Annotated in this window: 57 protein-coding genes and 1 pseudogene (1 of these 58 running past the window's edge); 28 read left to right on the top strand and 30 right to left on the bottom strand. The window is 65.8% G+C overall.

The window, feature by feature from the left end:
- Together AZG88_RS39240 and AZG88_RS39235 are read right to left on the bottom strand one after the other, a co-directional pair.
- Positions 1–570 carry the beginning of an NAD(P)/FAD-dependent oxidoreductase gene (locus AZG88_RS39240; RefSeq protein WP_061700736.1) on the bottom strand. It extends 654 nt beyond the left edge of the window, so only the first 570 of its 1224 coding nucleotides appear in the window; it begins with the start codon at positions 568–570; the stop codon falls past the left edge of the window.
- Between the two features lie 4 nt (positions 571–574).
- Positions 575–1897: a cytochrome P450 gene (locus tag AZG88_RS39235; RefSeq protein WP_061700735.1), complete on the bottom strand. Its 1323-nt coding sequence runs from the start codon at positions 1895–1897 to the stop codon at positions 575–577.
- Positions 1898–2240: 343 nt separating this feature from the next.
- On the opposite strand from AZG88_RS39235, the gene AZG88_RS39230 reads away from it, so the two are divergent.
- Positions 2241–2561, top strand: coding sequence for a 2Fe-2S iron-sulfur cluster-binding protein (locus AZG88_RS39230; RefSeq protein ID WP_061700734.1), 321 nt, complete (start codon positions 2241–2243; stop codon positions 2559–2561).
- An 8-nt stretch (positions 2562–2569) separates the two neighbouring features.
- Here the strand turns inward: AZG88_RS39230 and AZG88_RS39225 are convergent, their stop codons facing one another.
- Both AZG88_RS39225 and AZG88_RS39220 read right to left on the bottom strand, forming a co-directional pair.
- Entirely contained in the window at positions 2570–3496 is a 927-nt protein-coding gene (locus AZG88_RS39225) for a helix-turn-helix transcriptional regulator (protein WP_061700733.1), read from the bottom strand.
- Positions 3489–4616, bottom strand: coding sequence for a LuxR C-terminal-related transcriptional regulator (locus tag AZG88_RS39220; RefSeq protein WP_061700732.1), 1128 nt, complete (start codon positions 4614–4616; stop codon positions 3489–3491). The genes AZG88_RS39225 and AZG88_RS39220 overlap by 8 nt, the downstream gene beginning before the upstream one ends.
- 222 nt (positions 4617–4838) lie before the next feature.
- Between AZG88_RS39220 and AZG88_RS39215 the strand changes: the two genes are divergently transcribed.
- Complete coding sequence (locus AZG88_RS39215) at positions 4839–5618, top strand: enoyl-CoA hydratase/isomerase family protein (RefSeq protein WP_061700731.1); 780 nt, start codon at positions 4839–4841, stop codon at positions 5616–5618.
- A gap of 102 nt (positions 5619–5720) precedes the next feature.
- Complete coding sequence (locus AZG88_RS39210; protein ID WP_061700730.1) at positions 5721–7400, top strand: AMP-binding protein; 1680 nt, start codon at positions 5721–5723, stop codon at positions 7398–7400.
- A gap of 44 nt (positions 7401–7444) precedes the next feature.
- Here AZG88_RS39210 and AZG88_RS39205 read toward each other — a convergent pair whose 3' ends face one another.
- Both AZG88_RS39205 and AZG88_RS39200 read right to left on the bottom strand, forming a co-directional pair.
- On the bottom strand, positions 7445–7861 hold the full coding sequence (locus tag AZG88_RS39205; protein ID WP_061700729.1) for a MaoC family dehydratase: 417 nt from the start codon (positions 7859–7861) through the stop codon (positions 7445–7447).
- Positions 7858–8310, bottom strand: coding sequence for an FAS1-like dehydratase domain-containing protein (locus AZG88_RS39200; protein ID WP_061700728.1), 453 nt, complete (start codon positions 8308–8310; stop codon positions 7858–7860). Before AZG88_RS39200 ends, AZG88_RS39205 begins: the two co-directional genes overlap by 4 nt.
- A 62-nt stretch (positions 8311–8372) precedes the next feature.
- On the opposite strand from AZG88_RS39200, the gene AZG88_RS39195 reads away from it, so the two are divergent.
- Together AZG88_RS39195 and AZG88_RS39190 are read left to right on the top strand one after the other, a co-directional pair.
- Entirely contained in the window at positions 8373–9548 is a 1176-nt protein-coding gene (locus AZG88_RS39195) for an acyl-CoA dehydrogenase family protein (protein ID WP_061700727.1), read from the top strand.
- Positions 9549–9550: 2 nt separating this feature from the next.
- Positions 9551–11503: an AMP-binding protein gene (locus AZG88_RS39190; protein WP_061700726.1), complete on the top strand. Its 1953-nt coding sequence runs from the start codon at positions 9551–9553 to the stop codon at positions 11501–11503.
- A 61-nt stretch (positions 11504–11564) separates the two neighbouring features.
- Here AZG88_RS39190 and AZG88_RS39185 read toward each other — a convergent pair whose 3' ends face one another.
- A complete protein-coding gene (locus AZG88_RS39185; protein WP_197488011.1) occupies positions 11565–12326 on the bottom strand; it encodes a FadR/GntR family transcriptional regulator in 762 nt (253 codons plus the stop codon).
- A gap of 117 nt (positions 12327–12443) precedes the next feature.
- Between AZG88_RS39185 and AZG88_RS39180 the strand changes: the two genes are divergently transcribed.
- The 14 genes from AZG88_RS39180 to AZG88_RS39115 all read left to right on the top strand — a co-directional run bounded on the left by AZG88_RS39180 (position 12444) and on the right by AZG88_RS39115 (position 26490).
- A complete protein-coding gene (locus tag AZG88_RS39180; protein WP_061700725.1) occupies positions 12444–13523 on the top strand; it encodes an acyl-CoA dehydrogenase family protein in 1080 nt (359 codons plus the stop codon).
- Between the two features lie 73 nt (positions 13524–13596).
- Positions 13597–14763, top strand: coding sequence for an acyl-CoA dehydrogenase family protein (locus AZG88_RS39175; protein ID WP_061700724.1), 1167 nt, complete (start codon positions 13597–13599; stop codon positions 14761–14763).
- Positions 14763–15512 (top strand): SDR family NAD(P)-dependent oxidoreductase, encoded by a 750-nt coding sequence (locus AZG88_RS39170; RefSeq protein ID WP_061700723.1) that lies wholly within the window; start codon positions 14763–14765, stop codon positions 15510–15512. The genes AZG88_RS39175 and AZG88_RS39170 overlap by 1 nt, the downstream gene beginning before the upstream one ends.
- Entirely contained in the window at positions 15512–16705 is a 1194-nt protein-coding gene (locus tag AZG88_RS39165; RefSeq protein ID WP_061700722.1) for a thiolase family protein, read from the top strand. The genes AZG88_RS39170 and AZG88_RS39165 overlap by 1 nt, the downstream gene beginning before the upstream one ends.
- Positions 16705–17943 (top strand): acetyl-CoA hydrolase/transferase family protein, encoded by a 1239-nt coding sequence (locus tag AZG88_RS39160; protein WP_061700721.1) that lies wholly within the window; start codon positions 16705–16707, stop codon positions 17941–17943. The genes AZG88_RS39165 and AZG88_RS39160 overlap by 1 nt, the downstream gene beginning before the upstream one ends.
- Before the next feature lie 19 nt (positions 17944–17962).
- Positions 17963–18886: a hydroxymethylglutaryl-CoA lyase gene (locus AZG88_RS39155; protein ID WP_061700720.1), complete on the top strand. Its 924-nt coding sequence runs from the start codon at positions 17963–17965 to the stop codon at positions 18884–18886.
- A 45-nt stretch (positions 18887–18931) separates the two neighbouring features.
- Positions 18932–19690 carry an SDR family NAD(P)-dependent oxidoreductase gene (locus AZG88_RS39150; protein WP_061700719.1) on the top strand — a complete coding sequence of 253 codons (759 nt, stop codon included), beginning with the start codon at positions 18932–18934 and terminating at the stop codon, positions 19688–19690.
- Positions 19691–19795: 105 nt separating this feature from the next.
- Positions 19796–20653: a 1,4-dihydroxy-2-naphthoyl-CoA synthase gene (gene menB, locus AZG88_RS39145; RefSeq protein WP_061700718.1), complete on the top strand. Its 858-nt coding sequence runs from the start codon at positions 19796–19798 to the stop codon at positions 20651–20653.
- A gap of 64 nt (positions 20654–20717) precedes the next feature.
- A complete protein-coding gene (locus AZG88_RS39140) occupies positions 20718–21503 on the top strand; it encodes an enoyl-CoA hydratase-related protein (protein WP_061700717.1) in 786 nt (261 codons plus the stop codon).
- Between the two features lie 5 nt (positions 21504–21508).
- A complete protein-coding gene (locus AZG88_RS39135; protein WP_061700716.1) occupies positions 21509–22483 on the top strand; it encodes an EamA family transporter in 975 nt (324 codons plus the stop codon).
- Between the two features lie 3 nt (positions 22484–22486).
- Positions 22487–23674 carry a CaiB/BaiF CoA transferase family protein gene (locus AZG88_RS39130; RefSeq protein WP_061700715.1) on the top strand — a complete coding sequence of 396 codons (1188 nt, stop codon included), beginning with the start codon at positions 22487–22489 and terminating at the stop codon, positions 23672–23674.
- A gap of 78 nt (positions 23675–23752) precedes the next feature.
- A complete protein-coding gene (locus tag AZG88_RS39125; RefSeq protein ID WP_061700714.1) occupies positions 23753–24562 on the top strand; it encodes an enoyl-CoA hydratase/isomerase family protein in 810 nt (269 codons plus the stop codon).
- A gap of 5 nt (positions 24563–24567) precedes the next feature.
- On the top strand, positions 24568–25419 hold the full coding sequence (locus tag AZG88_RS39120; protein ID WP_061700713.1) for an enoyl-CoA hydratase/isomerase family protein: 852 nt from the start codon (positions 24568–24570) through the stop codon (positions 25417–25419).
- Positions 25420–25455: 36 nt separating this feature from the next.
- Entirely contained in the window at positions 25456–26490 is a 1035-nt protein-coding gene (locus AZG88_RS39115) for a phosphotransferase family protein (RefSeq protein WP_061700712.1), read from the top strand.
- 54 nt (positions 26491–26544) lie between these two features.
- On the opposite strand, the gene AZG88_RS39110 is transcribed toward AZG88_RS39115, so the two are convergent.
- The 4 genes from AZG88_RS39110 to AZG88_RS39095 form a co-directional block, all read right to left on the bottom strand.
- Positions 26545–27354 (bottom strand): PaaI family thioesterase, encoded by an 810-nt coding sequence (locus AZG88_RS39110; RefSeq protein WP_061700711.1) that lies wholly within the window; start codon positions 27352–27354, stop codon positions 26545–26547.
- A 102-nt stretch (positions 27355–27456) separates the two neighbouring features.
- A complete protein-coding gene (locus AZG88_RS39105; protein ID WP_061700710.1) occupies positions 27457–28353 on the bottom strand; it encodes an SDR family oxidoreductase in 897 nt (298 codons plus the stop codon).
- Between the two features lie 28 nt (positions 28354–28381).
- Positions 28382–29518 carry an acyl-CoA dehydrogenase family protein gene (locus tag AZG88_RS39100; protein WP_061700709.1) on the bottom strand — a complete coding sequence of 379 codons (1137 nt, stop codon included), beginning with the start codon at positions 29516–29518 and terminating at the stop codon, positions 28382–28384.
- Between the two features lie 87 nt (positions 29519–29605).
- A complete protein-coding gene (locus AZG88_RS39095; RefSeq protein ID WP_061700708.1) occupies positions 29606–30400 on the bottom strand; it encodes an enoyl-CoA hydratase-related protein in 795 nt (264 codons plus the stop codon).
- Positions 30401–30726: 326 nt separating this feature from the next.
- On the opposite strand from AZG88_RS39095, the gene AZG88_RS39090 reads away from it, so the two are divergent.
- From AZG88_RS39090 to AZG88_RS39070, 5 genes are read left to right on the top strand one after another with little or no spacing between them, the layout of a single operon-like run.
- Positions 30727–31671, top strand: a complete 945-nt coding sequence (locus tag AZG88_RS39090) for a tripartite tricarboxylate transporter substrate binding protein (RefSeq protein ID WP_231914347.1) — start codon at positions 30727–30729, stop codon at positions 31669–31671.
- Positions 31668–32156: a tripartite tricarboxylate transporter TctB family protein gene (locus AZG88_RS39085; protein WP_061700706.1), complete on the top strand. Its 489-nt coding sequence runs from the start codon at positions 31668–31670 to the stop codon at positions 32154–32156. The genes AZG88_RS39090 and AZG88_RS39085 overlap by 4 nt, the downstream gene beginning before the upstream one ends.
- Positions 32157–32209: 53 nt before the next feature.
- A complete protein-coding gene (locus AZG88_RS39080; RefSeq protein WP_061700741.1) occupies positions 32210–33682 on the top strand; it encodes a tripartite tricarboxylate transporter permease in 1473 nt (490 codons plus the stop codon).
- On the top strand, positions 33679–34962 hold the full coding sequence (locus tag AZG88_RS39075) for a CaiB/BaiF CoA transferase family protein (RefSeq protein WP_061700705.1): 1284 nt from the start codon (positions 33679–33681) through the stop codon (positions 34960–34962). The genes AZG88_RS39080 and AZG88_RS39075 overlap by 4 nt, the downstream gene beginning before the upstream one ends.
- 42 nt (positions 34963–35004) lie before the next feature.
- Positions 35005–35727: an IclR family transcriptional regulator gene (locus AZG88_RS39070; RefSeq protein WP_061700704.1), complete on the top strand. Its 723-nt coding sequence runs from the start codon at positions 35005–35007 to the stop codon at positions 35725–35727.
- A 36-nt stretch (positions 35728–35763) separates the two neighbouring features.
- Here AZG88_RS39070 and AZG88_RS39065 read toward each other — a convergent pair whose 3' ends face one another.
- Entirely contained in the window at positions 35764–36285 is a 522-nt protein-coding gene (locus AZG88_RS39065) for a thioesterase family protein (RefSeq protein ID WP_061700740.1), read from the bottom strand.
- A 46-nt stretch (positions 36286–36331) separates the two neighbouring features.
- Here AZG88_RS39065 and AZG88_RS39060 point away from each other — a divergent pair, with 46 nt between their 5' ends.
- A complete protein-coding gene (locus AZG88_RS39060) occupies positions 36332–36883 on the top strand; it encodes a TetR/AcrR family transcriptional regulator (RefSeq protein ID WP_061700703.1) in 552 nt (183 codons plus the stop codon).
- Positions 36884–36932: 49 nt separating this feature from the next.
- Here the strand turns inward: AZG88_RS39060 and AZG88_RS39055 are convergent, their stop codons facing one another.
- The 7 genes from AZG88_RS39055 to AZG88_RS39025 all read right to left on the bottom strand — a co-directional run bounded on the left by AZG88_RS39055 (position 36933) and on the right by AZG88_RS39025 (position 44171).
- Positions 36933–37949 (bottom strand): DUF7064 domain-containing protein, encoded by a 1017-nt coding sequence (locus tag AZG88_RS39055; RefSeq protein WP_061700702.1) that lies wholly within the window; start codon positions 37947–37949, stop codon positions 36933–36935.
- The gene (locus tag AZG88_RS39050) at positions 37946–39238 is read right to left on the bottom strand and encodes an MFS transporter (RefSeq protein ID WP_061700701.1); all 1293 of its coding nucleotides are present in this window, start codon (positions 39236–39238) and stop codon (positions 37946–37948) included. Before AZG88_RS39050 ends, AZG88_RS39055 begins: the two co-directional genes overlap by 4 nt.
- Before the next feature lie 310 nt (positions 39239–39548).
- Positions 39549–40262: an SDR family oxidoreductase gene (locus AZG88_RS39045; RefSeq protein ID WP_061700739.1), complete on the bottom strand. Its 714-nt coding sequence runs from the start codon at positions 40260–40262 to the stop codon at positions 39549–39551.
- 118 nt (positions 40263–40380) lie between these two features.
- Positions 40381–41301, bottom strand: coding sequence for an LLM class flavin-dependent oxidoreductase (locus tag AZG88_RS39040; RefSeq protein ID WP_061700700.1), 921 nt, complete (start codon positions 41299–41301; stop codon positions 40381–40383).
- A gap of 70 nt (positions 41302–41371) precedes the next feature.
- Positions 41372–42388, bottom strand: a complete 1017-nt coding sequence (dmpG, locus tag AZG88_RS39035; RefSeq protein ID WP_082833578.1) for a 4-hydroxy-2-oxovalerate aldolase — start codon at positions 42386–42388, stop codon at positions 41372–41374.
- Entirely contained in the window at positions 42385–43356 is a 972-nt protein-coding gene (locus tag AZG88_RS39030; RefSeq protein WP_061700699.1) for an acetaldehyde dehydrogenase (acetylating), read from the bottom strand. Before AZG88_RS39030 ends, dmpG begins: the two co-directional genes overlap by 4 nt.
- On the bottom strand, positions 43353–44171 hold the full coding sequence (locus AZG88_RS39025) for a 2-keto-4-pentenoate hydratase (RefSeq protein WP_061700698.1): 819 nt from the start codon (positions 44169–44171) through the stop codon (positions 43353–43355). Before AZG88_RS39025 ends, AZG88_RS39030 begins: the two co-directional genes overlap by 4 nt.
- An 87-nt stretch (positions 44172–44258) precedes the next feature.
- Here AZG88_RS39025 and AZG88_RS39020 point away from each other — a divergent pair, with 87 nt between their 5' ends.
- Complete coding sequence (locus AZG88_RS39020) at positions 44259–45053, top strand: IclR family transcriptional regulator (protein ID WP_061700697.1); 795 nt, start codon at positions 44259–44261, stop codon at positions 45051–45053.
- Positions 45054–45104: 51 nt separating this feature from the next.
- Here AZG88_RS39020 and AZG88_RS39015 read toward each other — a convergent pair whose 3' ends face one another.
- From AZG88_RS39015 to AZG88_RS38975, 9 genes are all read right to left on the bottom strand, one after another.
- Positions 45105–45887 carry an SDR family NAD(P)-dependent oxidoreductase gene (locus AZG88_RS39015; RefSeq protein WP_061700696.1) on the bottom strand — a complete coding sequence of 261 codons (783 nt, stop codon included), beginning with the start codon at positions 45885–45887 and terminating at the stop codon, positions 45105–45107.
- 45 nt (positions 45888–45932) lie between these two features.
- Positions 45933–46268, bottom strand: a complete 336-nt coding sequence (locus tag AZG88_RS39010) for a non-heme iron oxygenase ferredoxin subunit (RefSeq protein WP_061700695.1) — start codon at positions 46266–46268, stop codon at positions 45933–45935.
- 76 nt (positions 46269–46344) lie between these two features.
- A complete protein-coding gene (locus tag AZG88_RS39005; RefSeq protein ID WP_061700694.1) occupies positions 46345–46848 on the bottom strand; it encodes an aromatic-ring-hydroxylating dioxygenase subunit beta in 504 nt (167 codons plus the stop codon).
- A gap of 60 nt (positions 46849–46908) precedes the next feature.
- The gene (locus AZG88_RS39000; RefSeq protein ID WP_061700693.1) at positions 46909–48222 is read right to left on the bottom strand and encodes an aromatic ring-hydroxylating oxygenase subunit alpha; all 1314 of its coding nucleotides are present in this window, start codon (positions 48220–48222) and stop codon (positions 46909–46911) included.
- Positions 48223–48268: 46 nt separating this feature from the next.
- A complete protein-coding gene (locus AZG88_RS38995; protein WP_061700692.1) occupies positions 48269–48547 on the bottom strand; it encodes a hypothetical protein in 279 nt (92 codons plus the stop codon).
- Between the two features lie 12 nt (positions 48548–48559).
- Positions 48560–49756 carry an NAD(P)/FAD-dependent oxidoreductase gene (locus AZG88_RS38990; protein WP_061700691.1) on the bottom strand — a complete coding sequence of 399 codons (1197 nt, stop codon included), beginning with the start codon at positions 49754–49756 and terminating at the stop codon, positions 48560–48562.
- A gap of 9 nt (positions 49757–49765) precedes the next feature.
- Complete coding sequence (locus AZG88_RS38985; protein WP_082833577.1) at positions 49766–51061, bottom strand: MFS transporter; 1296 nt, start codon at positions 51059–51061, stop codon at positions 49766–49768.
- Positions 51062–51151: 90 nt separating this feature from the next.
- Entirely contained in the window at positions 51152–52135 is a 984-nt protein-coding gene (locus AZG88_RS38980) for an alpha/beta fold hydrolase (protein ID WP_061700689.1), read from the bottom strand.
- Positions 52122–53186 (bottom strand): amidohydrolase family protein, encoded by a 1065-nt coding sequence (locus AZG88_RS38975; RefSeq protein ID WP_061700737.1) that lies wholly within the window; start codon positions 53184–53186, stop codon positions 52122–52124. Before AZG88_RS38975 ends, AZG88_RS38980 begins: the two co-directional genes overlap by 14 nt.
- Positions 53187–53411: 225 nt before the next feature.
- On the opposite strand from AZG88_RS38975, the gene AZG88_RS38970 reads away from it, so the two are divergent.
- Together AZG88_RS38970 and AZG88_RS38965 are read left to right on the top strand one after the other, a co-directional pair.
- On the top strand, positions 53412–54227 hold the full coding sequence (locus AZG88_RS38970) for an IclR family transcriptional regulator (protein WP_061700688.1): 816 nt from the start codon (positions 53412–53414) through the stop codon (positions 54225–54227).
- A gap of 119 nt (positions 54228–54346) precedes the next feature.
- A complete protein-coding gene (locus tag AZG88_RS38965) occupies positions 54347–55411 on the top strand; it encodes an extradiol ring-cleavage dioxygenase (RefSeq protein WP_061700687.1) in 1065 nt (354 codons plus the stop codon).
- Positions 55412–55429: 18 nt separating this feature from the next.
- Here AZG88_RS38965 and AZG88_RS52250 read toward each other — a convergent pair whose 3' ends face one another.
- Positions 55430–55582: a hypothetical protein gene (locus tag AZG88_RS52250; RefSeq protein WP_156517724.1), complete on the bottom strand. Its 153-nt coding sequence runs from the start codon at positions 55580–55582 to the stop codon at positions 55430–55432.
- A 23-nt stretch (positions 55583–55605) separates the two neighbouring features.
- Positions 55606–55686 (bottom strand): annotated as a pseudogene (locus AZG88_RS55850) (hypothetical protein); the annotation flags it as partial.
- Positions 55687–55865 lie beyond the last annotated feature (179 nt).

The raw sequence follows: 55865 nt of genomic DNA, 5'->3' as shown, positions 1-55865 counted from the left end.
CGTCGACAGTTCCGGACTGGCCACCCGCGCCAGCACCCGGTCCTCCCGTTCGATCACCGTGACCTCGCATCCACGAGCGCGGGCCGACGCTGCGACCTCGAGACCCACGTACCCACCGCCGATGATGGCGAGTGCCGATCCGGTGTGCACGGCGTCGCGGAGCAGGGTGGCGTCGGCGAGCGTGCGCAGACTGAGCACTCCTTCGAGATCACTCCCCGGCAGTGTCAAGGTTCGCGGCGCGGCGCCTGTCGCGAGGACGAGTGTCGTGTACTCGAGGACTGTGCCAGATGCGGTCGTCGCGGTTCGGGCATCGCGATCGATCCCGACCACCGGATCTCCCAGCAGCGTCTCGATGTGGTTGTCGGCGTAGAACGCTTCCGGTTTCAGCCACTGGACGAACTCGTCACCGGCGTACTTTTTCGACAGTGGTGGGCGGTGATAGGGCGGGTGAATTTCGTCGCCGCACAGGACGATGCGGCCGTCGAACTTCTGTTGCCGCAGCATGCCGGCGAGGGTGCCGCCGGCATGCCCGGCCCCGACGATCACCACGGTGGGTGTTGGATGCGACATCGGGCTACCTGGTGAACTCGATCTTGACGGGCATGTTTTTCAGGCCGCCGACGAAGTTGGTCTGGATCATCTTGGTGTCGTCCACCAACTCGAGTGATTCGATGTGGGGGAGCAACTCCTCGAACATGATTCGGAGTTCCAGCTTCGCCAGGTGCTGGCCAATGCACATGTGCGGGCCGTAGCCGAAGGCGATGTGCTTGTTGGGCCGGCGGGTGTAATCGAAACGGTCGGGATCCGGGATGACATCCGCGTCGCGGTTGCCCGACTGGTACAGCAGCATGAAGCGGTCGCCCTTCTTGATGTCGCGACCGCGGAGCGTGTAGTCCTGGGTTGCCTGACGCATGAAGTGCTTGACCGGCGACGCCCAGCGCAGCGACTCGTTGACGATCTGCGGCGCGAGCGCCAGGTCCGCTTTCGCCTTCCTCAGCAGGTCGGGGTTGCGGCCGAGTTCGAGCATGCCGCCTGCGAGCGTGCTCGACGTGGTGTCATGCCCCGCAGTGGCGATCGCGATGAAGTAGCCGTAGGCAACCTCGTTGGGGTAGTACTCGCCGCTCTCGTCGCGGGCCACCGAGATGATCGTCGCGAGGTCGTCGCGGGGGTTGGCGCGCCGGTCCTGCAGCAGCCTCTCGAAGTACGCGTAGAAGTCCTGGATCGTGGCAACCCACTGCTTCGCGGCGGCGTCCGGGGTGAGCGGTTCGACATCCTCACGGGCGGCGTCGGGATCGGCGGTACCGAAGAACTCCTGCGTGAGGGCCATCATGCGGGGCTCGTCTTCCTCGGGCACCCCGAACAAGCTCATGATGACGTGCAGTGGGTAGTGGAGTGCGAAGTCCTTGACGAAGTCGACCCGCCCATCCGTCTCCAGGAGCCTGCCGACGGCGGCCTTCGCCAGGTCGCGGATGACCGTTTCCCACTTCGCGAGGTTGGTCGGCCGGAACCAGTCCAGCGCGATGTCCTTGATCGCGGTGTGCTCCGGCGGGTCGAGGTAGGTGAGGGTCTCCAGGATGCGGAGACTGCCGTTGTTGATGCTCTTGGTGAATGCGTCGCCAGCCTGATTCGCCAGGATCGGATTGACGGACCCCTTGTCCTCGCCTCCCGCGCTGGTGAAGATGTCGGGCTGGCGTTCGATCTCCATGATGTCGGCGTGCTTGCTCACCAACCAGATGGGGTCGTAACCCTCCACCTCGGCGCGGCCGAGAGGATTGTTCTCGCGTAGCCAGCGGTAGGCCTCGAATAGCGCGTCGTTGTCCCGGTGTCCCTCGGGCAATACGATCTGACGGGCGACGGCGTCCGGGATCAGTTCCGTGACCTGTTCTGTGGTGCTCATCAATTCCCCTTCGTGGTGTAGCGAGTTCCGGCGCCGTGTGTTGCGGCGCCCTCGCCGACTGGAGTGACATCAGCCTGTCAGTCACGAGAGTGAGGGGCATCACACCATTGATCGAAAGTTGTCCACCTAATGGGGTATGTGTGCTGGGTCACGCAGTTGGTGGCGGCCTCGTGCGGCGGAACTTCACCCCACTGGAGGGGGGTAATACGTCGAAGTGGTGATGTGGCGGATCAGTGACCCGCGACACAATTTTGGTAGAGAACGCGGCCGAATCCCGGGACGGCAACCCACTCGGCGAGAGAGACCGCGCAGACGTTCACAGATCATCCCGAAGGAGATTGCCATGCCCACCGTCGTATACCAGCTGCCCGACGGCTCGACCTCGTCCGTCGACGTTCCAGCAGGCCAGAGCGTGATGGACGGGTCGGTGCGTAACAACCTTCCCGGCATCGTCGCCGAATGCGGCGGTAGCTGCTCGTGCGCCACCTGCCACGTGTACCTCGATGAAAACTCCTGCGGGTCGTTCGACGAACCGACCTTGGAGGAACAAGACCTGCTCGAGTTCCTCGACGGCGTCCAGCCTTGTTCTCGCCTCGCGTGCCAGCTCGTGCTGACGCCGGACGTGGATACCGTCACGGTGACCGTCCCGTCCTCGGACGCCTGACGTCGGAGTCACCGGGTGGTGGACTGATACTTCGCGATCAGCTCGGCGCGGTTGGTGGCGCCGAGTTTTCGGAGGACGCGTTTCACATGGGACTTGACCGTGTCGACAGTGATGAACAGTTCGGCGGCGATCGTGGAGTTCGACGCCCCGGTGAGAATCAGCCGGACCACGTCCGCCTCGCGTCCGGTCAGCGGGTCGAGCAGGCGGCGCTCGGCGTCGTGCTCGGCATCGAGGTCGGTAGATCCTCGTACGGTCACTGCGTCGAACTCGGTGTCGCTGCTCCACCGCTGGGCGCTTTCCCGGAGGAGGGCGTCCTGGCGGTCGCGACGGGATTCGAGTCCGACTCGCTCGAAGCATCCGCCGAGCACCTCGGCGAATACGCCCAGGGCGTGACGTCGTGATCCGTCCAACGGTGTCCCGACATGGACGAGCGCAGCAGCAGTCCCGTCGACGACGACGGGCACGATGGTGAAACCGTTCGCGCCCAGCGCGTCTCGCAGTTCGGCGGGAACCTGGGAACCGACCGTGACCGTGTTCGTCTCGAGGGCGCGCGCTTCGGGCGAACATGCCGGGAGGCTGAACTCGGCGGGCAGAGCGGGTGTCGTGTCGGGGTCGGCGCTGAACGAAGCGACGGGGATGATCCGGTCGCCGTCGACTCGTGAGAGCACAACATTGTCCGCGGAGCAGAGTTCGGCGACGCGCTCACATGCTCGCCGCACGAGTTCCGCACTCGAGGCGGCGTCGTCGAGTGCGTGGACGGCGCGATCGATACCCTTCGCGAGTGCACCGATGTCGGCGGTGTGCGACGCAGCGAGTGCGTTCCTGCGGTCGAGGAGATCGACCAGACGCCTCCCGAGTTCGCCGGCATGCTCCGAAGTGGCCGTGCGCATTTCGGCGAGGGTGTCCGAGATGGCCCGGTCGAGCTCGTCAGCCACCGTTCACCGTCTTGGCATGGGCACACAGCGCCGCCACCTCGGCCCGCGTCGAGACGCCGAGCTTCTTGAAGATCCGCTGGACGTGGGATTTGACGGTGCCGTCGGAAATGCGCAGCCGACGGGAAATGGCCGCGTTGGTCGCTCCCGTCGCCATCAGCGTGAGTACTTCCCTCTCACGAGCGGTCAGCGTGTGTGCGCGGGGAACGATCGCGGCCTGCGCGGTGTCGTCCACGCTCGCCGCGCCGGCGCGTGGCAATTCGGAGGTGGCCAGGTCCGGCATCGTGACGGGAGCCTGCTCGAGGTGTCGCAACGCCCGGGTGAGCCGCTGGACCTCGGCGTCGACGTGCTCATTGCGCGCAGAGATCTGTTGCCGCAGGTCGGCGCGCTCCCTCACCGAGGCGCACACACCGGCGAGCGCTCCGACGATGTGGACGTCGGTGTCGGTCAGGCTGTCGCTCTGGCGATCCACGTGAATCATCGCCACCGCCCGCGAGTCGACGACGATGGGGACCGCAAGGTATCCCGCAGGACGCGACAGATCGATGAGAGGGCGGTACGTGTGCCGGTAGGTGTCCACGCCGTCCACGGCATACGGCCGGCGGCGCCGGACCAGTTCCGCCTCGCGGGGCGCCTCGCGCAGCGAGATCTGCCGGCCGTCGATCGCCGTGACGAGTTCGTGGAAATCACCGGTCAGCTCGGGATTGACAGCTAGCGCGATCGGAGTCCAGGTGGAACCGCGAACCACGGAGAACATCGCCTTGCCGTACCCCAGGCTCGTGCACAGTTCCTGCGTCACGATGCGGGCGATCTGGTCGGCTCCGGCATCGATTGCGCGGACTACCTGCTGCAACGCCTCGAACTGCTCGGTGTGCACGCGGAGTCTTCGAGCGATGTCGCCGCGGCTCGCGGTGTCCAGCCGCGTCACGAGTTCCGCGAGCCGAAGGGCCTGCTCGGGTGAGTCGAGTCCTTCCCGCAGTTTCCGGGCCGCGAACGCGCGGATCACGGTCAGATCCGGCTCGCCGTCCGTCAAGCGGATAAGGTTCGGCTCGCTCCCGAGCAGCTCCAGCAACTCTGCCATTGCCTGCTCGGCAAGCCCGAACGAACTCGTCGAAATGACCACTCACCACTCCTTGGGCCGCGGCTGCCGCACCTGTGACACAACGCACAGTATAGAGAAGGTGTCACCTGGACGTTCGTTACCGTCGGCAGCCTCAGCACCAATGTATATGGTCAGTCCAATCGAGTCACGCATCCCGAGCAAAATCTTCGAATGAGTTCTTGTTCCCGACGCCAGGTCCACACTAGGGTCGAATGGTACGACCAAACTGGAAGGATCGGCACTATGGCGCACCCTGTCCGATACGACGTCGACGAGCATGTCGCCGTCCTCACTCTCAACCGGCCCGAAACCCGCAACGCGCTGTCCGACGACCTGCTCGACGAACTTCTCGCCGCGCTCGAACGCGCCCGCGGGGACGACGACGTGAGGGTTGTCGTCCTGGCCTCGTCGCACGAAAAGATCTTCTCGGCGGGCGGTGATCTCAAGGCATTCGCGAGCGACACACCCACGATTGTCAAATACGCCGGACTGGACCGCTTCCCGAAGCTCTACCAACTCATCGGCGGCCTCGGGAAGCCGGTTATCTGCGCGGCCGGAGGCGACGTGCTCGCGGGGGCGTTCGGACTCGCTCTGGCCTGTGACTTCGTCCTCGCCAAGGAGTCGGTGCGGTTCGGGTGCCCGGAGATCAATGTCGGCGTCTTTCCCTTCATGATCTCCGCTCTCATCTACCGGAACGTCGGGCGGCTGAAGGCGAACGAGTTGATGATGTGCGGCGAGTCGATCACCGCCGCAGACGCACTCGAGTTGGGGCTCGTGAATCGGGTGATTCCGGATGGCGAGTTCGACGCCGTGGTTCGGGAATGGGCGCGCCGGCTCGCGAGTAAATCGCCGCTTCTCATGCGTCTCGGCAAGGAGGCGATCAACAACACCCGTGACATGTCGCTGCCCGACGCCCTCTCGGCGCTGCAATCCCAGCTCGCTCTCGCGTTCACCACCGACGACATCGTCGAGGGTGTCACTGCGTTTCGCGAAAAACGCTCCCCCGTATGGAGTCTGCGTTGACCGAGCGTGAAGCTCATTGCAGTATCGGTCTAACCATAATATTGTAGGGCCAAAACGGGTACTTATTCCCTCTCCACATCTGCGCTCAGAGGAAGGCTTCCCATGGCGTTCGCATCGGTCACCGATCGCTATTCGGACGAACAGATCCGAGATTTCTATGCCACCGGGCAGTGGCACCGTGACACGTTCTTCGATCTGCTCGAGGTTCAGGTCGCTGAGCGGGGCGACCGCGTCTTCCTGACCGACGACACCAGCGGCGGCATCACCTTCCGGCAGTTGCGTGACAAGGCTCTGCGCCTGGCGGTAGGCCTTCAGCGTCGTGGAATCGCTGCCGGCGACCGTGTGTCGGTGCAGGTCCCGAACTGGATCGAGTTCTCGATCATCGCCGTCGCGTTGTCTCGACTGGGTGCCGTTCTGGTGCCGATCATGCCGATCTACCGCCGGGACGACGTCGAATACATCCTGCGAAATGCCAGCGTCCGTCTGGCGATTACGCCGCAGAGTTTCAAGAAGTTCGACTACGCCGGCATGTACACCGAGATCCTGAGTGCGGTTGACACCGTGGAAGAGGTCGTCGTCGTCAGGGGAGAAGGCGAGCTGTCAAACCGGTCGGTTCCGTTCGAGGCGTTGTCGGCGAACGTGAACCCTGAGGAGGCGCTCGCGGAACTCGGTCCCGGTGTCGGTCCGGACGAGCCGTTCGTCATCGTCTACAGCAGCGGCACCACGTCCCGGCCCAAGGGCTGCATCCACACGTTCAACACGATGGCTTGTGGATCCCGTTTGCTGGCCAAGGGATTCGCCTACACACCCGATGACATCCAGTTCGGGCCCTCGCCGATCACCCACACCACCGGACTGGTCACCAGCATCATCCTTCCGCTCATTCACGGCGCGGCGTCGCATCTCATCGAGGTGTGGGAGCCGGTCCGGGGAATGGAGCAGATCAAGGAACGAGGGTGCACCGTAGCGGTGAGTGCCACGACGTTTCTGCAGATGGTCATGGACACCTACGACCCCGCGGTGCACGACATCGGCAGCATGCGGCTGTGGGTCGCGGCCGGCTCCCCGATTCCCGGCAGCTTCGTCACTAAAGCGGCCGAACAGTTCCCTGGCCTGCAGGTTCTCAGCCTGTACGGCCGCTCCGAGAACGTCACCACCACCATGTGCACGGTTCGCGACGACGCGCAGCGGTCGATCACCTCGGACGGTCGTCCGCTGCCGATGCAGTCGGTGAAGATCGTCGACGAACTCGGCGACGAGGTTCCGCGCGGCGAGGAGGGCGACATCGCCTACAAGGGCGCCATGCACATGCTCGCCTATCTCCACAACGACGAGGAGACGGCCAAGCTGTTCACACCGGACGGCCACTCCCGCTCCGGCGATCTCGGCCGGATGGACGAGGACGGCTACGTGCGCGTCACCGGCCGGACGAAGGACATCGTGATCCGCGGTGGCATGAACATCAGCGTCCGTCAGGTCGAAGACCTCCTGGCGGCGCATCCCGCCGTGCGCGGTGTCGCGGCGGTCGCGATGCCCGACGAGCGGCTCGGCGAGGCGGTGTGCCTCTACCTCGTTCCCGCGCCCGGGTACGGCGACATCACCCTGGAGAAGATCAAGACGTACCTGCTCGAGCAGGGCGTCGCCATCCAGAAGGTTCCGGAACGGCTGGAGATCGTCGAGGCGTTGCCGACGACGGCGACCGGCAAGATCCAGAAGCACCTGCTGCGCGCGCAGATCGCCGCGAAGATCGCGGCAGACCGCGAGGCACGGGCCGTCGTCTGATCGAACGGGAAAGGGGGCGAAGCCGATNNGTATGAGCGGGGTGGTCAGGTCGTGGCCACCACGACGGTCGCGGATCCGGTGACGACCGGCCCCTCGGCCCCGGACACGACGAGGTCGACGTTCGCTCGTGACTCCCCGTCCGCCTCGGTGATCGCCACGACCGTCCCGCCCACGGTCAGGGTGTCACCGAGGAAGACCGGGGCGACGAACCGCACGCCGAAGGCACGCACATGCTCGACTCCGAACGTGTCGGAGACCCAGCCCGCCAGTATCCCGGCCTGCATCTGGCCCATCGCGATGACGCCGGGAAATCCCGACGTGGCGACGAACTCGTGATCGTGGTGCAGCGGATTGAAATCGCCTCCGGCGCCGGCGAATCGGACGATGTCGGTCTGGCTCACCGGGCCGACCACCCGGGTGTCGGGCGCGTCGCCGACGCGGACCTTCGCCGGTGTTCTCATCGCTGTTCTCCTCGTTCGATCAGGACTTCCTCGAGCCGCACCACGGGTGCACCGTCGGCGTCGACGTACTCGGTCTCGAGGGTGACGATGCGCATCGTCCCGCCGCGCTTGCCTTCTCGCTGCACGTCGTCGACGACGCGGCGGGTGCCGACGACGTGGTCGCCCGCGGTGAGTGGTCGCAGGTACGTCCACGTGACCGAGCCGACGACCACGCGTTCGAGCGCCAGGCCCAGTGCGTCGACGAACGCGCGCTGGTCGCGCTGGTGTCCGGCGACAACCGTGTGCGTGAGAGTGGCAGGCACGTCGCCGAATCCGGCGTCGCGCGCGGCGGCCGGGTCCGTGTGGACGGGATCGGTGGTGAACGTGGCGCGCGTGAACTCGCGGATCTTGCCGGGCTCGACGTCGTATTCGACGCGGTCGACGACGCCGGCAGGGAGTGGGTCGGACATCCAGGCCTCCTTTTTGGACTGACCTATAGTATCATTGAGCCTAAATTCGTGAGGAGGGTGCAATGAAGCTCGCTGATTCCCCAGACGAGGCCACATTCCGTGCAGAAGTCCGGGAGTGGGCCGAGAAGGCGGTCCCGACGCTGCCGTGGCCGGAACCGGTCGATCTGGTCGACAAGGTGCCGTTCTGGCAGCAATGGCAGCGACTGCTCTTCGACGCCGGCTACGGTGGGATGTCGTGGCCGCAGGAGTACGGCGGTCAAGCTGCCGACCCGATCCGCAAGGCCATCTTCACCGAAGAAATGGACCGGGTGGGAGCGCCGGAGCGTCTCAACACCATCGGCGAAGATTTCGCAGGCCCGACCATCATCGACTTCGGGACACCTGCCCAGAAGGAGCGGTTTCTCAGGCCAATCCTGACCGGTGAGGAGATCTGGTGCCAGCTGTTCTCCGAGCCGGACGCCGGATCGGACCTCGCCTCGCTCCGAACCAAGGCCACGAAGGTGGACGGGGGCTGGAAGGTCAACGGGCAGAAGATCTGGACAAGCCGCGCGCACATCGCGGCGCACGCCATCCTGCTGGCGCGCACCGGCGGCGGCGCGCGGCACAAGGGCATCACGTACTTCCTGGTGCCCATGGACAGTGAGGGCATCACGGTGCGGCCGCTCGCGCACATGCTCGGCGAGGCGGAATTCAACGAGGTCTTCCTCGACGACGTGTTCATTCCCGACGACCTTGTCGTCGGGGAGGTGGACGGCGGCTGGAAGGTAGCGATGGGCACGCTCGCGTACGAGCGGGTGGCGATCGCGACGGGCCGCGTCAACACGAAACGTGCCGTCGACGACATCGTGGGCGACATCGCGGGGATGACCGACGACGCGGGCCGCCCGCTGGGCGAGGATCCGGTGATCCGGCAGAAGGTCGCCGATCTGTACGGCCGGGCCCTCGTGCACTACCTCATCGGCCAGCGCGTCATCACACTCGCGGCCAACGACGGGCCGCCGGGGCCGGTCACCTCGATCGGCAAGCTGTTCTTCTGCCCCCTCGTGGAGGAATTGGCCGACTTCCGGTTGTCCCTCGAACCGGTCGGCGGGCAATTCGTACTCGACGAGGTGGGGCAGCGGACCGCGCGGTGGCAACGTCTCGCCTACCAGGCCCGCGGCACCGCCATCGCCGGCGGTTCCACCTTCATCCAGCGCAACATCGTCGCCGAGCGCATGCTCGACATGCCGAGGAGCTGACCGTGTCCGACTACACCTGGCACCCCACCGACGACTACGTCGAGAACGCCAACGTCACCCGGCTCGCCCGCGCCCACGGCCTCTCGGGTCTGGGTGAGCTCCGTGCGCGTTCCGTCGCCGACGTGCGGTGGTACTGGGATGCGGTGGTCCGCGACCTGGGCCTGCCGTTTCAATCGCCGTACCACGAGGTTCTCGACACCTCCCGGGGAATCGAGCACCCGGACTGGTTCGTCGGGGGCAGGGCGAACGTCGTCGACGCGTGTCTGGAGCGTTGGCTCGCCGACCCGGCGGCCGCCGATCGGGTGGCTGTCGCGCACGAAGCCGAGGACGGCGCCGTCCGCAGCCTGTCGTATCGCGAGCTCGCGGCGGACGTCGAACGGGCAGCGGCAGGGCTGCGTGAGCTCGGCGTCGGCAAGGGTGATGCCGTCGCCCTGTTCCTGCCGATGATCCCCGAGGCGGTCGTGTCGGTGTACGCGGTCGCGCGGCTCGGTGCTGTCCTCGTGCCGCTCTTCTCCGGATTCGCTCCGAGTGCGATCGCGTCCCGCATCCAGGACGCGGACGCGAAGGTGGTGATCGTCGCGGACGGGACGGTGCGGCGGCGCAAGTCCGTCGCGATGAAGCCGGCACTCGACGAAGCCCTGGCTGCCTGTCCGACGGTGCAGTCGGTCGTCCTGGTCGAGAACGTCGGCGCCGAAGTGGATTCCACCGGCCGCGACATCTCCTGGGCGAAGCTCCTCGGGAACGGCGGCGACCCGGGTCCGGTCGAGGCGATGGATGCCGGCGAGCCGTTCGCGCTGGCCTACACGTCCGGCACGACCGGAAAGCCGAAGGGCGCCGTCCACACCCACGCAGGATTTCTCGTCAAGACGGCCAGCGAGGTCGCGTACTCGTTCGACCTGAGGCCGGGCGGCGCGTTCTGCTGGATCACCGACATGGGCTGGATCATGGGCCCGCTGTCGATCGTCGGCACCCACGCCAACGGTGGAACTCTCGTACTGTACGAAGGCTCCCCGGACGTGCCGGACACCGACCGTCTGTGGCAGCTCGCGCAGCGGCACCGGGTGACGATGCTCGGAGTCTCTCCGACGCTGATCCGCACCCTGCGCGGACGGGAGACGGATGTCGCGGCACGGTACGACCTGTCCTCGGTGCACACGATCGGGTCGACTGGTGAGCCCTGGGATCCGGATTCGTACGACTGGCTCGCGCGGGACGTGTTCGGCGGGCGCGTGCCGGTCATCAACTTCTCCGGCGGCACGGAGGTCGGTGGGTCGTTCCTCGCGCCGTACCCGGTGGAGCCGATCCACAGCTGCTCGCTGGGCGGGCCGTCGCTGGGCATGGACGTGGACGTCGTCGACGACGCGGGACGCTCGTTGCGTGGCGAACAGGGCGAACTCGTCTGCAGGCAGCCGTGGCCGTCAATGACGCGCGGGGTGTGGAAGGATGAGGAACGCTATCTGGAGGCGTACTGGTCGACGTTCCCCGGAATGTGGCGGCACGGCGACTACGCGCTCGTCGACGACGACGGCCAGTGGTACATCCGGGGCCGCTCGGACGACGTGATGAACGTGGCCGGGAAGCGTCTCGCCCCGGCGGAGGTCGAGGCGGTGCTGACCGCACATCCGGCGGTGTCCGAGGCGGCCGCGGTCGGTGTCCCGGACCCGAAGAAAGGCGAGGCGGTCTGGGCGTTCTGGGTTCCCCGCGCGGACGCGGCCGGTGACACGGCGGACATCTCGGCCGAGTTGATCGCCAGTGTGGCCGCAGAACTCGGAAAACCGTTCGCGCCCAGCGTGGTACACCGGGTGTCGCGGTTGCCGAAGACCCGGTCGGCGAAGATCCTGCGGCGCGCTGTGCGGGCTGCCGCCCTGGGCACCGACCCGGGTGACCTGTCGGGAGCCGAGAATCCGGAGGCCGTGGACGAGATCCGCGCCGTTGTCACCAACTCGGCGACGTGAGTGCGACGAGGGCCCCACACCGTGCGGTGTGGGGCCCTCGTCGTGACTACTGCAGCGACATTCACTCGTCGAGTGGAATGGCGGTGCGCTCCTCGAAGTCTTTGATCGACTCGGCGTAGGAGTGGACGTGCCGGCTCATGCGCCGCACGGCGGCATCGGCGTCTTTGTCGCGGATGGCCTTGGTGACCGAGCGGTGCGCCCGGACGGTAATTTCGCGGACCTTGTCGTCGATGAAGCCTTCGTTCTCGGTTGCGGCGTAGATGGCGCGCGAGAGCGAGATCATGAGACCCGACAACAGTTCGTTGTGACTGGCGCTCGCAACGGCGACGTGCCAGTCGATGTTCGCCTGAAGGAACGCGTCGAGGCTGTCGCCCGCGCCCGCGATGTCGTCGTTGGCGGCGTCGAGTCGCGCGAGATCCTCGTCGGTGCGGTGACGGGCGGCGAGTTGGGCGCAGAAGGGCTCGATCGCCTCGCGGGTCTCGAGCAGCGCGGCGAGACGGATCTGACGACCGCGGATGAGCAGGGCCACCGTGTCCGCCATGGACTGTTCGCCCGGCCGCTGAACGAAGGCGCCCCCGGCCCGGCCCGCCTTGATGCGCACGAGTCCCTGCACCTCGAGGATGCGGAGGGCCTCGCGGACGGTTGTGCGGCTCATCTTCGTCTGAACGACGAGTTCGCGCTCCGGCGGCAGCGGTGTGCCTTCGACGTAGTCCCCGCTGAGAATGCGCTCGCGCAGCTCGTTCGCGAGGACGTCCGACGCCTTCGGTACCGCCATCGGTGTCAACTGGATGGAGGAACGTCCGTTCCGGGTGGTGTTCGGCACGGCTGATGGCATGGCTCCCCGCCCTCTCTGGTCTAACGGTCAGACCTAATATACCATTGGGTTCTCGCTGCGTTCGTCTTGCAGCCTATTCTTCGTCTCATCGAGAGGGCCAGTTGTATGCGCTGGGAACTGTCAGAAGAGCAGGAAATGTTCACCGAAGCCCTCGGCGGCTGGCTCGGGCGGTTCGCCGCTCCGGCAAATGTCCGCAAGTGGGGTGAATCGGGTGATCTTGCCGAGTTCGAGCAGAAATTCGTCGAGGAGGGCTGGTTCTCCGCAGGCCTTGCCGAGGGCATCGGTGGTCAGGGCGGTGGTCTACTCGAATTGGCGTTGACCGCCGAGGCGCTGGCCCGGTACGCCGCGCCGTCCAGTGCCTGGACCGCGTCCGTCCTCGCCGCGCCCCTGCTGCCCGCCGACGTCGCCGCCGACGTGCTGGCAGGGGGTGGATTTGCGGCCGTTGCCGTCGACGCGACCCGTCCGTTCGGCGTCGCCGATTCGGTGCGCGCCGACGAGAGCGGCGCGTTGACCGGCAGTGTCGCAACGGTGCTCGGCGCCGAACGAGCGACACTACTGGTCGTCCCGGCTGTGAGCGCCGACGGAACGGCCGCCCTCTACCTCGTGCGCGTCGACGATCCCGGCGTCACGGTCGAAGCGCGGCGGTTCCTCGACCCGTCCCGCGCGGCCGCGGATGTCCGGTTCGACGGCGTCACCGGACAGCGTCTCGACTCCGAGGCGACCACGGCCCTCGAGGACGCCGGACTGCGTGCGGCCGTGCTGGTGGCTGCGGATTCACTCGGGGCGATGGACCGCATGCTGCATCTTGCCGTGGACTACAGCAAGCAACGCCAGCAATTCGGTGTGCCGATCGGGTCGTTCCAGGCCGTGAAGCATGCTGCGGCAGGCATTCTCGTCTCCGTCGAGGCGGGCCGGTCCATTGCCTACTTCGCCGCGGCGTCCGTCGACCTGGGTCTGCCGGATCGAGCGATACACGCCGCCGTCGCCAAGGCGCAGGTGCCGCCGAATGCGGTGCGGGCGGCCGACAGTGCCCTCGTGATGCACGGCGCGATCGGCTACACGTGGGAACACGATCTGCACCTCTACTACAAGCGCGCCAAGCTCGACGAGAAGTTGTTCGGGGGCCCGGGCGTGTGGAACGAGCGCCTCGCGCGGGATCTGCCCCTGTTGCCCGCCGCTGGGTGATCCACCCGTTGACTTTTTGGTCTGTCCTTTAGTAACTTAAGTCCAAACGGAACCAACGACGACGGGACGTGCTGTGGACTTTGATCTGACCGAGGATCAGGCGACGATCCGAGATGCGGTGCGAGAGCTGGCCGGCAAGTTCGACGAGCAGTACTGGGTGGAAAAGGATAGCGAGCACGAGTTCCCCACCGAGTTCTACGACGCGTTCGCCAAGGGCGGCTGGCTCGGCATCACCACGCCCGAGGAGTACGGCGGGCACGGTATGGGAATCACCGAGGCCTCGATCCTGCTGGAGGAAGTCGCCGCTTCCGGCGCCGGCATGAACGGCGCGAGTTCGATGCACCTGTCCATCTTCGGGATGCACCCGGTGATCGTGCATGGCTCCGAGGAACTCAAGCAGCGCACTCTTCCGCGGATCGTCGACGGCGACCTGCACGTCTGCTTCGGTGTCACCGAGCCCGGCGCCGGTTTGGACACCACCAGGATCACCACCTTCGCGCGACGTGAGGGCGACAAGTACATCGTCAACGGCCGCAAGGTCTGGATCTCCAAGGCGATGGAGTCCGAGAAGATCCTTCTCCTCACCCGCACAACGAAATTCGAGGATGCGAAGAAGAAGACAGATGGCCTGACGCTGTTCCTCACCGATCTCGACCGCTCGAAGGTCGACATCCGCCCCATCAAGAAAATGGGTCGCAATGCGGTCACGTCGAACGAATTGTTCATCGACAACCTCGAGATTCCCGTCGAGGACCGGGTGGGCGAGGAGGGCAAGGGTTTCAAGTACATCCTCGACGGCCTCAACCCGGAGCGCATGCTCGTGGCCTCCGAGGCACTCGGTATCGGCCGGGCCGCTCTCCGTCGCGGCGTCCAGTACGCCAACGAGCGTGAGGTGTTCGGGCGCCCCATCGGCATGAACCAGGGTCTGCAGTTCCCGCTCGCCGATTCGCTCGCCCGACTCGACGCCGCGGAACTCGTCCTGCGCAAGGCGACGTGGCTCTACGACAACGGAAAGCCGTGCGCCCGCGAAGCCAACATGGCCAAGTACCTCTGCGCCGACGCCGGGTTCCAGGCCGCCGACCGCGCCCTCCAGACCCACGGCGGCATGGGCTATTCGGAGGAATACCACGTTGCCCGGTACTTCCGCGAAGCCCGCCTGACCAAGATCGCCCCGCTCAGCCAGGAGATGGTTCTCAACTACCTCGGCGAGCACGTCCTCGGCCTCCCCAGGAGCTACTGATGTTCGAACTCACCGGAAAATCCGCACTCGTCACCGGCGCGGGCAGTGGAATCGGCGCCTCGGTGGCGCATGCCTACGCGCAAGCAGGTGCGGCCGTGCTCGTCACCGACGTCGACGGCGATGCCGCGGCGGCCGTGGCCGCGGAGATCACCGCAGCCGGCGGTTCGGCGAAGTCCGCGGCCCTCGACGTCCGCAACGGCGATCAGGCGGCCGCCGCGGCGGAACAGGCCGCCGCGCTGAACGGCGGCACCCTCAACATCCTGGTCAACAACGCGGGTGCCATCGCACCGGCGATGTTCCCGAACCTCGAAGAAGAGGACTTCCGCCGCATCGTCGACATTCATCTCGTCGGCAGCTTCGTCTGCAGTAAGGCCGTCCTCCCGTACCTGCCGTCCGACGGCAGCGGCCGCATCATCAACGTGACTTCCGCCGCCGGCCTGGTGGGCACCATCGGGCAGGCGAACTACGGTGCCGCGAAGGCGGGCATCATCGGGCTCACGAAGTCCTTGGCGCGTGAACTCGCCAAGAAGCAGGTGACGGTCAACGCGATCGCGCCACTCGCCGCCACCAAGATGACGGAGAACATCCGCAGCAACGAGAAGCTCTCCGCCAAGACGCTCGCGCGGATCCCGCTGGGCCGCTGGGCGGAACCGGACGAGATCTCGTCCAGCTTCGTGTTCTTCGCGTCCGACGGCGCGTCGTACATCACGGGCCAGGTACTGCCCGTCGACGGCGGAACGGTGATCTGATGACCGAGCAGCGCAGCCCCTTCCAGCGTTCCGCCCGCGAGGTCGTCATCGCGGAAGCGGCACGCACTCCCATGGGCAAGTCGCACCCCGAGCGCGGCTGGTTCCGTGACACCCACCCCAACGACATGCTCGGCGCGGTCTACACGGACCTGATCCGCCGCAGCGGTCTCGACCCTGCCGTCGTCGAGGACCTCGTGATCGGCTGCACCGCACCGTTCGGCGAGCAGTCCCGCAACATCGGCCGCAACGCCTGGCTGCAGGTGGGCTACCCGCCGGAGGTCCCGGCCGTGGTGTTGGACCGCCGCTGCGGGTCCGCACAGACCGCGGTCGAGATGGGCGCGGCGCTGGTCGGTTCCGGCACCCACGACGTCGTCCTCGCCGGCGGCGTCGAGCACATGGGACACGTGCCGATCACCTCACCCGCGAAGATTTCCGAACTGTACGGCGACCCGTGGCCCGAAGCGCTGCGTGACCGCTACGACTTCGTGCACCAGGGTGAGAGCGCCGAACTCATCGCGGACCGCTGGGAGATCTCCCGGCAGGAGATGGACGAGTTCGCCGTCCGCTCCCATCGTCTCGCGACCGAGGCCGTCGAGGCGGGTCGCTTCGACGCCGAGATGATCCCGCTCGACCTCGCAGGCGAGACCCGGACCACCGACCAGACCCTCCGTCCCGGAACGAGTCTCGACAGCCTCGCGGGCCTGAAGACGGCGTTTCGGGAGAACGGGCGGATCACGGCGGGCAGTTCGTCGCCGATCTCCGACGGGGCCGCCGGCGTCCTGCTCGCGTCCCGCGAGGCGGTCGACGCCCACGGACTGCGGGCCCGCGCCCGCATCCTCGATCAGACCACCGTCGGGGTCGACCCGATCATCATGCTTACCGGTCCGATCCCGGCGACCCGGAAGTTGCTCGACCGCAACGGGATGAGCATGAACGACATCGACCTGTTCGAGGTGAACGAGGCGTTCAGCTCGGTTGTCCTTGCGTGGGAGCGGGAACTGAAGCCGGATATGGACAGGGTCAACGTCAACGGCGGCGCGATCGCGCTCGGGCATCCGGTCGGCGCGACCGGTGCGCGGCTCATCGCCACGATCGTCGCGGAACTGGAGCGGCGGGACGCCGAAATCGGCCTGGTGACCATGTGCTGCGGCGGCGGTCTGGGAACGGCGACCCTCATCCAGCGGACCGACTGATGATCGACCTGACGGAGCACATCCGGCCCGGCGACGGGATCTGGTGGAGCCAGACGAGCGCGGAACCCACCCCGCTCGTCCACGCCCTGCTCGACCAGGTGCCGTCGATCGGCCCGGTCCGGGCCTTCGTGGGGCTCACCTGGAACCGGCGACTGACGAGCGAATTGCCCGACGAGTTGTCCGTCGTCTCCTACGGTGGTCTCGGCGAACTGCGGCGCCTCGCCCGTCTCGAGGTCGTGCCCTGCCATTACGGGGCACTGCCGCGGCTGTTCGCCGAACGGCGCCTGCCGTGCGACGTCGGGTTCGTGCAGGTGTCACCGCCGGACTCGGCCGGAAACTGCTCGCTCGGGGTCGGTGTCGACTACATCGCCGATGCCCTCGATCACACACCGGTCCTCATCGCCGAGATCAACCGGCGCATGCCCGTCACTCTCGGCGCACCGAAAATTCCGCTGTCGCGGTTCGCCGCGGTGGTCGAAACCGACCGGCCGTTGCTCGAGGCGCCGGACCGCGAGCCCGCGGACGTGGAACTGGCGATAGCGCGGAACGTCGCCGATCTCGTCGCGGACGGGGACACGATCCAGATCGGCGTCGGGACACTGCCGTCCGCCGTCCTCACCGCGCTCGAGGGTCACAGGGACCTCGGGCTGCATTCCGGCATGATCTCCGACGCGGCGCTGCGGCTGATCGACCGAGGTGTACTGACCGGGGCGCGAAAGGAAATCGACCCCGGACTGCACGTTGCTGGTGCCGCGCTCGGCACGGCGACGCTGTACGACAGGCTGCCGGGACTTCCGGTGGCGTTCCGCCCGGCGAGTTACACCCACGCGCCGCAGGTTCTCTCACAGCTGCGGTCTTTCGTGTCGATCAACTCCGCGATCGAGGTCGACCTGACCGGTCAGGTCGGCGCGGAGCTGCGCAACGCGACCTATGCCGGCGCTGTCGGGGGTCAGGTGGACTTCTCCCGTGCGGCGGCGATGACCGGCGGCCGCTCCATCATCGCGATGCGCGCGGATTCGCGCGGGGAGTCGACGATCAAGACGGCCCTCGAGTACGGCGCGGTGACCACCGCCCGTGCGGATGTCGACTTCGTGGTCACCGAGCACGGTGTCGCGGCCCTGCGCGGGTGTTCCCTCGGGGAGCGTGCGCGCCGCATGATCGCGATCGCAGCGCCCGAGCACCGCGCCACACTGGAATTCGATCTCGAGGAATACGACCTTGCATCCGCAACGGAGTGAGGGGAAAGGAGCCGACGCCATGACGCGTCCCCACAAGGTCCAGATCCGGGAGGTCGGACCGCGTGACGGTTTCCAGAACGAACCGGAACGCATCCCGACCGACGACAAGGTGCGATTGATCAACGCCCTCGGGCGGGCGGGATTCACCCGGATCGAGGTGGCCAGCTTCGTGCGACCGGATGTGATCCCCCAACTAGCTGACGGCGTCGAGGTTCTCGCGCGCATCGAGGTCCCCGACGAGACGAAGCTGATGGTGCTGGTCCCCAACAGCAAGGGCCTCGACAATGCACTGAAGGTGCGCGACAAGTTCCACGAGGTCGCGATCTTCGTCAGCGCGTCGGAGACCCACAACAAGAAGAACGTCAATAGAACCGTCGACGAGACGATGGCGGACAATGACGTCATGGCCAAGCGGATCGTCGCCGAGGGTCTCGACTGCGCCGCCGTGATCGCGACGTCGTTCGGCTGCCCGTTCGAGGGCAAGGTCGACCTGACCCGTGTGCTCGACCTCGCCGAACGTTTCGCGGAGGCCGGTGCCACCGAGATCGGCTTCGGCGACACCACGGGCATGTGCAACCCTGCGTACGCCTCGGAGTTCTTCGCGGCAGCGCTCGACCGGCTGCCCGGCGTGGAGGTCACCGCGCACTTCCACAACACCCGCGGCCAGGGCCTCGCCAATGCATACGCGGCTCTCGAAGCAGGTTGCGCGAGCTTCGAATCGAGCTTCGGCGAGCTGGGCGGCTGCCCCGTTCCGGCGGGCTCGACCGGAAACATCGCCACCGAGGACCTGGTGAGCATGTTCCACGAAATGGGCGTCGAGACGGGCCTCGACCTTCCGCGCGTCATCGACGCGGCCCGGGAAGCGCAGAGCGTGCTCGGCCGCACGCTCACCAGTCATTCGATCGTCGCCGGCCCCATCGAGTGGGCATCGAGCCTGCGCTGAAGTCCACCGAATCTTGAACCACGACACACACAAACGGAGAAGAACATGAGTAATCGAGTTGCATTCGTGACAGGCGGTGCGCAGGGCATCGGCAAGGGCATCTCCGACGCACTGGGTGCTGCCGGCTTCCGCGTCGCGGTCGCCGACCTCAACCTGGCGGTCGCCGAGGAAACCGCGGCCGGCATCCGCGACGCCGGCGGCCAGGCGATCGCCGTCCCCGTCGACGTCACCGACACCGCGTCCGTGCAGGCCGCGGTGAAGCAGGTCGCCGAGCAGTTCGGCCCCGTCGAGATCGTTGTGAACAACGCAGGCTGGGACGACTTCATGCCGTTCCTGAAGACCGACGAGGCGTTCTGGGACCGGATCCTCGACATCAACTTCAAGGGTCAGCTGCGCGTGATCCAGGCGACCGTCCCGGGCATGGTCGAGCGCGGCTGGGGCCGTGTCATCAACATCGGTTCGGACGCGGGCCGCGTCGGCTCGTCGCTCGAGGCCGTCTACTCGGGGGCCAAGGGCGGCATCATCGCCTTCACCAAGACCCTCGCCCGTGAGGTCGCGACCAAGGGTGTCACCGCGAACACGGTGTGCCCCGGCCCGACCGACACGCCAGCGCTCCGCAAGTTCGCCGACAGCTCGGGCCAGGAGGCCGACAAGGTGATCGGCGGCATGACCCGCGCCGTGCCGATGAAGCGGCTCGGCAAGGCGAAAGACATCGGTGCCGCGGTGGCATTCTTCGCGTCCGACGCGGCCGAATTCGTCACCGGCCAGACCCTGTCGGTCAGCGGTGGCCTGACGATGTCCTGACGGCCACTTCGATTCGGAAGGTGCGGCTCGGTTTCCGGGCCGCACCTTCTGCATTCGCGGGCTCGGACGGTAACGATCGTTAGCGCGTGAGCCTATGATCGGTTCATGACGAACAACGGTGATACAGCGGATTTCGTGTCCTGGACGGCAGTCGGTGAGTTCGAGGATATCCGATACGAGCACAGTGGCGACGGGATCGCGAAGATCACGATCTGCCGTCCGGAGGTGCGCAACGCGTTCCGTCCGCAGACGCTGATGGAGATCTCCGAGGCGTTGGTCGACGCCCGCGAGGACTCCTCGGTCGGCGTCATCGTGCTGACGGGCGAGGGGCCCGAGGCGTTCTGCTCGGGTGGCGACCAGCGGGTGCGCGGCGACACCGGCTATCTCACCGAGCCGGGCAAGGCGGGCAGCGTCGGACGGTTCCACGTCACCGATCTGCAGATCCAGATCCGCCGCCTGCCGAAACCGGTGGTGGCCATGGTCGCCGGCTACGCGATCGGCGGCGGGCACATCCTGCACCTGGTCTGCGACCTCTCCATCGCTGCGGACAACGCCCGGTTCGGTCAGGTCGGCCCGAAGGTCGGGTCGTTCGACGGCGGCTATGGCGCGGGTTTGCTCGCCGAACTGGTCGGGGTGAAGAAGGCCAAGGAGATCTGGTTCCTGTGCCGGCAGTACGACGCGCAGCAGGCACGCGAGATGGGTTTGGTCAATACCGTTGTCCCCCTCGCCGACCTCGAGCGGGAAACGGTGCAGTGGTGTCACGAAATGCTCGCGCTCTCGCCGTTCGCGCTCCGGCTCATGAAGGCGAGTTTCAATGCGGCCGAGGACGGAATGGCGGGCATTCAGCAACTTGCCCACGATGCGAATTTGCTCTTCTACTCGACGGAGGAGGCGAAAGAAGGACGCGAGGCATATAAGGCCAAGCGGCGCCCGGAGTTCGACAAGTTCCCGCGTCGTCCCTGATCTTCCATTTCGGTCTGATAATTAGTATGGTTGGGTCAATACAGAAGCGAGAAGGATGGTGTGCATGTCGGAAACCGCAACGCCCGCAGTCGCGTGGAGCGACGTCGAGGCCGGCGTTATGACGATCACGTTGCAGCGCAGGCCGGCGAACGCGCTCGGGCTGCCGATTATCGACGGGCTGAACGCGGCGCTCGACGCGGCGGACGCCGACGGCTCGGTGAAGGTGATCGTCGTCCGATCCGACATTCCGGGCTTCTTCGCGGCCGGCGCCGACATCAAGCACATGTCGTCCGTGGACGCGGAGTCCTTCACCGCGTACGGCGATCGACTCCGTGGAGCCCTCGACCGGCTCGCGTCGTCCGACCGCATCACGATCGCCGCGGTGGACGGCCTCGCGCTCGGAGGCGGCCTCGAACTCGCCATGGCATGCACGCTGCGGGTCGGTGGTGCGGACGCCAAGTTCGGGCTGCCCGAGGTGAAGCTGGGGCTGATTCCTGGAGCGGGTGGGACGCAGCGCCTTCCGCGTCTGGTCGGTCGCGGCCGTGCCCTCGACATCATGCTGAGCGCCCGCCAGGTCCTTGCCTCCGAGGCGCACGCGATCGGCTTGATCGATCGCCTCGTCGAGGCAGGCGCCGCCACGGAGGCCGCGCTGGCTCTCGCCACTGAGTTGTGCACGATGTCGCTGCCCGCGCAGCGCGCCGTCATCCGCACGGTCGACGCATCGTTCGACACGCCACTCGAGGAGGGCTTCCGGTTCGAGGTAGCCCAGGAGCAGGATCTGTTCGAGAACGGAGAGGCGAAGGAGGGCATCACGGCCTTCCTGGAGAAGCGCGCTCCGCGCTTCTCCTGAGCGCCATGTCGCCCGGGAGTGTCGGAAGGGGTCCGATCGCGTTCGCCCTGTTCCTCGTCTATGTGATCTGGGGATCGGTCTACCTCGCGATCCGTCTGGTCATCGAGGAAGTGCCGCCCCTGGGCTCGATGGGTGTGCGGTTTCTCCTTGCCGGTGCGTTGATGGCTGCCTTCCTGGCGTGTCGCGGCGGCTGGGGGCGGTTGCGCCTCACGTGGCGCGAGGCAGCGGGAGCCGCGTTCCTGGGAGTGCTCCTGCTCGCGTGTGGGAACGGCCTGACCTCGGTCGGCCAGTTGCGCGGCGTGCCCTCCGGCGTGACGGCGCTCCTCATCGCCATGGTGCCGCTGTGGATTTGTCTCGATCGCACGCTGGGCGGTGACCGCCCGCGGGTGCTCGAGTTGGTAGGTGTCGGCGTGGGGCTGATCGGTCTCGCCGTGCTGGTGTTGCCGCACGGTGGTGGTGGGCAGTCCGGGCTTCCCGTCATCGGGGTGGCGGTCATCGTGCTGTCCAGCCTGTCGTGGTCGTTCGGGTCGTGGATCAAGCCGAGGGTCTGGTTGCCGCGAGACGTGTATGTGACTGCGGCGTACCAGCTTCTGGCGGCAGGAGCGGCCATGTCGCTCGCGTCGGTGGCGACTGGCGAACGGCTGGACGGAGCGATCGGACCAAGGGCATGGGGAGCGTTCGGCTACCTGGTCGTCTTCGGCTCGATCATCGGTTTCACGGCGTACGCGTGGCTATTGCATCACGCTCCTCTGTCGCTGGTGGCCACGCATACCTATGTGAATCCGGTGGTGGCTGTGGCACTCGGGTCCGTTGTCCTCTCCGAACCCGTGACCCCCTCCTTGGTGATCGGGGGAGCGATCGTACTGGTGTCTGTCGTGTTGGTCGTCAGTGCGCATGCCCGGACACGAGGTCGGGAGGATTCCTCCACGACCGAAATCAAGGTATTATTATTAGACCAAAAGGCGAGCGGAGGCGGGTAGGCGATGCGGGTCGCTGAGAGACGCTCGTTCACCGGGCCGCTGTCCGGGCTGAAAGTGGTGGAGATCGGTTCCATCGGCCCGGGGCCCTTCTGCGCCATGCTCCTCGCCGATCTCGGTGCAGACGTCATTCGCGTGGACCGCGCTACCGGTGCGGGGCTGGTTGGACCGAACGCCGACTTCCGGACGGAACTGCTACACCGCGGACGTCGCTCTCTCGCCGTCGACCTGAAACACCCCGACGGCGCGGAGGTGGTGCTGTCGCTCGTCGCGGACGCCGACGTGCTGATCGAGGGCTTCCGGCCCGGGGTCGCCGAGCGCCTCGGCATCGGACCAGATGAGTGCGCGCAACGCAATGCCGGGCTGATCTACGGCCGCATGACCGGTTTCGGGCAGGACGGCCCACTCGCTCAGCACGTCGGCCACGACATCAACTACGTGGCGCTGAGCGGTGCTCTTTCGTTGATTGGACGCCACGGCCACCCGCCCACCCCGCCACTCAGCCTAGTCGGTGACTTCGGCGGTGGGGGAATGCTTCTCGCGCTGGGTGTGATGTCGGCTCTCTTCGAGAGGCACGCCTCGGGACTCGGTCAGGTGGTGGACGCCTCGATGGTCGAGGGTGCCGCACTCCTCGCGACGCCCTTCTTCGGATTCGCGCAGACCGGGCTGTGGAACAGTGAACGCGGCACCAACATCGTCGACAGTGGCGCGCCGTACTACGACGCCTACGAGACCGCGGACGGCAGGTGGCTGGCAGTCGGCGCAATAGAACCGCATTTCTATGCCGACCTCGTCGCGCTGCTGGGACTGCCCGACGACCTCCCGGACCAGAACGACCGCTCGCAGTGGCCGCAGATGAAGAAAATCTTCGCCGACGCCGTGCGTGGCCGTCCGCTCGCGGAATGGCTCGACGCCGCCGAAGGGCTGACACCGTGCATCGCGCCCGTCCTCGACGTCGACGAGGCGCCGTCCCATCCGCACAATGTCGCGCGCGGCGCTTTCGTCGAGGTCGACGGACTCGTGCAACCGGCGCCGGCGCCCCGGTTCAGCCGGACGGTGGCATCAGTCGACCGCCGTCCGCCGATTCCGGGAGAGCACACCACCGAGGTTCTGACCGATTGGGGAATCGACTCTGATCGCCGGGCCGAGTGGCTGCGTTCGGGTGCGGTGCGGGAGACCTATACAGAGACATGACCATCCGGACGCGCCGCGTCCGGCCACGAACTGAGGGCGATCGCTTGGAATCGCCCGAACTGGAGAAGGAGTGAACTCGTGACCGAGCCCACGACATGGGAAACGTTCACGCTTGAGCGGCCGGAACCCGGCATCGCCGTCGTGACGTTGAATCGCCCCGAACGCATGAACTCGATGACGAACACCATGTTCGTCGAACTGGAGAAGGTGGCGCTGCAACTGGATCAAGAGGACGACCTCCGTGTCGTGATCCTCACTGGTGCCGGCAAGGCGTTCTGCGGTGGCTTCGACCTCGACGATGCCGACGGACTGTCGTCATTGACACCGATGGGCATGCTCGACCAGCAGGAACTGGCCGCGCGGGCGCTCTCGGCGATCCGCAGCATTCGCGTCCCGGTGATCGCGGCCGTCAACGGTGCGGCCGCCGGTGGAGGGCTGTCACTTTCGCTTGCCGCGGACATCCGAATCGGCTCGCCGGCCGCACGGTTCAACGCGGCCTTCGTACGAATCGGCCTGTCCGCCGGCGATCTAGGCGCCTCCTGGCACCTGCCCCGGCTCATCGGACCGGCGCGGGCAGCCGAATTCGCCTACACGGGCCGCTTCATCGAGGCCGTCGAGGCCGAGTCGCTCGGACTGCTCAATGCGGTCGTTCCCGCCGAGTCACTGCTCGACGAGGCGCTCGCGATGGCGCGCTTGATCCGTGCAAATTCTCCTGCCGGAGTGCAACTGTCGAAGCGTGCACTCCACGCGAACATGGAAGTGTCCTCCTACGCGGCGGCACTCGAGTTGGAGAACCGGGGTCAGGCGCTGCTCACCCGTGGCGAGGACATGCCCGAGGCGCTGGCTGCGTTCAAAGCGAAGCGCAACCCGAAGTTCACGGGAAGGTGAGCCAGATGACGCAGACCGAAGTGCGGGAGAATACGGCGGTGCTGAGTAACTACGAGCCGCCGCAGTTGGAGACCCTCACCCTCGAGGTGCTCGAGGGCAAGATCGCTGTTCTCACGATCAATCGACCCGACCGAATGAACTCGATGACGGTCAAGATGTTCACGGAGTTCAACACCGCCGCGTACGCGTTGCGCGACACCGATGCAAGGGCGCTGATCATTCGGGGGGCGGGCGAGCGGTCGTTCTGCGCCGGATTCGATCTGGACGAGATCCACGTCATCACCGAAATGGGTGTGCGTGATTTCTTGAAATTCCAGGAGACCGCGACCGGTGGGCTGGCAGCGTTGTACCACCTGCCGTTCCCGGTTATCGCGGCGATTCACGGTGCCGCGGCGGGCGGCGGGCTGGCTCTCGCGCTCGCCGCAGACATCCGCCTCGTGGCGCCGACCGCGAAGTTCAACGCGGCGTTCGTCAAGGTCGGATTGTCCGTCGGGGAACTCGGCACGTCGTGGAAGCTCACCCGGCTCGTCGGACCGGGCCGGGCGGCGGAGATCGCGTACACCGCGCGTTTCGTCGGCGGCGAGGAAGCCGCCCGGATCGGGCTGGCAAACCGGGTAGTGCCCAGTGACGACCTGTTCGACGAGGCCGTCGCGGTGGCCGAGGCGATCGCCTCGAATTCGCCTGGCGGCATTCGAATGTCGAAGCGTGCGCTGCAGCGGAACGAGGAAGTGACGTCGTATGCGGCGGCACTGGAATTGGAGAACCGGGGCCAGGCGTTGCTCACCCGCTGCGCCGACATGCCGGAGGCGCTCGCCGCCTTCAAGGAGAAGCGGGCGCCGCGCTTCACCGGACAGTAGGAATCAACGAATGACCACACGGATGGAGGCGAGCGCATGACCTGGGAATGGACGCCCGACACGCTCGGCGCGCTGGAGACGTTCCTGCGCAAGCGCGGGATCACCGAAGGACCGCTCACGACCGCGCGCATCGGCGACGGACATTCCAACCTGACGTTCCTCGTCTCCGACGGGGTCCGTCAGGTGATCGTCCGACGACCGCCTCCGCCACCCGTCCCGGCGGGCGCCCACGACATGCTGCGGGAGGCGCGCCTTGTCGGCGCCCTCGCCGGCAGTGGCGTGCCGGTGGCGGACGTCCTCGCCGTCGGCCAGACCGGTGACGTGCTCGACGTCCCGTTCTACGTGATGGATTACGTTCCCGGTCCGGTGGTCACTACCGAGACACCGCCGGCGTTGAGCGCTCCCGCGGATCGTCGCCGGATCGGCGAGGCATTGATCGACACTCTCGCCGCACTGCACGCAGTGGATTGGCAGGCGGCCGGTCTGGGGGACATCGGCCGACCGGACGGGTTCAACGAGCGTCACCTGCGCCGCATGGGCAAACTGGTGGCAGCGGAGGACGGAACACCGCCGCCGGAGTTTGCGGGGATCGACGCTTGGCTCGCCGCTCACGTGCCCGCAGAGTCCGGTGCGGCGATCATCCACAACGACTACCGTATCGGCAACGTCATCCTCGCTCCCGATTCGCCGGGACGGATTGCTGCAGTGCTGGACTGGGAGTTGGCGACGATCGGTGACCCCCTGTTCGACCTCGGGTACTTCCTCGCGTCGTATCCCGTCGACGGGGAGGAACGCACACCGACCGAAGATCTCGCTGTGGCCGTGCTCGAGGAGGGGTTTCCCACCCGGGACGAGCTGGCTCAGCGGTACGCGGACGCCACGGGAGCCGACCTGTCGAACCTGCCCTGGTACACCGCGCTGGCCTTGTGGAAGCTGGCGGTGCTGTACGAGTACGGACGTCGTCGGGCTGTCGCCGGAGTCGGTGACCAGTACTACCGGGACGCGGCCCTCGTCCGCGCTTTCCTCGACGCGGCCCACCGCGCCGCGGGATTGGCGCCGTCGGTAGTGTGACGACGAGACTGAGGCGGTCGGTACCCGAGTACCGACCGCCTCAGCCGTGTCGAATCAGCTGCGATGGAATGTGACTGTTGCTGTGGTGCAAGTCTTTCCGGTTCGATTGCGTCCGACGACCTGGATGACGGCAAAGCTGCGGCCGCGGTAAACCACCCGGGGTGCGAAGGTGATCGGCTCGGTCCCAGGGCTGGGCCGCACGAATGTCATCGCAATCGACGTCGTCTGGAAATCGGCCTGCGACGCCACCGCGGAGTGGCCGGCGATCTCGGATGCACACAGAAGGACGCCGCCGTGAACGTTGCCCAGCGGATTGCAGAGCGACTCCGACGGATCCAGTTCCAGTCCGGCGCAAGCGTTGTCTCGTCGGTGGTGGGCGCCGAGGAGTTCGATGATCGAGGATGCGTTCGCGCGAGAGCGGATGACGTTATCGGATACGGATCCCGACGGTGAGGCGGCCGCGACGAACCGCAAGCGAGCGGTTCCGAGGGCAACGACCCGCCCGCTCTCGTCTACGATTCGGCCGCTCGCCAGACCGCCGACCGGATCTGTCGTGACGACTTGGCTGTCGGCCTGCAGGATCGATCCGTCGAGCGGTGGGTTGCGGGTGAAGTCGAGGTGTAATTCCGTTGTGACGGACCAGTGGCCGGCCGGACATCGCGCGGTGATCGGATAGCCTGTCACGTCGTCCATCAGAACGCCGAGGGCGCCGCGGCAGGGCAGTCCGCGCTGGTCGGACAGCCACGGTCCGGTCGGCATTTCCGACCTGCCGTGGGTGCCGTCGCCGGTCACGGGTGCTACCTGGAACAGCGCTTCGACGCCGGTCGCGATGAACGGAGGGGCGGTGATGTTCTCGATCATCATGTCTCTCCTGGGCGGTAGGTGCGAAGTGGAACGAGGGTCACACAGAAGAGGCCTGCCCGCCGGGACCTCGTCGTCACCGGCAGGCAGGCCTCGTATGTGGGGTCAGACTCCGCGCTGAGCCTTTGCTGCTTCGCTCGCGGCCTTGCTCTTCTCCCGGGCGGTGGCCCAGTCCTCGTTGGTCATCGATGTCAGACCGGCGAAAGTTCCGGGGCCGGCGAGCATTTGACCGCCGTCCATCGCGATGGTCTGGCCGGTGAGGTAGTCGCAGGCGTCCGACAGGAGGAAGGTGGTGAGGTTGGCAAGTTCTTCCATCGTGCCCATTCGGCCCATCGGCACCTGGTCGGCCTGCGTTGCGCCGACTGCACTCTTGTCGGTGGGGTTGAGCATTTCCCATGCGTAGTCGGTGGGGATCGGTCCGGGGGCGAGTGCGTTGAGGCGGATGCCGTATCGGGCCCATTCGACCGCGAGCGACATTGTCATCGAGTGCACGGCAGCTTTCGCCATCGCGGACGGAACGACGAACGCGGATCCGCTCCACACCCAGGTGGTCAGGGTGGACAGGACGACACCCTTGTTGCCGCCTTCGATCCAGCGGCGGCCCGCGGCATGGGTGGTATTGAAGGACCCGTTCATCACGGTGGAGGTGACGGCCTCGAAGGCGCGTGCGCTGAGCGATTCGGTGGGGGCGATGAAGTTCGCGGCGGCGTTGTTGATGACGCCGGTCAGTGGTCCGTGAAGTGTCCAGATCTCGTCCATGGCCGCCGATACGAGGTCTGCCTTGCGGACATCGACGGTCTGCCAGTGGACCGAGCCCGGCCGGGAAACGGACGCCTCCGCCGCGGCTTCCTCGAGGACAGCGGGCCGACGGCCCCACAGGTGAACTTCGGCTCCGTGATCGACGAGGTGCCGGGCGACGCCGCGGCCGAGCCCGGTGCCGCCGCCGGTGATCAGCACGCGCTTGCCCGCGAGGGCGTCGGGAGTGAAGGGAGAAGTGGTCATGCGATGGTCCTATGGTCGGGAACGAGGGCTACAGGCCCAGGCTCTTACTGATGATTTCGCGCTGAATCTCGTTGGTACCGCCGTAGATCGGCGGAGCCAGAGACCGGCGAACCTGTTCCTCCATGCCGTATTCGCGGGTATAGCCGTAGCCGCCCATCATCTGCATCGCCTCGAGTGCGGTCTTCTTCGCGATTTCGGTACATTTCAGCTTAGCCATCGACCCCTCGCGGTTGAGGTTGTCTTCCTCCCCGGCATCGATCCGTTCGGCCACGTCGTACACGAACGACTTCGCGAAGGCGATCTCCGTGGCGAGATCCGCGATGCGGTGACGGATGGCCTGGAAACTGCTGATCTTCTGACCGAATTGTTCACGCTCGGTGACGAAGGCAATCACATCGTCGAGTGAGCGCTGGGCCCCGCCGAGCGCCATCGTCGCGATGATGAGGCGCTCGACGCTGAGCCCCCGCATGAGGTGACGCCACGCCTGGTTCGGTGTACCGACCACTGCGCTCGCGGGCACGGCGACATCGGTGAAGTACAGGTCGTTGCAGGTGCGGGCCTCCATGGTCTCAATGCCGTGGATTTCGAGGCCGGGCGAAGCGGCAGGCACCATGAAAAGGGTCAAACCCTGGTGCTTGTTCCCGGACGCGTCGGTTCGGGCAAGGAGGAGGATGTGCTCGGCGACGTGTGCCGCGGAGATCCACGTTTTCTGACCGTTGATGACGTAGTGGTCGTCGACCAGTTCCGCCTTGATCCGGACACCCCCGAGGTCGGAACCCGCACCGGGCTCGCTGAGGGCGATCGCCTCGAGCTTTCCGGATGCCATGTTGCCCACGATCGTGTGCTTCTGTTCCTCGGTGCCGTAGCGCAAATAGGTCTGTGCGGCCGTAAGTCCCGTGGAATAGGCGATGATCGGGGCGAGTCCGCGCGCGGTTTCCTCGAGGAAGATGCATTCCTCGACCATTCCGGCGCCGCCCCCGCCATGCTCTTCCGGCAGCGACACGGCGAGCCAGCCGAGGCCGGCGAATTTCTCGAGCAGGGCGGAGCTGTTGGCCACAGTGCCGCCCTCGGTCAGGGCGTCACGCTGCTGGAGTGTCTTACATTCGGAGTCGCAGAGTTCGCGGACGGCCACCGCGAAATCCTGTTGCTCTCGGGTGAAACGCATGTGGGCGACTGCTCTCTGTGACGGGTCCTGGGGAGTGAGTTGCCGGACGGCGGGGCGGAAGACAGCCCCGCCGTCCGGAAGTCAGGATCAGGCGCCGCGGAACTTGGAGAAGTCGGGCTTGCGCTTTTCGTTGAACGCGCTGATGCCCTCGATGGCCTCGGCGGACTCACCGAACAGCTTGAGCGTCGAGTAGGCCATGTTGCCCTGCGCGATGAAATGCTCGGTGTCGGCGTTGAGAGACTGCTTGAGCACCTTCAGCGCCGTCGGCGAGAGCTGCAGGATCTCGTCGGCCCAGGCGCGGACCTCCGCCCGCAGCTGGTCACCGGGCACCACCTTGTTGACCAGACCCCAGTCGAGGGCCTGCTCGGCGCTGTAGCGGCGGCAGAGGAACCAGATCTCTCGCGCACGCTTCTCGCCGATCGCTCGGGCCAGGTATCCGGTGCCGAGTCCGGCGTCGAACGATCCCACACGCGGACCGTTCTGCCCGAAGATGGCGTGGTCCGCGGCGATGGACAGGTCGCACAGCAGGTGCAGCACATGGCCGCCGCCGACCGCGACACCGTTGACCGCGGCGATCACGGGCTTGGGGACGTCCCGGAGGACGCGGTGCAGCGCCTCGACCTCGAACAGTCCGCTGTCGGACGGGCCGTAGTCGCCGGTCTCCATACGCTGCTTCTGGTCGCCACCCGAGCAGAACGCCTTCTCGCCGGCTCCGGTCAGCGCGATCGCCCCGACCTCGGCGCTGCCCCACGCCTTCTTGAACGACTTCACCAACTCGTCGACGGTGCGCGCGCGGAACGCGTTGTACCGATCGGGCCGGTTGATCGTGATCCAGGCGAGTCCATCCTCGACCTCGTACGTCACATCCGTGAAGTCACTCATCGACCTGTTGGTCCTTTCTTGTTTCACGCGGAGCGAAGTCCGTCGCGAAGTCGCTTTGGTCTTACCTTATGACGAATGTAGCGCTGATAACGAGCGTTTTCAAGAGTGGTGGTGAAAAAGTCCGTCACCTGCGGCGATGATTTCGGATCTCCCTGCAAAAGGGGCAGTGCGGCCGATGCGGATGGTTCGCGGGCGGATCGCCGAGCGTTATGGAGAGTGATTGACATCACTCTCCATAGTTACTAGCGTGCATTCTTATATGAGTACGGCCCGTACGTATATAGGAATGGATGAGTATGACTGTGCCCTTCCGAATAGCCGCGTTGGTGGCAGTCGCCGGATTGGCGACCGCCGGATGCGCGGAGATGCCAAAGTCCACCGCTGGCTACTACCCCTCCGGGACGGTGCGGATCATTACGCCGTTTGCCGCTGGCGGGATCTCTGACACCACCGCTCGTGTAGCGGCGAAATGCATGGAAGAGGAATTGGGTGGGACGTTCATCGTCGAGAACCAGGACGGCGGTGGCGGAGCGATCGGGATGACGAGGGTCGCCAGAGCAGAGCCGGACGGATACACACTCTCGGTTGTGTCGTTGTCGACCGCGGCACTGGTACCACTGGTTACCGATGGCGCTCAGTACGACGGATCCAGCTTCGACCCGATCTCCGGCATCACACTTGCGCCCTCTGTCCTAGTGGTGAAGGGCGACAGCCCATACCGCACCGGGCAGGAACTGCTGGAGGCAGCCGAGCAAAAGGACGGTTCGTTCTCGGTCGCCATGCCAGGCTCGATGGGCATCTTCGCGCTCGCTATCAACGGCATCACCGAGGACGGGGGCCCTCGTTTCACCAACGTCCCCTTCGTCAGCAACGACCAGTCCGCGGCCGCGGTGCTAGGCGGAAACGTCGACAGCGCCTACCTGAGTACGTCTCCGACGCTGCTCGAGCAGATCGAATCGGGAAATCTGCGAGCCCTGGCCACGGGGGCAGAAGAGCGGCTCGACTTCCTACCGGAAGTCCCGACATTCATCGAGTTGGGATACGGCGACCTGCCCGACTCCACAGTCAACGTCACCTTGCTCGCCCCGGCCGGAATCGACGGTGACGTGAAAAAGACCTTGGCGCAGGCCATGGGATCGTGCCTGAAAGACCCGAAGACTGCCGAAGTGCTGGGAGAGGAATTCGTGCGCGACGACGACCCAGGCCCCGAAAAGATTCGGGCAGAAATCAACTCGGCCGAAACCCAATGGCGAGAGGCGGTCCAGAAATGAGCGACACGCTACTTGTCGAGGAGGCCGCCGAGAAAAACGTGAGGGCTGTGGAGAATAGACGCCTCACCCCCGCGGTCCTGACCGTTCTCGGCGTATTGGCGACAATCGAATCGGTGCGTCTCGGTCTCGGTGACCTGACCGAGCCGGGCCCCGGAGCTTGGCCCCTGCTTACCTCGGTGGGCGTGCTCGTTACAAGCGTCTGGTTGTTCATTACCGGGGTGGAGCGCTGCGAGAAGGTCCTGATCAGTGACCTCGCTCGGGTGGCTACCGCCATCGCCGCAATCGCATTCTTCGTGGTGATGCTTCCGCTGGTGGGCATGCCCGTGCCGGCTTTCGTGCTACTCGTGGTGTGGCTTCGTCTCTTCGGTGAGTCGTGGCGACTCACGCTGGTCACCGCGGCACTGGGGGTCGTCGCACTGCAGATCGTCTTCGTCGAATTGCTCGGCGTACCGTTCCCAATCGGGCCGCTGGCCCCCGGAAGGTAGATCTCGTGGATTTCTCCGGAATTATCACCGGCGTCGAGACGACGCTGACTCCAATGAATTTGCTTTTCGTGCTACTGGGCGTGCTGGCGGGCATGGTCATCGGCGTGATCCCGGGCCTCGGTCCCACGGCAACGATCGCGCTCCTGCTGCCACTGACCTACAGTCTCGAGCCCGCGACGGCCGTTATTCTTTTGGCGGGTATCTATTACGGTTCGATGTACGGCGGCACGATCACCTCCGTGTTGCTCCGCCTCCCCGGTGAGGCGGCGTCCGTGGTGACGACGTTCGACGGCTATCAGATGGCCCGCCAGGGGCGGGCGGGGCCTGCCCTCGGCATCGCCGCGATCGGGTCCTTCGTCGGCGGCCTGGTCGCCGTCGTCGGCCTGGTCCTGCTGGCGCCGGTCCTGGCATCCTTCGCGCTGAGGTTCGGGCCGCCCGAGTTCGCGGTCGTGGCGCTTCTGGGCATTGTGTTGGCGGCGTATCTCGCGTCGCGGCGATTCGCGGCGGCCCTGTTGATGGCCTTCTGCGGGCTGATGCTGGCCACCGTGGGACAGGACTCGATCGAGGGCAGTGCGCGCTTCACCTTCGGCAGCCTCGAGTTGCTCAACGGACTGGACTTCGTCGCGGTCGCGATGGGGCTCTTCGGGCTCGGTGAGTTGTTGTACACCCTCGAGCGCTCGCGCCAGCCAGCCGGCACTGTTGCCCGTGTCGGCCATGTGCTCCCGTCGCGAGCCGAGCTCCGCCAGTCCCGCGGACCGATCGTCCGCGGCAGCCTGATCGGGTTCGTCCTCGGACTGGTGCCTGGTGGTGGTGGCATGGTGGCCTCACTCGCGTCGTACGCGACCGAGAAGAGGCGCTCGAAGAATCCGGAGCGCTTCGGTTACGGCGCCATCGAGGGCGTCGCCGGCCCAGAGACCGCCAACAACGCGGGTTCGCAGTCGTCCTTCATCCCCTTGCTCACCCTGGGCCTGCCACCGAACCCCGTGCTCGCATTGATTCTGGGCGCGTTGCTCATTCAGGGTGTCACCCCGGGACCTCAGCTGATGGCCGAGCACCCCGACATATTCTGGGGAGTGATCGCCTCGATGGTCGTCGGCAACGTGATTCTGCTGGTGCTGAATCTGCCGCTGGTGCGGGTGTTCATCCGGATCCTCGACGTGCGCGTCGCGATCCTCGTCGCCCTCGCCACCGTGGTCACCATGCTCGGGGTCTTCAGCATCAACAACAGCGTCTTCGACCTGTGGGTAGTGCTGGTTTTCGGTGTCCTCGGGTACGCCATGCGCAAGTTCGGCTTCGAGCCGGGCCCGCTAGTGCTCGCCTTCGTTCTCGGAGTGCTGCTCGAGCCCGCCATTCGCCAGACGCTACTCATCAGCGGCGGCGACGTCACAGTCTTCTTCACCCGACCGATCTCCGGCACCATGCTGGCCCTCGCGGTCGTGTTCGCGGGGGTGATGATTGCGCGTTCCGTGCGCGGTCGCCGTACTCGACACGTAACCGACCGCCAACCCGAGAAGGCAACACGATGACAACTGATTCCACTGCATCCATTCCAACTACACAGGCGGAGCACGAGAATCTTCCCTTGGCGGGCGTCACCGTCGTCGCACTCGAGCACGCCGTCGCCGTCCCCATCGCCACCCGGCAGCTCGCCGATCTCGGGGCGCGGGTGATCAAGGTCGAGCGAATCGACGGTGGCGACTTCGCCCGCGGATACGACGTCGCGGTCGCAGGCGAGATGTCCAGTGTGTTCCTGTGGACGGGCCGCGGCAAGGAATCGCTGGCACTCGACCTCAAGTCACCCGAGGGCCGCCAGATCATGCTCGAGTTGCTCGAGTGCGCCGACGTTTTCATGCAGAACATGAGTCCCGGAGCCGTCGAGCGGCTCGGGCTGGGCGCCGACGAGCTGACCCGTAGCAACCCGCGCCTGATCATCGTCTCCAACTCCGGATACGGCACGCCAGGCCCCTATGCCGGCAAACGCGCCTACGACGCACTGGTACAGGCGGAGTCCGGAGCGGTAGCTGTCACCGGCACCAAAGATCTGATGGTGAAACCCGGTTTCTCGGCGGCCGACGTTGCCAGCGGCATGTACATGACCTCGGCGGCGATGATGGGCCTGTTCCAACGCGAGCGGACCGGGCGAGGAACTGTGGTCGACGTCGCGATGATCGACGCGATGACCGACTTCATCGCCAACCACATCTACTATGCCCAGCATCATGGCAGCCCGGCCGAGCGAATAAGTCTCGGCCATCCCTCTCTGGTGCCCTACGGCGAGTACGCCACCCGAGACACCCCGGTCGTCGTCGGCGTCCAGAACGACCGCGAATGGGGGCGCTTCGCCGAGCACGTCATGGGTCGCCCGGAGCTGGTCTCCGACCCGCGGTACGCCACCAACGTAGCCCGGGCAGGGCGCCGCGACGAGGTCGACGCACTCGTCTCCGATACCTGCCGAAGATTCACCGCCGTCGAGCTCACCGCGCTGCTCGACCGGATCGGGATCGCCTGCGCCCGCGTCAATGATCTCGCAGTGGTGGCCGATCACCCGCAGTTGGTGGAGCGCGGCAGGTGGGTCGAAACACCCACGCCGGTCGGGCCTGTCCCGACCCTGCGTCAGGTGATCACCGAGCGCGGGAAGGAATACCCGGTGCGCCCGGTACCCGCACTGGGGGAACACTCGCGGCGGCTCCTCGTCGAACTCGGCCACGGCGAGGAGGAGATTGCCGATCTGCTTCGTCGCGGGATCGTAGCGACTTCCGACGCCAGCTGCGGCGCTGAGGAGATCGCGGCAGCCAGGGGGCGATAAACTCGCCGTCACCGGCGGAAGAGATGGCGTGGAGGGTTGGACATGGCTGACAGCGAGGGGCACCGCGCGGTCTCCCGGGCGCTGCACGCCCTCGAAATCGCCGTGGCGTCAGGGGAGGGGATGACCCTCGGCCAGCTGGCCGAACAGGTCGGGGCCGCCAAGTCGTCGTTGCACCCGCTGCTAAAGGCATTGGTCTATCGGGGCTACCTCACCTATGAGGACACGCGCTACCGCACCGGACCATCCATCGGCGCGCTATCGGCCGCTGACAGCCCGTCGATCGTGTCGGTCGCGCGACCGTTCATGGACGACCTTCTTCGGCAGTTCAACGAGACGGTGATGCTGGGCAGCATGGTTGGCGATACGCTCGTCTACCTGCACAGCGTCGAGTCCGATCAACCCGTGCGGTACGTCCCTCCCCGGGTACGGCCTCCCACCGACCGCCCTTCGTCGATCGGAAAGCTCTACCTGGCCCAGCTCGAAGATGACGACCTCGAGCGCTACGTCGCCGACCACATCCAGCCGGACCAGGCGGCCGCCCTTCGCGCGGAGGTCGAGGAGGCTCGGATCACGGGCGTGGCTTTCAACCATGGCGATACACTTCCCGACCTCAGCGCAGTCGCCGCCCGCATCGTCGTTGGCCATGACATTATGGCGTGCCTGGCCGTCGGCGGACCCAGCCGGCGTATCGACAGCCGGTCGCCGGAAATCGCCGCCGCCACGCTGGAGGCGGCGGCGAGCATCGGCAAGCTGCTACTCCACTGACGGGGAATGTGGCCCGACCTCTGTACGGCATTCCGCTCAGCGGGCCGCACGGGTTCGGATGCCCATCGCACCGCACACGGGGGCGGGCCAGTCGACGTCGGTGTGGCTGAGTTCCCGGTCAACTGCGGCCGCGACGTCGTCGGCGAAGGGCACGACCCGGCGGGTGCTGAGGTCGACGTGGGTCGCGGTGACCTCGAGTGTGCTCGCGAGGCGTTCAGTGGTGTCATCGACGAGGAACGCCATGACGTGGACGATCTTGTCGGAACGTTCGACGATTCGCGCGTGGACCGACACCTGGTCGCCGACGTGCACCTCCGCGTAGTACCGGATGTGGTGCTCGGCGGTGAAGAAACCCTGGTCGCGCGTGGCGCGGTAGTCGTCGGTGATGCCCATTCGGTCGAACACGACGGCGATTGCCTGCGCCTCGAGATCGAAGTAGTGGCGAATGTTCATGTGGCCGTTCTCGTCCTCGTAGGCGGACGGGATGGGCACCGGCCCACACTCGCGGGGCAGTGCTATCACCTGAACGTACGAGGGGATTTCTGCTGGTGACGTCATCGACACATCATAACGATCGTTCACAGTTCGGTGCTAGAATGGCTCGGTGGACCGCAACCGTAAGATTCTCGACACCGCTGCAGAGCTCTTCTACGAGAAGGGATTTCACGGCACAAGTGTCGACGAGTTGGGGTCGCGGGCCGGCCTGAGTGGCCCAGCAATCTACCGCCATTTCTCCGGCAAGGACGAGATCCTGGCTACCCTGTTCGGTGAGGCGATGGACGAGCTGATCGGCGCCACCGAGCCGGTACTCGACGACGCGGACCTCGATCTTCAACGGATGATCCGTCATCATGCGCTCTTCGCGGCGAGGCACCGCCACCTCGTCAACGTCAGCCAGCGGGAGGACCGGTCGCTGGTCGATCCGTGGCGGAAAGCGATCAACCGACGGCGCAAGCAGTACGTCCAGGGGTGGGAGGCAGCGGTGACGCGGGCGATCCCCGCCGCGTCACCGGCGGAGGTTTCGGTGGCCACCCAGTCGTGCTTGGGCATGATCTTCTCGATCGCGTACTGGCCCGCCAAGGTGACCCGCACGGCCGGGCTGGCCGATCACATGGTGCGAATGGCGACCGAGGGCCTGGACGCCTTCCGTCAATAGCACTGCCCCTGCACCTTTGGGTCGGTGCGGGGGCAGTGGCCGGCGTGGGTCAGCGCGTCAGCGTGGGGTGGTAGGTGTACGACGACGATCGCGACAGGGCGAACTCGAAGATTCCGTAGCCGGTTTCCTCGTTCCACTCGAACGTGCAGCAACGGTCGGTGAGGGCGGAGTCGAGAGTCTTGGGGCCCACGGTTCCGTCGAGGGGGTAGACGTCGAAATCTTCGTGGTCGCGGCCACGAACCTTGCCGTGGTGCCCGCCGTAACCGCCGCCCGCCATGTAGCCGCCGCCGGCCGAGGCGTCCGCGTCGACGCGGTAGGTCGCGCCGCCGGTAGTCACGACCTCCACTGCGCCACTGGCGAGGTCGTTGCCCGCGGTGAACGCCAGGTCGTGCCGGACGTCGGTAATGTCGTCAAGTCGTCCGTCGTCATGCATGACGGCGCCCTCCAACAGGATTCGCCCGCCATCTCGATCCTCGACGAGCAGGAAGCCGAACGTGCGATCCGGGAACTGGGCCTGGTACCAGATGTGCAAACCCTGGCCCCCGGACATGGTGCGTACCCCGCGGGAACGGTCCCGCAGTCCGTACCAGCCTCCGACGTCGGTGGTGGTTCCGTCGAGGGTGAGCGTGCCCTCGTAGCGACCGGGCTGGAACAGATGATCGAAGGAGGTGACGTTTCCGTCGGTGTTCTCCACGTCCACCGACCCGAGCCAATAGGGTGCCCGGGCGTGCCAGAGCAAATCTAGTTCGAGTCCGGTCTTGTTTTCGCCCAGCTGGATTCGCCAGGCGGAATTGTCGTCGACCGTCTCCCATCTCAGTGGTCCGACGGAGGCGCCGTCGGTCTCGGAGTGTTCGGTGGAGTAGCGGAGGTTGCGCTGCTCGGTCCCGGTGGTGAGGACGACGAAACCGTCCACGACGTTGCGGGGCGGGTAGGCCCCGGCGCCGAGGATCACGGACGGCGCGGTACGCCCGTCCGGGTGAAGGTTGAACATGAACCGGTCGAAGAATTTCTCCGGCATGTCCTCGGTGGCGCGAGTCACCAAGGCGTCGTGAAATCCGTCGGTCATACGTGCTCCTTTTCTTCGACGGTGACATTGTCGGCGCCGATCTCGCGATGGTCCAGGGTGAAGCGGTAGGAACCCATCATCAGCAGGCAGGCGATGGCGATTCCGACCAGCACGATGATCGGCAGGGCGCCGGCACTGTAGGAACCGGTGGCGCTGTAGACCTGTCCGAGCAGGAAGATGCCGAACGCCGACCCCTGCGCGTAGAGGAAGTAGATGAAGCCCAGCACCCGGCCGTAGGAGTGCTTGGGGAAGTATCGGCTCACCATGTAGGCGGCGAGATCACCCTCGGACCCCAGGCCCAGGCCGATCAGGGCCGCGCCGACGAACAGAAGGCCGGTCTGCGACGACGTGATCATGAAGAAGACCCCGACCCCGCACAGTGCGAAGATGATCGAGCCGATGGCGGGGGCGTAGAACCGGTCCAGCAGATAGCCGACCAGCAGTCGCGCGGCAATCGACGCCAGGCTCAGGACGGACAGGATGGAGACGGCGGTGCCCTGGCTGATGCCCTTGTCGGTGGTCATGGGCACGACCTGGGACATCAGGCCGAAGGTCGCCGAGGACACGAGGAAGATGGCGACGGACAGCAACCAGAATTGCCGGTACTTCCTCGCCACGGTGAGCAGCGATTCCCCGGCCATCCGGCCTTCCAGACGCGCGGCCTTGCGCTCGGCTTCGTGTTCGGCGGGCATCCGGGTGACGAAGGCGTAGACCGCGGCCGGGATGACCGTGCACAATGCGCCGATGACGAGGAACGCCAGGCGCCATCCGCCGATGCCGAGCATCCAGTTGGCCAGATACGGCATGAGTACCCCGCACGAGCCGAGGCCGGCCATGAGGATGCCCAGCGCCATGCCGCGACGGTCCTGGAACCATGCGCTCACCACGGTCGAGTGCGCCACCGGGTTCACGGCGCCCGCTCCAGCGCCGATCGCCACGCAGAGCAGGTAGAAGACGAGTTGGTTGTTCGGCAGGACGGACATCAGCATCAGGCCGATTCCGAATGCCAGCGACATCGGAACCGACGGGATCTTGGGACCGTACCGGTCGACGAGGAAGCCCAGGATGACGATGCTGATACCCACCAGCACCGTTTCGATGGACAGACCGTTGCTGATGACGCTTCGTTCCCAGCCGAATTCCGCGGTCATCGGCTTGCCGAGGATGTTGAACAAGACGTTCACCGCGGTCGTGCCGAACAGCAGAGTCAGAAAGCCTGTAACGACGTACCACCAGCGATTCAGATGCCGCGTGGGCGCCTGCAACTCAGCCGTGCGGACTGCGCTCATGGAAGCTCCTGTCGATCGAAATCGATAATGGGGACGGGATGCCGCCGAGAAGGACTTCCTTCGAAGGTGGCCCCCGTCACAGATAACACCATATGGATAGTCCATTGTAAAGGACTGTCCAAAAGGGGTGACATGCGTTGGTAGGGGGAGTCGGACATCGCCCTCCCGATACGGCGCAACTGCAGGCCAAGTCCATGAAGCGTCCTCCGAGTCGGGATCCGACGTGTCGGACGGTAGAGAGCACCTGGACGCACGGCGAGGGTTACGGTGCACGGCACTGTCGATTTCTCCAGTGCACTCGCTGGGACTGTCAGTGGTGCTGTGCCACCGAGGAGGTGACCGTGCGGGTGTTGAGACCGTCACCCGCATCGACGGTGAGGAACTGGCCGGTGACGCTGCGGGCGGTGGGGGAGGCGAAGAACGCGACGGCGTCGGCGATGTCGACCGGGTCGACGAATCCGTTGGGCATCGACGCGAGCCAGGCGTCCTGGATGTCTTGCGGCATGGACAGGATCCCGGAACTGGCGGTCATTCCGGGCAGGACGGCGTTGGCGGTGATACCCAAGGCGACGTTCTCTGCCGCGACCGTCTTGACCAGACCGAGCAGCCCTGCCTTCGTGGTGCTGTACGACACCTGAGCCGGCATGCCCTGCGTGCCTGCGGTACTGGAGATGACGACGACGCGGCCATACCGTCGTTCGCGCATCCCAGGCAGGCACTGCTGGAGCACCCGGAAGGTCCCGGTGAGATTGACGTCGAGATCCTTCCGCCACTTGTCGATCGACATACTGTGTGCGGCCCCGAACATCGTCGTCAAACCGGCATTCGCGACGTAGACGTCGATGTCGTCGAGCGGGGGGAGTTCGTCGGTGGACATGTCGGCCTGGTACGTGCACCCCGGTGCACGGTCGAGGGTGACCACTTTCACCCCATCGGCCTCGAGCCGGGCGACGATGGCCTTGCCGATTCCGCCCTCACGTGCGGCACCGGTCACCAAGGCCTTGCGGGGGTGCGGGTCGGTCATGCGGATCTCCGTTCGTCGGGAAGTGGCACCGTGTGTTCCGCCGTGTCGGCGCAACGACTTCCCTGTGTAGCGACGGATGGTCGCGTAGTCGTAGGACGAGTAGTGCTGTGTGGCCCGGTCAGCTGTGATGGCCGAGCAGTAGTGCACGGACCGAGGCCGTGTGCTCGATCGCCGCTTCCATCGAGGTGGCTGCCGGGACCAGGGTGATGTTGTCGGCACCTGCCTCGACGAACGAGTTCAGCCACTCGGCCACTTGCTCGGGTGTTCCGGAGGGTGCCAGGTGACGGAACTTGTCGCGCGGCAACTGATACAACGCCTGCATCTTCTCGCCCACCAGACGATCGGCAACATCGGCGTCGGTGTCGAGGCCACACCAGACGTTCACGCCGAACGAGTTGGGAGCGCGGTTCTCCCGCGCGGCGGCGTCGAGGATCGCGGTACGTGTCTCGGAGAACCGTCGCGGTGTGCAGAAGATTCCGAGCCAGCCGTCGCCATAGCGGGCGGTGCGGCGAATGGCGGATTCACCTCGGCCGCCGATGAGGATCGGGACCGCGGGCCGCGGCGCCGGCAAGATTCGTGCCTGGTCGAGGGTAAAGAACTCACCGTGATGGGTGACCTCCTCACCGGTGAGAACGGCACGCAGAACCTCGAGGGTCTCGTCGAGCCGACGGCCGCGGGTGCTGGGGTCGACCCCGCTGTTCGAAATCTCGGATCGGTCCTCACCGCCGACGCCGGCACCGACGACCAACCGTCCGGGCGCGATCTGCGAGAGCGTCGCGATCTGGCGGGCGGCGAGCATCGGGTGCCGCAGGCCGAGCAGGTAGACACCGATGATCACCGACAGCGTGTCGTGGCTGGACAGGACGGTCGTGGCCGACACCATGCCGTCGAACCCGGTACCGCCGTGGAAGCTGATGTGGTCACCGACGGTGATGTGATCGAGCCCGGCTTCGGCCGCGGAATCGAGAAGAAGCCGCCGATCTGCGGGTTTCGGGACGAGGAGTGCATCAGTGACCGACAACCCCACTCTGATCGACACGCTGATCTCCTCTCATGCGAATGGACTGACCATAATCAGTTTGCGACGTCCCTGGCAAGGGGGAGGACGGTCAGCGTCCCTGGGCCTGCATGTCGAGGGCGATGTCGGTGATCATGTCTTCCTGTCCGCCGACGAGTCCGCGTTTGCCGACTTCGAGGAGGATGGTGCGCACGTCGACGCCGTATTGCTTCGCGGCGGTTTCGGCGTGGCGGAGGAAGCTGGAGTAGACGCCGGCGTAGCCGAGGGTGAGGGTTTCTCGGTCCACGCGCACGGGCCGGTCCTGGAGGGGGCGAACGAGGTCGTCGGCGGCGTCTTGGAGGGCGAACAGGTCGCAGTGGTGTTTCCAGTTCTGGAGGTTGGCGACGGCGATGAATGCCTCGAGTGGGCAGTTGCCGGCGCCGGCGCCGTGCCCGGCGAGGGATGCGTCGACGCGGGTGACGCCTTCTTCGACGGCGACGACGCTGTTGGCCACGGACAGCGAGAGGTTCTCGTGGGCGTGGATACCGATCTGGGTGCCGGGGTCGAGAATGTTCCGGTAGGCGCGGACGCGTTCACGGACACCGTCCATGGTGAGCCTGCCTCCGGAGTCGGTGACGTAGACGCACTGCGCCCCATACGATTCCATCAGTTTCGCCTGTTTGGCGAGGTCGTCGGCGGAGCTCATGTGACTCATCATCAAGAATCCGGAGACGTCCATGCCGAGTTCGCGGGCCTTGGCGATGTGCTGGGCGGACACGTCCGCCTCGGTGCAGTGGGTGGCGATGCGGATGGAGCGCACCCCAAGCTGGTAGGCGTGTTCGAGTTCGGCGATGGTGCCGACGCCGGGTAGCAGCAGCGTGGTCAGGGTGGCGTGGGTCAGGTTGTCGGCGGCGGCCTCGATCCATTCCCAGTCGGTGTTCGAGCCGGGCCCGTAGTTGAGGGAGCCGCCGGCGAGACCGTCGCCGTGGGCGACCTCGATGGCGTCGACACCGGCGGCGTCGAGCGCGGCAACGATCTTTCCGACGTCGTCGGGGGTGATGCGGTGCCGGACGGCGTGCATGCCGTCGCGGAGGGTGACGTCTTGGATATAGAGCTGGGGAGTGGTCACGAGTGGGCCTCCGCGGGAATCGTGTGCTGGATGCGTCGGGCGATGGACTCGGCGGTGCGCAGGGCCGCGGAGGTCATGATGTCGAGGTTGCCGGCGTAGGCGGGCAGGTAGTGGGCGGCGCCCTCGACCTCGAGGAAGATCGACACCTTCGTGGTGACCGGACCGCCGCCGTCGCGCAGCAGGGTATGCACCGGTTCGCCCTCGGGGATCGGAGTGAACTGGACGTCCTGCTTGAGCCGGTAGCCGGGGACGTACTCGGCGACCCGGGCGGCCATCTCCGCGACAGACGCGCGGATCGCGTCGTGGTCGGCGTCGCCGATCAGAGCGTAGACGGTGTCGCGCATCAACGGGGGTGGTTCGGCGGGGTTGAGGATGATGACGGCCTTGCCGCGGGCGGCGCCGCCGACCTGTTCGATGGCGTGGGAGGTGGTTTCGGTGAACTCGTCGATGTTCGTGCGGGTTCCGGGTCCGGCGGATTTCGAGGCGATGGACGCGACGATCTCGGCGTAGGCGACGGGGGTGACCGCGGAGATGGCGGCGACCATGGGGATGGTGGCCTGGCCGCCGCAGGTGACCATGTTGACGTTGTCGACGCCGGAGTCGAGGTGCTCTTCCAGGTTGACCGGGGGAACAACGAACGGGCCGATCGCGGCCGGGGTGAGGTCGACGAGCTTTTTCCCGTAGGGGGTGAGGGTGGCTGCGTTGGTCTGGTGGGCCTTGGCGGAGGTGGCGTCGAAAACGATGGCGATGTCGGCGAAGTTGTCGAGGGCGATCAGGCCGTCGACGCCGTCGGCGGTGGTGGGTACCTTCAGGCGGGCGGCGCGGGCGAGTCCGTCGGAAGCCGGGTCGATGCCGACCATGGCGCCCATCTCGAGGGTGTCGGAGTTGCGGATCACCTTGATCATCAGGTCGGTGCCGATATTGCCGGATCCGATGATCGCGACCTTGATCTTGGGGGTGTCGGTCATGCGTTGTCCTTCGAGAAGGTGGCGGTCACGGTGCCGAGGCTGGTCAGTTCGGCGCGAATTCGGGTGCCGGGTGGGGTGGGGACCATGGGGCCGAGGGCCCCGGAGAGGATGACCTGCCCGGCGCGCAGGGGCTGGCCGTAGTCGCGGGCGGTGCGGGCGAGCCAGGCGAGGGCTTCGAGGGGGTCCCCGAGGCAGGCGGCGCCGGTGCCCTCGGACACCAATTCCTCGCCGGAGAACAGGCGCATGGACACCTCGCGCGGCTCGAATTCATCCAGCGTGAGCCAGTTTTCGCCGAGGACGTAGAGTCCGGAGGAGCCGTTGTCGGCGACGGTGTCGGTGATGGTGATGTCCCAGTCGGCGATGCGGGAGTCGACGATCTCCAACGCTGCTGCGGCGCGGGCGACGGCGGCCCGCACCTGGGGGAGGTCGAGGTCACCGTCGACGAGGTCGGCGCCGAGTTCGAATGCGATCTCGGCCTCGGCTTTCGGTTGCAGCAACCGGCCACTCGGTACCTCGGGTAGGTCGGTGACGTCCATGTCGGCGAACAGCACACCGAAATCCGGTTGGTCCACCCCGAGTTGCTGCTGCACGGCGGGGGAGGTGAGCCCGATTTTGCGGCCGGTGATGGTGCCGCCGGCGGCGACGCGGTGGTCGGTCAACCGCTGCTGGACCGCGTAGGCGGCGTCGATATCGTTGACTCCCAAGAGATCCCGTATGGGTGCGCACGGTCGTGCCGTTGCGGATGCCGCGGAAAGACGGTCCGTGGCCGCCAGAATCGACGAATTCGAGAGGGCTGCAGAGGCGGTGGTTGGCATCGATGACCTCACGGTGGGTTGGTTCGAATTGGACGCTGGGCGCGTAGTTGTTTGTACTGTGCCGGGCCGGATGGTGATACTCAACGAATGAGTCCCATAGAACGGAACACTTTGCCGCCGAGTGGCGAGCCGACCTCGGTGGTCCGGCGGATGTCGGATCTGTTCGCCGCGTTCGGGCCCACTGACACCGCGCTGGGTGTGAACGAGTTGACCCGGCGGACCGGGATACCGAAGGCGACGGTGTCGCGGCTGGTGAAGGAGATGGAAGCCGTCGGGTTCCTCGAACGTCGGGGTGCCAAGGTGGGGCTGGGTCTGCGGTTGTTCGAGCTCGGCGAACGGGCCTCGCGGCGCCGGTCGGTCCGCGAGGTGGCGCTGCCGTTCCTCGCCGATCTGCGGGAGGCGACGCGGCAGACCGTGCATCTGGCGATCCTCGACGGTACCGAGGTGGTCTACGTCGAGATACTGCCGGGACGGGACGCACCGTGGCTGCCCTCCGGTGTGGGCGGGCGGCTGCCCGCGCATGCCACCGGGGTGGGCAAGGCGTTGCTTGCGGGATCACCGCCGCAGGTGATCGCCGAGGTGCTCGCGGCCGGCCTGGTCCGGGTCGGTCCACGCACCATCACCACGCCCGGACCCCTGGTGCGGCAGTTGCGGCGCATAGCCTCGAGCGGCATCGCCTACGAGCACGAGGAATCGGCGCCCGGCGTCGCCTGCGTCGCAAGCGCGATTCGCAGTGCCGACGGTCCGCCGGTGGCCGCCGTTTCCGCGTCCGGATGGATCGGCAAGGTCGATATCCGGCGTGTCGGTCCCGCCGTCCATACCACCGCCCTGAGCATTACCCGTGCGCTCACCGACACCAGGGATCGGGAAAACGGCGGCTGATGCGCCGCCCCTCCCGCTGCGGTCCAAGGCGCGTCCATTTGTTGGAACGCGTCACAGCATGGAACTGCCACCGTTCACGCTGATCACCTGACCCGTCACGTAGGACGCTTCTTCGGACGCGACGAAGGCGACTGTGGCCGCTACTTCTTCGACCGTTCCTGGACGATTCATCGGGATGAGGTTGCGCATCTGGGCGCCGAATATCGCCATGTCGTCTTTCACCTCGGGCGGTGCGGAGGCCAACTTGGCGGCGGCCTCCGGCGTCTCGATCCACGCCGGAGCGACTGTGTTGACGGTGATTCCGGAATCCGCGAACTCACGCGCGAGTCCGGTTCCGAATGCATGAACTCCACCCTTGGCGGCGTTGTAGATCGCGTGCCGGTACAAACCATTGCGTACGGATTCGGCTCCTATGTGAACGATTCGGCCGTACCCGGCGTCCACCATGTGGGGTAGTGCCTCGAGCGTGGTGTACAGGGTCGTCCAGAGGTTGCGGTCGATGGTTGCCCGTAAGGTTTCCTCGGTGTGGTCGAACGTCGGAAGGATGACGCCGCCGCCCGCGCAGTTCACCAGCACGTCTATCGCGCCGTGTTCGGTGACTGTCCGCCGGATGAGGTCGGCGGCATCCTCTCGCTGGGAGAGGTCTCCGACGACGGTGGTCACCGACGCCGCGTTGCCGGGCCGAAGGTGTTCGGCGACGGCCTCTACTGCGTCCGCGCTGAGGTCTCCGAGGACGAGATCGGCGCCCTCGTCGGCCAATCGCACGGCGATGGCGCGGCCGATGCCGCTGCCTGCGCCGGTGACAACCGCGGTCCGGCCCTTGAACCTGTTCATGTGGTGGTACTACCTTCTGATGGAGTGCGCTGGGCGCGAGAGTGTTCAGTCGCTGTTCGGCGTTATGTACACCCGGCCGTCGGTTACGACGGTTCGGTACTTCTTCAATGCGAGAACCGCGGGAAAGCACAGGGGTGCTCCGGTGCGGACGTCGAACCGGGCCATGTGGAGCGTGCAGAGCACCTCGTGCCCCTCGAGTTCGCCTTCCTCGCCGAGCGACCACTTCTCGTGACTGCAGGAGTCGGATGTGGCGTAGAATTCGCCGTCGACGCGATACACGGCGATCCCACCTTCGGCGTTCAAGCGTAGAGTTTCGCCGTCAGCCAGATCCTGTTCGTTGCACGCGAAGATCAGTGCTTCGGTTGACGTTTCTGGTGCCATGGTCGGCCCTCTCGTAAAGCGCGGATGCGGGAATCGCCTCGTTGTCGGCGGTGCGCATTGTGGATCGTGGAAGCGTTCAGATGATGAAGCTGATCTTGCCCTGGGGATCGAGCATGTCGTGAGCCAGGACGGCTCGCTTTCGACGGATCAGGAACGACGAGTTCCGGGGTATGAGTTCGTAGTCGTACCGGCCGACGTAGGTGTCGAACTTGCCGGCTTTTGCACGGTTGATGATGAAATTAGCGGTGACGGAGAGTATTTCGTCCGTCTCTGCAAGAATTCGCACATTGCCGACGATCCGACTGGTCTGAGAATGGGGAAACTCGGCGTGCGCCTCCGGCTTCTTGAGCCGAATCACCCTCTGTTCGAGCATGGTGCGACCATCGTGGATGAGCGACCACGTGAGACCGGGATCTGCGTCCGGCCGATCCGTGGCGGGAACTTCGTATGTGCAGTCGAGGGTGAACAGGTCGAGCCACTCCTCGAGGCGCCATTGATCGATCAGGCCGGCTTCGTGGAACAGGAATTCCTCGATCGCGCTACGAGTGGTGATGGTTGGTGTCTCCGACACGGAAGTCATAGGGATATCCTTCTGAGGTGACTGGCGGCGTTGTGGATGATTCGGCGTGATCGAGCGAGGTCAGGCATCGACGTCCTGCTTGTCGAAGGGAACGAACGAGGTGCCCTCGGTGGGGAGTTGCTGTCCGGTGATGCGCCTGTTCCATTCTCGCCACCACGAGCGCATCTGCAGTTCGTCGTTTGCCGCCGGGACGGGCTTGCCCATACCTTTCGACACGTCGGACCAGCCGACTTCGCCACGGGCACCGAACCCCTTCTGGGCCTGTTCGAGAGCCTCGACATCGTCTGGGGTCGCGAGCCCCGCCGGTCCCCAGAAGGTGAGTGCATTGTTGATGCGGTACTTGACGAACTCCTCGTCGACACCCTTGGGGATGATCTGCCAGCCGGTGACAAGGGTTTCCGATGGGCTCACCGGGTAGAACGTGCGCAGCGTCAATCCGAAGCTGAGATCGATCAGGATGAGGCTGGGGAAGAACACCGAGTTTCGTGCGAGGCCGAACATCGCGGTGGCGTAGTTCTCACCGAAGGCCTGCTCGGCCTGTTCCCGAAGGTTGGCGAGGGTCTGCTTGACACCGTCGGTCGCCAGCGGGAGTCCGTTGGCCGGATACATCAATGTGGCATGCCCGTTCGGGAATTCGGTGCCCATGCCGGCGGGGGACACACCGTTGACGGTTTCCTTACCCAGCATCGGGGGTGTGGCACCCAGTTCCATCATCATCTCGAAGTAGGTGTGGTGGACGGATTTGGCGTGATATCCGTCGATGCTGTTCTCGACGAGGAGCTTCCAATTGGCCTTCAGCGAGTACTTGTGGGTTCCTTCCAGGATTGCGACGCCTTCAGGGGACTGATCGGCTGCCAAATCGATGAAGTAGCGGGCTTCGCCGAGGAACGTCAGCAGATCCGGCGCGTCGGGATCGAAATTCACGAAGTAGAGCCCGCGGTAGCTGTCCACCTGGGCGGGGGACTGCAGACCCTTGTACACCGCGGACGGCTCGCTCTTGTAGTCCTCGTTACCGGGCACATTGACCAACTCTCCCGAGTTTCGGTACGCCCAGCCGTGGTAGAAGCAGGTGAAAATCTTGGCGTTACCCGAACTGTGCCGACAGACGGATGATCCCCTGTGCAGGCAGGTGTTGAGCAGCACCCGAACATCACCATGGCGGTCGCGGTTGAAGATGACCGGCCGGCCGCCGACGTCCCGGGTCTGGAAGTCGTTCTTGCCGGGAATTTCTGATTCGTGTCCGACGTAGAGCCATGTCTTTCCGAAGATCTCTTTTCGCTCGCGCTGCAGCACCTCCTCGGAAGTGAAGGCTTCACGGTTGACCCGGAAGAGGTTGTTGTCGCGGTCGTCGATGATGAATTGCTCTGCGGTCATGGAGATGGTCCGTTCTGATGAGTGCGGGCCGCGCCGGCGGCGTGCGTTAGTGGTGGTCGGCGACGCTGGGATTGGTTGTAGCGAGGTCCCGGAAGAGCCAACTGTCGGGATCGGAGCCGGTGGCCGGAACGACCAGCACGGCCGTGGGACCAATTGCCATCCAATTTCGTCCGTCGTCGTCGGGTTCGGCGGGCAGGATCTCGACGGTCGTGAAGACCTCGTTGCTCAGGTCGTGGGTCCCGATGATCACGTTGACCTTGCAGCCCTCGGTCTCGATATGAAGGATCTTGTCCGGACCGTCCTTGAAATGCTGGATATGACGCATGGGTGCCTTCCTTTATCGGGCGGGTGTCTGCTGACCGACGAGGTCTTCGAGACTCCCGTCGCGACGGTGGTTCTTGCGGAACGCGGCGACTGCTCGGGCATCGTTGACGCTGACCTGGGCGATCGGTTTGTCGTCGACGTCGGTGTAGACGGCGCGGAAGCGGCCCTCCGCGATCGACCCCTCGCGATGGGCGAGTTCGCCGAGCGAGGGCATCCCGACTATCTGGATCCGGGCGCCGTACTGGTCCGACCACACGTACGGAAGTTGCGCCGCAGGGAGTTCCGCACCGGTCACGATCGCGGCTACAGCATCAGCTTGTTCACCGGCGCTCGTCCAGTGCTCGATACGCGCGCTGACCCCGAGCAGTGGGTGTCGACACAGGGCGAGGTCGCCGATCGCGAAGATGGAGGGGAAGCCATCGACCTCGAAGCGGTCGCTGCAGTGCACCCCACCGTCGATGGGAAGCCCACTGTCCGCGAGCCAGTCGGTGTTCGGTACTGCGCCCACGCCGACGACGACGAGGTCGGCAGGTACCTCGGTTCCGTCGGCGAGGACGACCCCCTCGACCTGCTCGCTGCCGAGGAAGCGCTCGACGCGTGCTCCGGTAACGAGCCCGGCGCCGTGAAGTGTGTGAATCGCGGAGATCTCGCGCCCGACCTCGTCGCCGAAAACGTGACTCATCGGGATCTCGAGCGCCTCGATCAGAGTGACATCGAGGCCGCGCCCCCGCGCCGCGGATGCGAATTCGGCGCCGATGAATCCGGCGCCCACCACGGCCACCCGCGGCCTGCCGGCGAGAGCTTCTCGCAGAGCCGTCGCATCGTCGAGCGTACGCAGAGTGTGAACCCCCACCAGACCGGAGGAAACCGGCAGGGCCCGTGCACGCGCTCCGGTAGCGATCACCAGCCGCTCGTACGAGAACTCCTCACCGGTGTGGGTGACCAGTATCCGCCGGGCCGGGTCGAGACCGGTCGCGCACACACCCAACCGGACGTCGAGGGCGAACTCCGCTGCGAGCTCCGGTGTGAGAAGTCGCGGAACATCCGGAACAGGTCCCTCGGCCAAGAGGTCCTTGGACAGAGGGGGTTTGTCGTACGGCCAGTGCTCTTCGCTCTCCAGCAGCACTATGTGCCCGCCGAAGCCGCGCTGCCGCAGAGCGATTGCTGTTCGAGTGCCTGCAACCGAGGCACCGACGATCAGGAAGGACATACTCGAAACCTAGCCACGTCGGACGCCCGGGTGGTGCGTAGTTCCGGCCGCTGGAACTGCGAACACGCCGGCCGCCTGCCTCCTTCGTGTGATGCCGAGAATGACAGCACCGGCAAGGTTGGTCACGACGGCCGTAGCGGCGACCCACAACAACGAAGTCGTGGTGTCGACCGTAAATGAACTGTGCAGCCATGCGATCAAGGTCGGTAGTCCGAACCCGAGATAGCCGAGGCAGTAGACCCGGCCGGTCATCGTCCCGAGCCGGCCGGGCGGGGCTGATCGCTCGCAGTCACGCAAGCATCCGACCAACGTCAATCCGTATCCGATCCCCAGCACGGATGCCGCGGCCACGACCAGCCAGACCGACGCGGTTGCGGCAGCAACGGCGGCGGCGAGCGTGCCGACGACGAACAGCGAAAGTCCGATCAGGCGTGTCGGACCCGTTCGTCTCGGTGTGCGCCCCACGAGTCGTTGCGCGACGAAGCCCAGACCTAAACTCAGAAGACACAGCAGTCCGGAGAATGCTGAATCGAAGCCGGCCAACTCGGCCGCCACGATGGGTGGGAGGACCGCGTAGGCGATGCCCAGGGCGCCGAAGATCCACGGCGCGGCGGGTATCACCAGAAGATGGAATGCTCGCGGAAGTGGTGTTCGGTTTCGCTCCTGCGGGTCTGACCGTGTGCGCGTAGTACTGGTGGTGGATCGCGCAAGGAGTACGGCGCCACCAGCGCAGAGCACTCCGTGCAGCACGAAAGACGTGGTGGTCGGTGCAGGAGCCCACTGGGCGAGTGCGCCCGCAGCACCTGCGCCCACCGCGAATCCGCTGGTCAGGCTCATTGCCGATGCGCGTGGAGCGCGGCCAGATGTGGTCGACAGCGAGTCGAGCGCCAGCCCACCGACCACCATCCCGATCCCCAGCGCCACACCGGTGGACATACGCCCCGCGAACATCAGGGCAGGGTTGTGTGACCCGGCCGCGACCAGGATCGAGCCCAGTGCGCTGAGGGGTACGGCGAGAACGAGAGGATCCCGGGTGCCCCAGCGGGCCGCCAGCCGATGAGCGAGCAGAAGCGAGGGGATCAGGCCGACGACATACGCGAACAGCAGGGTGTTCACGGCGAGTTCGCTGAATCCGCGTTCTGCCCGGTACATGGTCAGCAATGGTGTGAATTGATTGCCACCCCAGGCGACCACGAACATTGCCGCGCAGATCGAGAACCAGGTCCGGTCAGGACGACAGGTTCGCACCGACTTTGCCGGAGCAGTAGGTGAGAGCGCGGTCGGCGCAGTTGGCGGTCGAGCCATCGGACACTTCCTCGGTACGCTCAGGTGACAACGACCGATGGCCGACACCGGATCGTGGACCCGGAGTCGGCAATCGGTTGTCGCGGAGATTCAGGCAGAAACCAGCGAACGGTTGATCAAGGGGAGTTCGGGGCGGCGATCGGAGACACCAGCGGCGTCGGCGAGCTCACCGGACACCGTGGCCTCCCGGAAGAATTCCAGAAAAACGGGGTTGAACAGGTCGGGCCGGTCGGTCTGACCCTGGTGACCACACTCGTCGGGATAGAAGAACTGGACATTGGGCAGGTAGTCCTCCTGGAGGTACCCCCACTCGACCGGTGTCAGGATGTCCTGGCGGCCGTAGAGGTAGAGCCCGGGGGTGCTCAACCGGTCGAGGCGCCCCTTGGTTACCAGTCGGGCGGCGCGATTCTCGCTCGTCCAGTCCGTGATTCGACGGTACTGCAGGAGCGTGGGCCAGAACTTCGCGTGCGCATCCATCCGGTCCCTCGCAGAGAGGTAACGCATGTCGATCAAATCTTCACTGATCGCCTCGCCGCGGTGAATGATCGCCTCCATCATGGTGCGCATGCCTTCACGTGTGCCGTCGTACGCTGTGAGACGGAACTCGCCCGCTGGTGGTGTCAAGTGTTCCGGGACCACGTCACCGATATCTCCCGCGATCAAAATGAAGCTCTTGACCTTGTCCGGGTGCGCAACCGTGTAGTTGACCGTGTTCATGCAGCCCATGGAGTTTCCTGCGAGGTGGAACTCGTCGAGGCACAGTGCGGTGGCGAACTGGTCGATGAAGTCGACGAAGGACTCCATGCCGTCCGGCCAGTATTCTTCCCGGGTGTCGGACAGTCCGAAACCGGGCATGTCGGGACAGTAGACGCGAAAACCGTTGTCGCCGAGATAGGGGGCCATGAAACGCCACCCCGCGAGACCTGACGAGCCGGGCAAACCGCCGTGGAGCAGGATCACCGCGGGGCCGGAGGTGCCGGCAGTCATGTAGTGCGCGCGGGCGCCGTTCGCCAGGCGTGCCCATCGGCTGGCCAGGCCGGGAACGTCGACGAGATTTTCATCAGTGAGTGCCATGGTGGTCTTCCTTTGTCGGTGAGAAGTGAGCGGTGACGAGCGCACCGGATGACAGTCCGAGGAATTCGAGTGCATTGTCACGGAGGATTCTCGGCACGGTTCCGGGCGGCAAATGCGGTGCCATAGAGGCCAAGTCTGCTATTCCCGCTTCGGGTTGGCCTGGGATGAACGGGTGGTCGCTGCCGAGGAGGACCCTGTTCGGACCGAAGCGATGCACCAGAGTCGGCAGGTGCGCCGGATCGAACACCAGGGTGTCTGCGTAGAGGCGCGACACGGTCCGATTCAGCTCGTCCGGGAGGTGTGTGGCGGCAAGCTGGGCGCCGAGGCGAAGTCTCGGATATGCCCACGGGAAGGTTCCGCAGCCGTGAACCGTGGCCACCCGTAGTCCCGGATGGTGGTCCAGAACCCCGCCGAAGACGAGGGCAGTGGCCGCCAACGCAGTGTCGGATGGCATTCCGAGTCCGAAGTCGTAGGTGAACCCGGAACGCCGCACTGCGCCGCCACCGCCGTCGACCGGGTGCACAAGTACCGCGAGCCCGAGGCTGTCGACGGCGTCGAAGAAGTACCCCAGCGCTGGGTCGTCCAACTCCATTCCGTTGATCCGCGTGCCGATCTCGACGCCGCGAAGCCCCAAAACTTCGGACAGATAACGTAGTTCGGGCAGGCAGTCACGGGGTGATGCGACGGGGGCGGTTCCGATTCCGACGAGCCTGCCGTCAGCGGCGTCGACCGCACGGGCGACGGACTCGTTCATCCATCGGCAGTAGGCGGCAAACGGTGCTGCCGGAGCATCGTATTCCAATGTGACCGGCACGGGAGAAATCGTCTGAACTCCGACGCCCGCCCGATCCATGTCCTCCAAGCGCGCCTGCACATCCCAGAGGGCGCGCCGGACGGTGCGGAAGTCTTCGGATCCGCGGACCAGCCGTCCCACCGCAGGAGAGTCGACCACCAACCGAGGTGCTCGAGGAAAACCTGCGATGACCTCGACGGGAGGGGCGTCACGGGGGAAGTGGTGCGCATGCACATCGATGGTGCCGGGTGGAACCACGAGGGTCTCCTTTCGCACGCATCCGTTTCTGGTTCGTCGGTTCGCCCACGTCGTCGGGCAAGCCGGATCTGGGGAACGTTAGGTGGCCTCGCACGGGGTCCGCCGCGGCTGTTCCAGGGGCTGGAACCGGTCGGCGAAAGCCGTACCCTGAATACGTGCGCGTTGTGACCGCCGTTACAGTTGGTTTCCCGCTGGGTCGGCGGAGCGGAGAGTGCGGAGGCCCGGATGATGCACGTGGCAGATGACAAACACGACGTCGGGAGTGCGGAAAGTGCGCCTCCCTCCATCCTCGCGAAGGCGTTCTTGGTCATCGGGGCATTCAACGAGCAAGATCGGGTGCTGACCCTGACGCAGATCAGCTGTAAGACCGGCTTACCCAAATCGACGGTCCACAGATTGCTGCAGCGGTTGGGTGAGCTGGATGTCATCGAGGAACACGGTGCGGGCTACCGACTCGGTATCCGTCTGTTGCAGCTGGTTTCCTCCATGCCGGTGGACGGAATGCGCGAGGTCGCGTTGCCGCACCTGGCCCGGTTGCAGGCGTGGTCGAAGGAATCGGTGCACTTCGGCGTCCTCAGGGGCAATGAAGTCGTCATTCTGCAGGCGCTCTTCGCCGTGGATCACGCCCGGCCCATAGGTGAGGTGGGTACGCGGATCCCGGCGCACCTGTCCTCGATGGGCCGGGTGATGATGGCCTATCTCCCCGAGGACGAGCTCACCGAACTGCTCGCGGGCCCTCTCTCCCGTCTGACGCCCAAGTCCGTGACGGATCCGAAGCAGATTCACGACGAATTGAAGCGCATACGGGTGTCGGGGGCAGCTGTCCAGAAAGATGGTGTGATTCTCGGCCTGGGCAACATTGCCGCGCCCGTCCTGATAAAAGGCCGGCCGATGGGGGCGGTCGCCGTTCAGTTCGACTCGTCGGAGCAGGTCTCCGAGTCGGTGATCAACGCGGTCAAACTGACCGCCCACCGCATCAGCCGCGACACCACCCAGATGCTGTCCCAGGGCAGAGCAGACCTCTTTCCGTTCGACGACTGAGCCGCGTTCCGGGCACTGGAACTTGCTGTGCGTGCGTCACCGGCACACCGCACGATGGAGGAGCGATCCGCCCGGCGCGTGTGACGGCGCCCGAGGCGCCACCTCAGAAAGGACGGCCAATGGGAGACTTCCTCGCTCTCGGCATGACCCACTACCCGCTGTTGGCGGGAACCGACGAGCACATGGCAGGCCTGTTGCGATGGACCCTCACCGACCCGGACATCCCGGTCGAGGAGAAGGATCCGGCTCATTGGCCGGACCGGATGCGCTCCGAGTGGTCCGACGACGGTGGAACGGCAGCCGCAGCGGCACACCGTGCGGAGCTGGTGACGAATTTGACTCGGGTGCGTGAAGCAGTCGACGAGTTCGCGCCCGATGTCGTCGTGGTGTGGGGCGACGACCAGTACGAGAATTTCCGCGAGGAGGTGGTGCCACCGTTCTGTGTGCTCGCCTACGGTGACCTCGAGGTGCCGGCCTTCGAGGTCATGAACGAAAGAGGCAGCCCGAACTTCTGGGGCAAACCAGACGATTTCGAGATCGTCATGCGTGGTGACGCGTCGGGAGCCCGCCAACTCACCGACGGCCTGATCGAGCGCGGATTCGACATGGCCTACTCGTACAAGAAGCGCGCCGGTGCACACTTTCCACACGCCATCCTCAATACGCAATTGTTCCTCGACTACGCGAACGCCGGCGCGGAGATGTCGTACCCCTTCATCCCGATGACCGTCAATTGCTATGGGCAGCACGCCATCGCGCGGAAGGGTGGATTGGCGAGATTCGCCGACATCGAGTCGGAGGTCCCCGACCCCGCGGGCCCGACACCGGCCCGTTGTTTCCAAGTGGGTCGCGCGGTCGCGCAGCATTTCCGCGACCGCGATCTCAGGGTGGCGTTCGTCGCCTCCTCGAGCTGGTCCCACGCCTTCTTGGCGGACAAGCTGTGGCATGTGCGTCCCGATACCGAAGCTGACGTGCGAATTTACAAGGCGCTGCTCGACGACGATTACGCAATGATGCGCAGATACACCAGCGCAGATGTCGTCGATGCAGGCCAGCACGAGATCCTGAATTGGTTCTGCATGCTCGGTGCGGTCGAGGAACTCGGCCTGCGTCGGGAATGGTCCGATCTGGTGGTAACCGACGTCTTCAATTCCAACAAGGCATTTGCCGTGTACGCGCAGTAGAGCGCTAGGTTCGTGCACTCAGCCCGCGCCCGAGGGGACGAGCAGGGAACTGCGCAGGTCGTCGAGGGTCCGACGGGGCAGGGAGCCCGCGGTGACGAGATAGTCTGCGACGCCGCCGTAGGTGTCGTCGAGGTGCGCGAATGCACGCGGGGCGCCGACCAGTTCCAGCACGAGCGCGACGAGGAGCCGGTGCGATCGTTCCCCGCGGAGCAGTGCACCAGCGCGGGGAGGTGTCGCGAGTCCGCGAGAACGGTGATCGCCGACGCGAAAACGATGTCCGCCGGTCCAGCTTGTCGCAGCAGAACTGCGTCATGTAGTCCTCTTCGAACCGCGGCATCTCGCCACAGGGGAGTGTGCGGATGCAGGTCGTGCCGGCTCTCTTGTCGATCTCGGCCGCGAAATACGCGCTCGCCGCCCGCAGCACCTCGTTCACCCGCCGCAGCTCCGCGACCTC

It is taken from the genome of Rhodococcus sp. LB1 (assembly GCF_001583455.1).
Taxonomy (GTDB): Bacteria; Actinomycetota; Actinomycetes; order Mycobacteriales; family Mycobacteriaceae; genus Rhodococcus_F; species Rhodococcus_F opacus.
The sequence above is the reverse complement of the archived record's forward strand: the minus strand, read 5'-3'. Positions and strand labels throughout refer to the sequence as shown.

What these genes read in the sequence shown, in the direction of transcription:
- AZG88_RS39235 (WP_061700735.1), bottom strand. Translation starts at nt 1,897, where the DNA reads ATGAGCACCACAGAACAGGTCACGGAACTGATCCCGGACGCCGTCGCC.
- AZG88_RS39230 (WP_061700734.1), top strand. Translation starts at nt 2,241, where the DNA reads ATGCCCACCGTCGTATACCAGCTGCCCGACGGCTCGACCTCGTCCGTC.
- AZG88_RS39215 (WP_061700731.1), top strand. Translation starts at nt 4,839, where the DNA reads ATGGCGCACCCTGTCCGATACGACGTCGACGAGCATGTCGCCGTCCTC.
- AZG88_RS39210 (WP_061700730.1), top strand. Translation starts at nt 5,721, where the DNA reads ATGGCGTTCGCATCGGTCACCGATCGCTATTCGGACGAACAGATCCGA.
- AZG88_RS39205 (WP_061700729.1), bottom strand. Translation starts at nt 7,861, where the DNA reads ATGAGAACACCGGCGAAGGTCCGCGTCGGCGACGCGCCCGACACCCGG.
- AZG88_RS39200 (WP_061700728.1), bottom strand. Translation starts at nt 8,310, where the DNA reads ATGTCCGACCCACTCCCTGCCGGCGTCGTCGACCGCGTCGAATACGAC.
- AZG88_RS39195 (WP_061700727.1), top strand. Translation starts at nt 8,373, where the DNA reads ATGAAGCTCGCTGATTCCCCAGACGAGGCCACATTCCGTGCAGAAGTC.
- AZG88_RS39180 (WP_061700725.1), top strand. Translation starts at nt 12,444, where the DNA reads ATGCGCTGGGAACTGTCAGAAGAGCAGGAAATGTTCACCGAAGCCCTC.
- AZG88_RS39170 (WP_061700723.1), top strand. Translation starts at nt 14,763, where the DNA reads ATGTTCGAACTCACCGGAAAATCCGCACTCGTCACCGGCGCGGGCAGT.
- AZG88_RS39165 (WP_061700722.1), top strand. Translation starts at nt 15,512, where the DNA reads ATGACCGAGCAGCGCAGCCCCTTCCAGCGTTCCGCCCGCGAGGTCGTC.
- AZG88_RS39160 (WP_061700721.1), top strand. Translation starts at nt 16,705, where the DNA reads ATGATCGACCTGACGGAGCACATCCGGCCCGGCGACGGGATCTGGTGG.
- AZG88_RS39155 (WP_061700720.1), top strand. Translation starts at nt 17,963, where the DNA reads ATGACGCGTCCCCACAAGGTCCAGATCCGGGAGGTCGGACCGCGTGAC.
- AZG88_RS39150 (WP_061700719.1), top strand. Translation starts at nt 18,932, where the DNA reads ATGAGTAATCGAGTTGCATTCGTGACAGGCGGTGCGCAGGGCATCGGC.
- menB (WP_061700718.1), top strand. Translation starts at nt 19,796, where the DNA reads ATGACGAACAACGGTGATACAGCGGATTTCGTGTCCTGGACGGCAGTC.
- AZG88_RS39140 (WP_061700717.1), top strand. Translation starts at nt 20,718, where the DNA reads ATGTCGGAAACCGCAACGCCCGCAGTCGCGTGGAGCGACGTCGAGGCC.
- AZG88_RS39135 (WP_061700716.1), top strand. Translation starts at nt 21,509, where the DNA reads ATGTCGCCCGGGAGTGTCGGAAGGGGTCCGATCGCGTTCGCCCTGTTC.
- AZG88_RS39130 (WP_061700715.1), top strand. Translation starts at nt 22,487, where the DNA reads ATGCGGGTCGCTGAGAGACGCTCGTTCACCGGGCCGCTGTCCGGGCTG.
- AZG88_RS39120 (WP_061700713.1), top strand. Translation starts at nt 24,568, where the DNA reads ATGACGCAGACCGAAGTGCGGGAGAATACGGCGGTGCTGAGTAACTAC.
- AZG88_RS39115 (WP_061700712.1), top strand. Translation starts at nt 25,456, where the DNA reads ATGACCTGGGAATGGACGCCCGACACGCTCGGCGCGCTGGAGACGTTC.
- AZG88_RS39110 (WP_061700711.1), bottom strand. Translation starts at nt 27,354, where the DNA reads ATGATGATCGAGAACATCACCGCCCCTCCGTTCATCGCGACCGGCGTC.
- AZG88_RS39105 (WP_061700710.1), bottom strand. Translation starts at nt 28,353, where the DNA reads ATGACCACTTCTCCCTTCACTCCCGACGCCCTCGCGGGCAAGCGCGTG.
- AZG88_RS39100 (WP_061700709.1), bottom strand. Translation starts at nt 29,518, where the DNA reads ATGCGTTTCACCCGAGAGCAACAGGATTTCGCGGTGGCCGTCCGCGAA.
- AZG88_RS39095 (WP_061700708.1), bottom strand. Translation starts at nt 30,400, where the DNA reads ATGAGTGACTTCACGGATGTGACGTACGAGGTCGAGGATGGACTCGCC.
- AZG88_RS39085 (WP_061700706.1), top strand. Translation starts at nt 31,668, where the DNA reads ATGAGCGACACGCTACTTGTCGAGGAGGCCGCCGAGAAAAACGTGAGG.
- AZG88_RS39080 (WP_061700741.1), top strand. Translation starts at nt 32,210, where the DNA reads ATGAATTTGCTTTTCGTGCTACTGGGCGTGCTGGCGGGCATGGTCATC.
- AZG88_RS39075 (WP_061700705.1), top strand. Translation starts at nt 33,679, where the DNA reads ATGACAACTGATTCCACTGCATCCATTCCAACTACACAGGCGGAGCAC.
- AZG88_RS39070 (WP_061700704.1), top strand. Translation starts at nt 35,005, where the DNA reads ATGGCTGACAGCGAGGGGCACCGCGCGGTCTCCCGGGCGCTGCACGCC.
- AZG88_RS39065 (WP_061700740.1), bottom strand. Translation starts at nt 36,285, where the DNA reads ATGACGTCACCAGCAGAAATCCCCTCGTACGTTCAGGTGATAGCACTG.
- AZG88_RS39055 (WP_061700702.1), bottom strand. Translation starts at nt 37,949, where the DNA reads ATGACCGACGGATTTCACGACGCCTTGGTGACTCGCGCCACCGAGGAC.
- AZG88_RS39050 (WP_061700701.1), bottom strand. Translation starts at nt 39,238, where the DNA reads ATGAGCGCAGTCCGCACGGCTGAGTTGCAGGCGCCCACGCGGCATCTG.
- AZG88_RS39045 (WP_061700739.1), bottom strand. Translation starts at nt 40,262, where the DNA reads ATGACCGACCCGCACCCCCGCAAGGCCTTGGTGACCGGTGCCGCACGT.
- AZG88_RS39030 (WP_061700699.1), bottom strand. Translation starts at nt 43,356, where the DNA reads ATGACCGACACCCCCAAGATCAAGGTCGCGATCATCGGATCCGGCAAT.
- AZG88_RS39025 (WP_061700698.1), bottom strand. Translation starts at nt 44,171, where the DNA reads ATGCCAACCACCGCCTCTGCAGCCCTCTCGAATTCGTCGATTCTGGCG.
- AZG88_RS39020 (WP_061700697.1), top strand. Translation starts at nt 44,259, where the DNA reads ATGAGTCCCATAGAACGGAACACTTTGCCGCCGAGTGGCGAGCCGACC.
- AZG88_RS39015 (WP_061700696.1), bottom strand. Translation starts at nt 45,887, where the DNA reads ATGAACAGGTTCAAGGGCCGGACCGCGGTTGTCACCGGCGCAGGCAGC.
- AZG88_RS39010 (WP_061700695.1), bottom strand. Translation starts at nt 46,268, where the DNA reads ATGGCACCAGAAACGTCAACCGAAGCACTGATCTTCGCGTGCAACGAA.
- AZG88_RS39005 (WP_061700694.1), bottom strand. Translation starts at nt 46,848, where the DNA reads ATGACTTCCGTGTCGGAGACACCAACCATCACCACTCGTAGCGCGATC.
- AZG88_RS39000 (WP_061700693.1), bottom strand. Translation starts at nt 48,222, where the DNA reads ATGACCGCAGAGCAATTCATCATCGACGACCGCGACAACAACCTCTTC.
- AZG88_RS38995 (WP_061700692.1), bottom strand. Translation starts at nt 48,547, where the DNA reads ATGCGTCATATCCAGCATTTCAAGGACGGTCCGGACAAGATCCTTCAT.
- AZG88_RS38990 (WP_061700691.1), bottom strand. Translation starts at nt 49,756, where the DNA reads ATGTCCTTCCTGATCGTCGGTGCCTCGGTTGCAGGCACTCGAACAGCA.
- AZG88_RS38985 (WP_082833577.1), bottom strand. Translation starts at nt 51,061, where the DNA reads ATGGCTCGACCGCCAACTGCGCCGACCGCGCTCTCACCTACTGCTCCG.
- AZG88_RS38980 (WP_061700689.1), bottom strand. Translation starts at nt 52,135, where the DNA reads ATGGCACTCACTGATGAAAATCTCGTCGACGTTCCCGGCCTGGCCAGC.
- AZG88_RS38970 (WP_061700688.1), top strand. Translation starts at nt 53,412, where the DNA reads ATGATGCACGTGGCAGATGACAAACACGACGTCGGGAGTGCGGAAAGT.
- AZG88_RS38965 (WP_061700687.1), top strand. Translation starts at nt 54,347, where the DNA reads ATGGGAGACTTCCTCGCTCTCGGCATGACCCACTACCCGCTGTTGGCG.